Source organism: Actinobacillus porcitonsillarum (assembly GCF_003101015.1).
GTDB lineage: Bacteria > Pseudomonadota > Gammaproteobacteria > Enterobacterales > Pasteurellaceae > Haemophilus_A > Haemophilus_A porcitonsillarum.
In genome coordinates, this window is record NZ_CP029206.1 from 749730 (window position 1) to 807400 (window position 57671).

General features: G+C 40.4%; 41 protein-coding genes, 6 tRNA genes and 4 rRNA genes (2 of these 51 cut by a window edge). 35 read left to right on the forward strand and 16 right to left on the reverse strand.

The window, feature by feature from the left end:
- The 3 genes from fusA to ltrA form a co-directional block, all read left to right on the forward strand.
- On the forward strand, window positions 1-1629 hold the 3' portion of the coding sequence (gene fusA / locus DDU33_RS03845) for an elongation factor G (protein WP_005821293.1). 477 nt of this gene lie to the left of the window's left edge; 1629 of the gene's 2106 nt are visible here — the last part of the coding sequence; its start codon lies beyond the left edge, outside the window; the stop codon is at window positions 1627-1629.
- Window positions 1630-1690: 61 nt separating this feature from the next.
- The gene (gene tuf, locus DDU33_RS03850) at window positions 1691-2875 is read left to right on the forward strand and encodes an elongation factor Tu (protein WP_108922804.1); all 1185 of its coding nucleotides are present in this window, start codon (window positions 1691-1693) and stop codon (window positions 2873-2875) included.
- Between the two features lie 1561 nt (window positions 2876-4436).
- Entirely contained in the window at window positions 4437-6161 is a 1725-nt protein-coding gene (gene ltrA, locus DDU33_RS03865; protein ID WP_108923275.1) for a group II intron reverse transcriptase/maturase, read from the forward strand.
- A 243-nt stretch (window positions 6162-6404) separates the two neighbouring features.
- On the opposite strand, the gene asd is transcribed toward ltrA, so the two are convergent.
- Window positions 6405-7295 carry an archaetidylserine decarboxylase gene (gene asd / locus DDU33_RS03875; protein WP_005821297.1) on the reverse strand — a complete coding sequence of 297 codons (891 nt, stop codon included), beginning with the start codon at window positions 7293-7295 and terminating at the stop codon, window positions 6405-6407.
- 136 nt (window positions 7296-7431) lie between these two features.
- The gene (locus tag DDU33_RS03880) at window positions 7432-7830 is read right to left on the reverse strand and encodes a ComEA family DNA-binding protein (protein WP_005821299.1); all 399 of its coding nucleotides are present in this window, start codon (window positions 7828-7830) and stop codon (window positions 7432-7434) included.
- A 282-nt stretch (window positions 7831-8112) separates the two neighbouring features.
- Between DDU33_RS03880 and DDU33_RS03885 the strand changes: the two genes are divergently transcribed.
- The 5 genes from DDU33_RS03885 (at window position 8113) to DDU33_RS03905 (ending at window position 14114) form a co-directional block, all read left to right on the forward strand.
- Window positions 8113-9525, forward strand: coding sequence for a LysM-like peptidoglycan-binding domain-containing protein (locus DDU33_RS03885; RefSeq protein WP_005821301.1), 1413 nt, complete (start codon window positions 8113-8115; stop codon window positions 9523-9525).
- A 51-nt stretch (window positions 9526-9576) separates the two neighbouring features.
- Complete coding sequence (locus DDU33_RS03890; protein WP_005821303.1) at window positions 9577-10026, forward strand: MliC family protein; 450 nt, start codon at window positions 9577-9579, stop codon at window positions 10024-10026.
- 28 nt (window positions 10027-10054) lie between these two features.
- Complete coding sequence (waaF, locus tag DDU33_RS03895) at window positions 10055-11092, forward strand: lipopolysaccharide heptosyltransferase II (protein ID WP_108923279.1); 1038 nt, start codon at window positions 10055-10057, stop codon at window positions 11090-11092.
- A 201-nt stretch (window positions 11093-11293) separates the two neighbouring features.
- Window positions 11294-12805 carry a surface lipoprotein assembly modifier gene (locus DDU33_RS03900; RefSeq protein ID WP_081451208.1) on the forward strand — a complete coding sequence of 504 codons (1512 nt, stop codon included), beginning with the start codon at window positions 11294-11296 and terminating at the stop codon, window positions 12803-12805.
- Between the two features lie 10 nt (window positions 12806-12815).
- On the forward strand, window positions 12816-14114 hold the full coding sequence (locus DDU33_RS03905) for a hypothetical protein (protein WP_108923281.1): 1299 nt from the start codon (window positions 12816-12818) through the stop codon (window positions 14112-14114).
- Between the two features lie 54 nt (window positions 14115-14168).
- Here the strand turns inward: DDU33_RS03905 and cysG are convergent, their stop codons facing one another.
- Entirely contained in the window at window positions 14169-15593 is a 1425-nt protein-coding gene (gene cysG / locus DDU33_RS03910; protein ID WP_108923283.1) for a siroheme synthase CysG, read from the reverse strand.
- A 259-nt stretch (window positions 15594-15852) separates the two neighbouring features.
- Here cysG and DDU33_RS03915 point away from each other — a divergent pair, with 259 nt between their 5' ends.
- The 6 genes from DDU33_RS03915 to DDU33_RS03940 all read left to right on the forward strand — a co-directional run bounded on the left by DDU33_RS03915 (window position 15853) and on the right by DDU33_RS03940 (window position 20940).
- On the forward strand, window positions 15853-16875 hold the full coding sequence (locus DDU33_RS03915; RefSeq protein WP_275936237.1) for a sulfate ABC transporter substrate-binding protein: 1023 nt from the start codon (window positions 15853-15855) through the stop codon (window positions 16873-16875).
- Window positions 16876-16891: 16 nt separating this feature from the next.
- On the forward strand, window positions 16892-17704 hold the full coding sequence (gene cysT / locus DDU33_RS03920; protein ID WP_108923285.1) for a sulfate ABC transporter permease subunit CysT: 813 nt from the start codon (window positions 16892-16894) through the stop codon (window positions 17702-17704).
- Between the two features lie 11 nt (window positions 17705-17715).
- Window positions 17716-18540: a sulfate ABC transporter permease subunit CysW gene (gene cysW / locus DDU33_RS03925; protein ID WP_108923287.1), complete on the forward strand. Its 825-nt coding sequence runs from the start codon at window positions 17716-17718 to the stop codon at window positions 18538-18540.
- 11 nt (window positions 18541-18551) lie between these two features.
- On the forward strand, window positions 18552-19622 hold the full coding sequence (locus tag DDU33_RS03930) for a sulfate/molybdate ABC transporter ATP-binding protein (protein WP_108923288.1): 1071 nt from the start codon (window positions 18552-18554) through the stop codon (window positions 19620-19622).
- 243 nt (window positions 19623-19865) lie between these two features.
- Window positions 19866-20408, forward strand: a complete 543-nt coding sequence (locus DDU33_RS03935) for a hypothetical protein (RefSeq protein WP_005819077.1) — start codon at window positions 19866-19868, stop codon at window positions 20406-20408.
- 160 nt (window positions 20409-20568) lie between these two features.
- On the forward strand, window positions 20569-20940 hold the full coding sequence (locus tag DDU33_RS03940) for a YgiW/YdeI family stress tolerance OB fold protein (RefSeq protein WP_108923290.1): 372 nt from the start codon (window positions 20569-20571) through the stop codon (window positions 20938-20940).
- Between the two features lie 58 nt (window positions 20941-20998).
- Here the strand turns inward: DDU33_RS03940 and DDU33_RS03945 are convergent, their stop codons facing one another.
- From DDU33_RS03945 to DDU33_RS03955, 3 genes are all read right to left on the reverse strand, one after another.
- A complete protein-coding gene (locus DDU33_RS03945; RefSeq protein WP_005819081.1) occupies window positions 20999-22063 on the reverse strand; it encodes a 4-oxalomesaconate tautomerase in 1065 nt (354 codons plus the stop codon).
- A 71-nt stretch (window positions 22064-22134) separates the two neighbouring features.
- On the reverse strand, window positions 22135-23598 hold the full coding sequence (locus tag DDU33_RS03950; RefSeq protein WP_005819083.1) for an anion permease: 1464 nt from the start codon (window positions 23596-23598) through the stop codon (window positions 22135-22137).
- 170 nt (window positions 23599-23768) lie between these two features.
- Window positions 23769-24509: a GntR family transcriptional regulator gene (locus DDU33_RS03955; RefSeq protein ID WP_108923292.1), complete on the reverse strand. Its 741-nt coding sequence runs from the start codon at window positions 24507-24509 to the stop codon at window positions 23769-23771.
- A 137-nt stretch (window positions 24510-24646) separates the two neighbouring features.
- Here DDU33_RS03955 and acnB point away from each other — a divergent pair, with 137 nt between their 5' ends.
- From acnB to DDU33_RS03970, 3 genes are all read left to right on the forward strand, one after another.
- Entirely contained in the window at window positions 24647-27253 is a 2607-nt protein-coding gene (acnB, locus tag DDU33_RS03960) for a bifunctional aconitate hydratase 2/2-methylisocitrate dehydratase (RefSeq protein ID WP_108923294.1), read from the forward strand.
- Between the two features lie 276 nt (window positions 27254-27529).
- Window positions 27530-28216 (forward strand): hypothetical protein, encoded by a 687-nt coding sequence (locus DDU33_RS03965; protein ID WP_108923296.1) that lies wholly within the window; start codon window positions 27530-27532, stop codon window positions 28214-28216.
- Between the two features lie 38 nt (window positions 28217-28254).
- On the forward strand, window positions 28255-29064 hold the full coding sequence (locus DDU33_RS03970; RefSeq protein WP_108923297.1) for an LEM-3-like GIY-YIG domain-containing protein: 810 nt from the start codon (window positions 28255-28257) through the stop codon (window positions 29062-29064).
- A 203-nt stretch (window positions 29065-29267) separates the two neighbouring features.
- Here the strand turns inward: DDU33_RS03970 and hcr are convergent, their stop codons facing one another.
- From hcr to glnA, 4 genes are all read right to left on the reverse strand, one after another.
- Window positions 29268-30287: an NADH oxidoreductase gene (gene hcr / locus DDU33_RS03975; protein WP_108923299.1), complete on the reverse strand. Its 1020-nt coding sequence runs from the start codon at window positions 30285-30287 to the stop codon at window positions 29268-29270.
- Between the two features lie 68 nt (window positions 30288-30355).
- On the reverse strand, window positions 30356-32011 hold the full coding sequence (gene hcp / locus DDU33_RS03980; RefSeq protein WP_005825362.1) for a hydroxylamine reductase: 1656 nt from the start codon (window positions 32009-32011) through the stop codon (window positions 30356-30358).
- Between the two features lie 234 nt (window positions 32012-32245).
- The gene (locus tag DDU33_RS03985) at window positions 32246-32944 is read right to left on the reverse strand and encodes a VIT1/CCC1 transporter family protein (RefSeq protein WP_108923301.1); all 699 of its coding nucleotides are present in this window, start codon (window positions 32942-32944) and stop codon (window positions 32246-32248) included.
- 50 nt (window positions 32945-32994) lie between these two features.
- Window positions 32995-34422, reverse strand: coding sequence for a type I glutamate--ammonia ligase (gene glnA / locus DDU33_RS03990; RefSeq protein WP_005819104.1), 1428 nt, complete (start codon window positions 34420-34422; stop codon window positions 32995-32997).
- Window positions 34423-34742: 320 nt separating this feature from the next.
- Between glnA and DDU33_RS03995 the strand changes: the two genes are divergently transcribed.
- The 11 genes from DDU33_RS03995 to xerD all read left to right on the forward strand — a co-directional run bounded on the left by DDU33_RS03995 (window position 34743) and on the right by xerD (window position 41728).
- Window positions 34743-34819, forward strand: a tRNA-Arg gene (locus DDU33_RS03995).
- Window positions 34820-34843: 24 nt separating this feature from the next.
- Window positions 34844-34919, forward strand: a tRNA-His gene (locus DDU33_RS04000).
- A 28-nt stretch (window positions 34920-34947) separates the two neighbouring features.
- A tRNA-Pro gene (locus DDU33_RS04005) sits at window positions 34948-35024 on the forward strand.
- 181 nt (window positions 35025-35205) lie between these two features.
- Window positions 35206-36747: ribosomal RNA gene (locus DDU33_RS04010) — 16S ribosomal RNA — on the forward strand.
- 122 nt (window positions 36748-36869) lie between these two features.
- A tRNA-Glu gene (locus DDU33_RS04015) sits at window positions 36870-36945 on the forward strand.
- Window positions 36946-37184: 239 nt separating this feature from the next.
- A 23S ribosomal RNA gene (locus DDU33_RS04020) occupies window positions 37185-40079 on the forward strand.
- 115 nt (window positions 40080-40194) lie between these two features.
- Window positions 40195-40310, forward strand: a 5S ribosomal RNA gene (rrf, locus tag DDU33_RS04025).
- A 55-nt stretch (window positions 40311-40365) separates the two neighbouring features.
- Window positions 40366-40481, forward strand: a 5S ribosomal RNA gene (rrf, locus tag DDU33_RS04030).
- Together the 16S, 23S and 5S rRNA genes with 6 tRNA genes alongside form the textbook arrangement of a ribosomal RNA operon.
- A gap of 12 nt (window positions 40482-40493) precedes the next feature.
- Window positions 40494-40570 (forward strand) — tRNA-Asp (locus tag DDU33_RS04035).
- 64 nt (window positions 40571-40634) lie between these two features.
- Window positions 40635-40710: transfer RNA gene (locus DDU33_RS04040), tRNA-Trp, on the forward strand.
- 112 nt (window positions 40711-40822) lie between these two features.
- The gene (xerD, locus tag DDU33_RS04045) at window positions 40823-41728 is read left to right on the forward strand and encodes a site-specific tyrosine recombinase XerD (protein WP_108923303.1); all 906 of its coding nucleotides are present in this window, start codon (window positions 40823-40825) and stop codon (window positions 41726-41728) included.
- On the opposite strand, the gene tilS is transcribed toward xerD, so the two are convergent.
- From tilS to ydiJ, 5 genes are all read right to left on the reverse strand, one after another.
- Window positions 41729-43000 carry a tRNA lysidine(34) synthetase TilS gene (gene tilS / locus DDU33_RS04050; RefSeq protein WP_108923305.1) on the reverse strand — a complete coding sequence of 424 codons (1272 nt, stop codon included), beginning with the start codon at window positions 42998-43000 and terminating at the stop codon, window positions 41729-41731.
- Between the two features lie 103 nt (window positions 43001-43103).
- On the reverse strand, window positions 43104-44462 hold the full coding sequence (mnmE, locus tag DDU33_RS04055) for a tRNA uridine-5-carboxymethylaminomethyl(34) synthesis GTPase MnmE (RefSeq protein WP_005818127.1): 1359 nt from the start codon (window positions 44460-44462) through the stop codon (window positions 43104-43106).
- A gap of 151 nt (window positions 44463-44613) precedes the next feature.
- Window positions 44614-46278 carry a membrane protein insertase YidC gene (gene yidC / locus DDU33_RS04060; protein ID WP_005818129.1) on the reverse strand — a complete coding sequence of 555 codons (1665 nt, stop codon included), beginning with the start codon at window positions 46276-46278 and terminating at the stop codon, window positions 44614-44616.
- A gap of 164 nt (window positions 46279-46442) precedes the next feature.
- The gene (locus DDU33_RS04065; protein WP_005818130.1) at window positions 46443-46883 is read right to left on the reverse strand and encodes a hotdog fold thioesterase; all 441 of its coding nucleotides are present in this window, start codon (window positions 46881-46883) and stop codon (window positions 46443-46445) included.
- 170 nt (window positions 46884-47053) lie between these two features.
- Entirely contained in the window at window positions 47054-50143 is a 3090-nt protein-coding gene (gene ydiJ / locus DDU33_RS04070; RefSeq protein WP_108923307.1) for a D-2-hydroxyglutarate dehydrogenase YdiJ, read from the reverse strand.
- A gap of 447 nt (window positions 50144-50590) precedes the next feature.
- Here ydiJ and ompA (DDU33_RS04075) point away from each other — a divergent pair, with 447 nt between their 5' ends.
- Entirely contained in the window at window positions 50591-51673 is a 1083-nt protein-coding gene (ompA, locus tag DDU33_RS04075; protein ID WP_108923309.1) for a porin OmpA, read from the forward strand.
- Between the two features lie 230 nt (window positions 51674-51903).
- Entirely contained in the window at window positions 51904-53016 is a 1113-nt protein-coding gene (gene ompA, locus DDU33_RS04080) for a porin OmpA (RefSeq protein WP_108923311.1), read from the forward strand.
- A 71-nt stretch (window positions 53017-53087) separates the two neighbouring features.
- On the opposite strand, the gene matP is transcribed toward ompA (DDU33_RS04080), so the two are convergent.
- Window positions 53088-53534: a macrodomain Ter protein MatP gene (gene matP, locus DDU33_RS04085; protein WP_005818114.1), complete on the reverse strand. Its 447-nt coding sequence runs from the start codon at window positions 53532-53534 to the stop codon at window positions 53088-53090.
- An 88-nt stretch (window positions 53535-53622) separates the two neighbouring features.
- Here matP and DDU33_RS04090 point away from each other — a divergent pair, with 88 nt between their 5' ends.
- From DDU33_RS04090 to DDU33_RS04110, 5 genes are all read left to right on the forward strand, one after another.
- Window positions 53623-55260 carry an AAA family ATPase gene (locus tag DDU33_RS04090; RefSeq protein WP_108923312.1) on the forward strand — a complete coding sequence of 546 codons (1638 nt, stop codon included), beginning with the start codon at window positions 53623-53625 and terminating at the stop codon, window positions 55258-55260.
- Window positions 55261-55383: 123 nt separating this feature from the next.
- Window positions 55384-55914, forward strand: a complete 531-nt coding sequence (gene fabA, locus DDU33_RS04095; protein ID WP_108923314.1) for a bifunctional 3-hydroxydecanoyl-ACP dehydratase/trans-2-decenoyl-ACP isomerase — start codon at window positions 55384-55386, stop codon at window positions 55912-55914.
- Between the two features lie 103 nt (window positions 55915-56017).
- A complete protein-coding gene (locus DDU33_RS04100; protein WP_005825177.1) occupies window positions 56018-56539 on the forward strand; it encodes a pilus assembly FimT family protein in 522 nt (173 codons plus the stop codon).
- Window positions 56499-57206 carry a hypothetical protein gene (locus tag DDU33_RS04105; RefSeq protein WP_108923317.1) on the forward strand — a complete coding sequence of 236 codons (708 nt, stop codon included), beginning with the start codon at window positions 56499-56501 and terminating at the stop codon, window positions 57204-57206. The genes DDU33_RS04100 and DDU33_RS04105 overlap by 41 nt, the downstream gene beginning before the upstream one ends.
- On the forward strand, window positions 57206-57671 hold the 5' portion of the coding sequence (locus tag DDU33_RS04110; protein ID WP_108923319.1) for a DUF2572 family protein. 185 nt of this gene lie beyond the right edge of the window; the window shows 466 of its 651 coding nt (coding positions 1-466); its start codon is at window positions 57206-57208; its stop codon lies beyond the right edge, outside the window. The genes DDU33_RS04105 and DDU33_RS04110 overlap by 1 nt, the downstream gene beginning before the upstream one ends.

Here is a 57671-nt window from a genome sequence, read left to right on the forward strand (position 1 = left end):
ACACGTTTAGGTGGTAACTCAGTTCCTCTTCAACTTCCAATCGGTTCTGAAGAAAACTTCAAAGGTGTAGTTGATTTAATCAAAATGAAAGCAATCAACTGGAACGAAGCTGACCAAGGTATGACATTCACATACGAAGATATCCCAGCAGATATGGTAGAAGCGTGTGAAGAATGGCGTAACAACCTTGTTGAAGCAGCAGCTGAAGCATCAGAAGAGTTAATGGAAAAATTCTTCTCAGGCGAAGAATTATCTGAAGAAGAGATCAAAACAGCATTACGTCAACGTGTATTAGCAGGCGAAGTAATCCCTGTTTGCTGTGGTTCTGCATTCAAAAACAAAGGTGTTCAAGCAATGCTTGATGCGGTAATCGATTACTTACCGGCACCAACAGATATCCCAGCGATCAAAGGTATCAACGAAGATGAAACAGAAGGTGAGCGTCACGCAAGCGATGATGAGCCATTTGCTTCATTAGCATTCAAAATTGCAACTGACCCATTCGTAGGTAACTTAACCTTCTTCCGTGTGTACTCAGGTGTAATTAACTCTGGCGATACAGTTTATAACTCTGTAAAACAAAAACGTGAACGTTTCGGTCGTATCGTACAGATGCACGCAAACAAACGTGAAGAGATCAAAGAAGTTCGTGCGGGCGATATCGCTGCGGCAATCGGCTTAAAAGATGTTGGTACAGGTGATACATTATGTGCACAAGATGCACCAATCATCCTTGAGCGTATGGAATTCCCAGAGCCAGTAATCTCTGTTGCAGTAGAACCAAAAACTAAAGCTGACCAAGAGAAAATGGGCTTAGCGTTAGGTCGTTTAGCACAAGAAGACCCTTCATTCCGTGTTCACACAGATGAAGAGTCAGGCGAAACCATCATTTCAGGTATGGGTGAGTTACACTTAGATATCATCGTTGACCGTATGAAACGTGAGTTCAAAGTGGAAGCAAACATCGGTAAACCACAAGTATCTTACCGTGAAACAATCCGTACACGCGTTAATGATGTTGAAGGTAAACATGCGAAACAATCAGGTGGTCGTGGTCAATACGGTCATGTTGTTATCGACTTATACCCATTAGACGCAGAAGGTCCTGGATACGAGTTCGTGAACGAAATCAAAGGTGGTGTAATCCCTGGTGAATATATCCCTGCGGTTGATAAAGGTATCCAAGAACAACTTAAATCTGGTCCATTAGCAGGTTATCCTGTAGTTGATATCGGTGTTCGTTTACACTTCGGTTCATACCATGATGTTGACTCATCAGAATTAGCGTTCAAATTAGCAGCGTCATTAGCGTTTAAAGCAGCGTTCGCTAAAGCAAACCCAGTTCTACTTGAGCCAATCATGAAAGTTGAAGTAGAAACTCCACCAGACTACGTGGGTGATGTAATCGGTGACTTAAGCCGTCGTCGTGCAATGGTAAACGGTCAAGAAGCGAACGAGTTCGTTGTTAAAATCAATGCTGAAGTTCCACTTTCAGAAATGTTTGGTTATGCAACAGACTTACGTTCACAAACTCAAGGTCGTGCATCATACTCAATGGAACCATTAAAATATGCTGAAGCTCCGAAAAACGTTGCTGATGCAATCATTGAAGCGCGTAAAGCTAAATAATTTATGTTAAACCTGAGCCATAGCAATAGGGTTGTGGCTCATTTTTTAGGAAGCTATCAAAGTGTCTAAAGAAAAATTTGAACGTACAAAACCCCATGTAAACGTGGGTACAATCGGTCACGTTGACCATGGTAAAACAACTTTAACAGCAGCGATCACAACTGTATTAGCGAAACACTTCGGTGGTGCAGCTCGTGCATTCGACCAAATCGATAACGCGCCAGAAGAAAAAGCGCGTGGTATCACCATCAACACTTCACACGTTGAGTACGATACAGCAACACGTCACTACGCACACGTTGACTGCCCAGGACACGCGGACTATGTTAAAAACATGATCACGGGTGCGGCACAAATGGACGGTGCTATCTTAGTAGTAGCAGCGACAGATGGCCCAATGCCACAAACTCGTGAACACATCTTATTAGGTCGCCAAGTAGGTGTACCATACATCATCGTATTCTTAAACAAATGCGACATGGTAGATGACGAAGAGTTATTAGAATTAGTTGAGATGGAAGTTCGTGAACTTCTTTCACAATATGATTTCCCAGGTGATGATACACCAATCGTACGTGGTTCAGCGTTACAAGCGTTAAACGGCGTAGCGGAGTGGGAAGAGAAAATTCTTGAGTTAGCAAACCACTTAGATACATACATCCCAGAGCCAGAGCGTGCGATTGATAAACCATTCTTATTACCAATCGAAGACGTATTCTCAATTTCAGGTCGTGGTACAGTAGTAACAGGTCGTGTTGAGCGTGGTATCATCAAATCAGGTGAAGAAGTTGAAATCGTAGGTATCAAAGAAACGACGAAAACAACAGTAACTGGTGTTGAGATGTTCCGTAAATTATTAGACGAAGGTCGTGCGGGTGAGAACGTAGGTGCGTTATTACGTGGTACAAAACGTGAAGAAATCGAACGTGGTCAAGTATTAGCGAAACCAGGTACAATCACACCACACACAGACTTCGAATCAGAAGTTTACGTATTATCAAAAGAAGAAGGTGGTCGTCATACTCCATTCTTCAAAGGTTACCGTCCACAATTCTATTTCCGTACAACTGACGTAACAGGTACAATCGAGTTACCGGAAGGCGTGGAAATGGTAATGCCAGGCGATAACATCAAAATGACAGTAAGCTTAATCCACCCAATCGCGATGGACGAAGGTTTACGTTTTGCGATTCGTGAAGGTGGTCGTACAGTAGGTGCGGGCGTTGTAGCGAAAATCATCAAATAGTGCGACAAGTTGTCGTGCTTATGGCAATAACTCCTTATATATCAAGGAGTTATTGTTGAAAGCAAGTGGTCTTCGTGCCACTTGCTTTCGACTATTCTGATAGCTCTGTGAGCTTGATGGGTAGGCAGACCAAGAACGGAGCGTTGCTCAAGACTTGGTTCTAAGTTGGGGAAGATAATGTCCAACTTTATGCGGTAATAAGGTATGGTCTTCACTCTGATGTACTTAATTTCTTTCTTCAGAAGCTAAGAAGAGTAAGAAAGCAAGACCCGTTATCGAAAGATAAGACTACCGTTAGTCGCCTGCATTATGTAGAGTGGCTTGGGTCAGACCTAAATGTCATATCGTCCATAAAGACTAGTTATCCAACCTACTATAAATAAAGACCCAAAGGTTTTCGGCATTCTGAGAAAAACCGACCATAAGAAAGTGGAATTCCTTATGATTGAATGTATCCTTTACGACTTATCTTAACAAAGGGACGTTCCGAATAGGAAGCACCCATTGTGGTTTGAGAATAATAACCACCCGTGAATGGCTTGCGGTAACAGCACGGCTGTTGTTCGGTTCAAATTTACCTAAACTTTCATTAACCCATCTTACTTCGCTATGTGATAAATAGACAGAATGTCTACATACAGTAGCATAGGTTTGATCTATCTAATGAAAAGTGGTCGATTTACAATGTTATTCTTAATGATAAAAGCTAAGTTTTAAAGCAACAGTAAGGGCTTATTTATTACAACTTAGTAAGTATGCGTAAGCTGTTATTACCATTGTTACAATCAATAGCGTTGAAGATATATGCAGTACAACAACATTGATGAGTGTAACCTGTTATGTAACTAGCAGTAACCTAGGGATAGTGCATCACTGGCAACGGTAGTGTACGGAGCTTCCTGACAATGTACACCCCGCAAGGGTTATTGAAATCGTGAGAAGACAATAAGAAAGCATTAAACTACATAATGTTGAGTGGCTAGGTTGAGTGGAAAGATAAATGTAAGTGAACAGTTGATAAACTTCGTTAGATTTGAAGAGCCTACGGTAGTTATTGGCTCTAACCAAAAGGTATGCAGTGGGTTATTCCTTTTATTTGTGGGAATACGTTACCGTAACACTGTCGGAGAACAGACTGTATCTTCCCCACTCGTGTGGTAATAATGGAACTTGGTAAGCCTATATTTTCGCCTAAAAGGCAGGTAAAGCGTAAGTGATACTGTTGGAAATGTAGGTAGAAGAGGTTAGAGAAAGCGAATGTTGTGCTGTAATGGTGCAAATAGGGTATGAGAGATGACCTAACCCGAAAGGGTGCAGACTTCTAACTGGTCTTTCATCGCAAGATGTCTGACAATTCCTTAGTCGTTTTAACCGAGAAGAAGAAAGCGAGCGTTGGCTTGCTGATTAGCAATAATCAAATAAACCAACGCAAGCACTCTTTATCTCACACAGATAACAAGAGTGTAAGTCTATTGGTCGCAATAGCAACTCTTGTACGTCCACAAACTGCTAGAGAAGCTATTCTATTACCAAGAAGACTTATCTCTTTATGGAGATAGGTATGAAAGAGCAAACTCATCATACTAAGAAATTAGTAGGCAGTCCAGCTCCAACGATCTCACACATATCACAATGGCATTATATCGACTGGTATAAGGTAAATAGGTATGTGAAAGGGATGCAGGTGCGGATTGCGAAGGCAACACAGGAAGGCGATTGGCGTAGGGTTAAAAACCTACAACGAATGCTGACCCACTCGTTTTATGCGAAGGCATTAGCAGTACGACGAGTAACTGAAAATAAAGGCAAACGAACCGCAGGTGTTGATAAAACAATTTGGGATACCCCCAAATTGAAATGGCAAGCAATTAGTGAACTTTCAGGCAAAAAGTATAAGCCAAGCCCATTAAAGCGAGTGTTTATACCCAAAGCAAATGGAAAGAAACGCCCACTGGGTATTCCGACGATGAAAGATAGAGCTATGCAAGCTTTGCACCTGTTGGGATTGCAACCTGTTGCAGAAACCTTGGCTGATAAAAGCTCTTATGGATTTCGAATAAGCCGTTCAACAGCTGATGCGATTAACCATATACACAGCATTTTCTCTTTAAGGGGAGAAAAGAAATCAGCAGAATGGGTACTTGATGCAGATATACAGGGATGCTTTGACCACATAAGCCACGATTGGCTTATTCAGCATATCCCAATGAACAAACGGATATTGCGGAAGTGGCTAAAATCAGGCGTGGTTGAGTTTGGACAGTTAAAGGCAACGAAAGAAGGGACTCCGCAAGGGGGAATCATTTCGCCAACTTTAGCGAATATGGCACTAGATGGATTGGAAACTTTGCTTGCCGAGCATTTTGGTAAAAAGCAAAGCAGACAGATAATCCGTAACAAAACCTATATGGTGCGATATGCGGATGATTTTATTATTTCGGGAAGTTCGCAAGAAATACTGGAAGAGAAGGTTATCCCATTAGTTAAAGGTTTCTTGGCAGAGCGTGGTTTAACGCTATCAGAAACAAAAACTCACATCGTACACATTGAGCAAGGGTTTGACTTTTTAGGCTGGACAGTGCGACGGTTTAAGCGGAAAGTACTTATCAAACCAAGTAAGAAAAATGTGGAAACATTTTACCGAAAAGTGAAAAAAGTATTGACCGAAATGCGTACTGCCAAGCAGTCCGATGTGATTAAAGTATTAAACCCAATGCTCAAGGGGTGGGCAAACTACCATAGACATAGTGTAGCAAAAGCGACCTATAATCGAATGGATATGTTGATTTGGCAAGTCTTATGGAAATGGTGTCGCCGTCGTCATTCAAATAAAGGGACGCGTTGGATAAAAGAGAAATACTTTTGTACTACGGCAACTCGGAATTGGGTGTTTGGCACAGTAGACATCAATGAAAAAGGCGAGCAATATCCGCTTGACCTGCTTTATTGTAGTGATACTAAGATAAAACGACATAAGAAAATAAAGACAGATTACAATCCGTTTTTACCTGAATGGGAATTGTATAAAGAAGTTTTAAACCAACGCAGACTTTATGAAGAGCAATCTCATAGACAACAATGGCGAGCTTTATTCAAAGAACAGAAAGGAAAATGTGCGTTATGTCAAGGTATGATTACCAAAGAAACAGGGTGGCACGACCATCACATTACCTATAAAGTACTAGGTGGTTCAGATAGTTTGAGCAACCGATGTTTGGTACACCCAACGTGTCATACGAAAATTCACGCTTTAAATTTGAAAGTGGTGAAGCCGACTACAATGTAGTTAATAGAAAGGCTTGAGCTGTATGCAGAGAGATTTGCTTGTACAGTTCTTAGGGGGCTAGGTTGCAGTAATGCAATCTGGCTACCCGATATTGAATTGATTATTTGACGCAATAAAAGCGAAAGAGGGCTCATCGAAAGATGAGCCTTTTGTCTACTATGCGTCATTACCCCTTAATAACAAAGCCACTTGTTATATGGCAAGTGGCTTTTGTTTATCCTTAAACCCAATTTAATGGTCTATCTATTTAAGTGTACCAAGCGTTTCTCCCATTCGGGTTACTGCGCCTGTTTGAATGTTTTCAGGGAATGTAATGGTATCTTTTGGGAAAAGGTTGATTACAGTAGAACCTAAAAGAAATGCCCCCATTTCTTGACCTTTTTTCAGATGAATTGCTTTTTCACCTTCAGTCTCATAATGGTATTCTACAACTTCATTTGGACGAGGTGGATTGATTACACCAGCCCATACAGTACGCATACTTGCAGTAACTGTTGCTCCTACGAGGATTTGAACCATTGGACCAAAAGCAGTTTCAAACTCACAAATGACACGCTCATTACGTGCAAATAAATAAGGGATATGTTCAGCTAAAAAAGGATTTACAGAAAATAATTCCCCCGGAACATAGATCATTTTACGTAGTGTCGCATCACATGGCATATGGACACGGTGGTAGTCGCTTGGCGATAAATAAGTTGTAATAAAATCGCCATTTTTAAATTTTGCCGCCATTTCCGTATCATTAGCCAGTAGCGTATCTAGGTTGAAATAGTGCCCTTTTGCTTGAATTAAACGGTCATCATTAATACGACCAAATTCACTTACACGGCCATCCGCAGGTAATGCGAGTGATTTTTCATCTTCAACAATCGGTCTTGCCCCTGCTTTTAATGGGCGGATAAAGAATTCATTAAATGTTGCATAATCAGATGGCTGACTTTTTTCTGCTTCAGCAAGGTTTACTTTATACTGTTTAGCAAAAAGTTTAATAATAAAATGGGTTACAGCTCCCCATTTTTGTTCTGCTAACCAACCTGCTGCTCGGGTAATAGTAAGCTGAGGCAAGAGGTAGTGAAGTGCAATTTTTACTCGTTGTCCATAAGTTGGAACTGAATAAGCTTTTAGTGTCATTTTTTATCCTTTCAAAAAATAAATTTATTGAAGTATAACAGAAAAGCAAATTCAGGGAAAAGAGGCTGGGTTGGTGCTCTATATTTTGATAGAGGATAAACATAGAGAAATATGCCAACCCAGCAAATAGTGTCAATTATTGTAAAACAATACGTTCACGATTTTTATCTAGTGTTGCACTACCAATACCAGACACTTCTTTTAGTTGCTCAATGCTAGAGAATGCACCATTTTTAGTGCGGTAATCGACAATGGCTTGTGCTTTTTTTGCTCCAATTCCAACTAATTTATCTTGAATTTCTGCCGCTGATGCAACATTGATGTTGACAAGATTTGGATTGACGACTTGTTGAACTTGCTGAGTAGTGCTAGCTGGTGTAGAAACTACAGTATTTGTAGCTTGCTGAACGGCAGGTTGTTGCACAACCTCTTGAGTTTGTGTTTGCAATGGTTGTTCAACTAATGCTGGTTGTTGCGCAAAAACCGAGCCACTTAACAGGCCTAAAGTAATGGCAAGTACGTTCATTTTTTTCATAAAATACCTCTTAAAGAATAGTAAAAGAATGAGTGAAATGTAAATTTCCAGAGCAAGATAGCGAGTGATAGAAATTTCGGCAACGAGCAAAAATGAAATTTTCGAAAGAGATCGCAAAAAAAGAGGAGAGAAACATTTTTATGGGATTAAATTAAACATTGCAAAAATGAAAAGGGATACTTAAATCGATTAAAAATATAAATTTTCGTAAAATTCGTGCCGATAAGAGAGAAATACTTTAAAATAGAAATAATTTTTTGAATTAACTTAATGGAATTGAATATGACTCAAAAGAATTTTCGTCAAGAACCGACATTTGGTGAAAGTAACGTAACAAATTCTGAAAAAAATACAGAAGTTGAGAAAAAAACGGTTGTTCCTTCATTACGAATGAATCATACACCTGGGCACACATTTACTCCTGTGATTAAACCAGCTGTGTCAGTAGATGCTGCGCCTGAAGCTGTTAAGGTTGAAACGCCTAAATCTGAAACACCTAAAGCAGAAGCAATGAAGGCACAACCTTCAAGTTTTGCTTTTTCGCCTGTAACAGAAGAAACAACAAAAGTTGAATCTAATGTAAAAAATACAGCAGAGGCAGCAAAATCGGTCGCTCAAGACACTGTAAAGGTTGCGTTAAATGCAGCAGACAGAGTGATTCCAGCAACATCGGCAACAGCTACATCATCAACGGAGAAAGCAGCACCTGTGTCATCTAAAGAAAAATCTACGAAGAATCGCCGTTTAGGTTTAGTTGCAGTATTAGCTGCAATTTTAGGCGGCGTTTTCTTCTGGTTAAAACCAAGCACACCGGATACAGTAGAAGAATTACAGTCTCAACAAGGTGGTAGTTTACCGATTGAATTCCGTCCGGTGGATGAAGCAGAAGCTCAGCGTCTTGAAGCAGAAGCGCAAGCAAAAGCACAAGCGCAACTTCAAACTCAAACAACGCAAGGTACAACGACAACAGAGCCTACTCAAACTGTTCAACCTTCAGTTGAAGCAAATACTGCTCAACCAGTACAACCGGTAGAGCAAAACGTATCAACACAACCTATTGAGCAAAATAACTCTGCGCAGCCAGTTCAAGAAGGCACTCAAACGGTGACAACGGTAACAGAACCCCAAGTATCAACACCGGTTGTTGATACGGTAAAACCTCAAACAGGTTCAAGTGTTGTATATCAACCGGAGAAAGTTCGCCAAGAAGTACGTAAACAAGAAGTTCGTAAGGTCGAGAAAGTCCGCCCTCAACAACAAACTCAGCAAAAAGCACAAAAAACAGAAACGCAACCTAAAGTAAAAGCAATCACTGCGGCAGAATATAACGCGAAAAAAGCGCAAAATGCACAAATGGATCAGTTTGTGAAAAGTGTTGAAGAAGGAAAAGTTGCTCAAACTGCGAAGTCAACAGCAAAAGTAGCTCCAGCTGCTGCACAAACAACGTCAGCGGTTGTTTCAAGTAAAACAATGACTGTGCCGAAAAGTACATCATTAATGCAAGTATTCCGTGATAATAATCTGAATATTTCAGATGTGAATGCGATGAGTAAAGTAAACAGTGTAGTTAGTAACTTGAAGGTTAATGAGAAAGTAACTGTACGCTTAGATAAAAATAACCGAGTTGTAGAAATGAGCATCGGCTCAGGTGGTAAATTCATTCGTCAAGCAGACGGTAGTTATCGCTTTAAATAATCATGTAAAAAGCAACGCCGTAAACGTTGCTTTTTTTATATAGAGGTTGTTATGTTTTTCCTAAAAAAGAGAATATATGCCATTGTACTAGGCTCACTATTTACATTAAGTGCTTGCTCTGAACTCACACCTTCTCCGGTGGAGCAAATGCAACAAATACAGCAAAATGCGATGAAACAAACAGATGAGATAAAGGCATTACCGAAACAGACAAAAGTGAGCGTAGTAAAAAAACAATCGGTAACACGTTTTATCTGTAAAAAGGACAAAGAAGTACAGGTAAGGTCTTCACAAATAAAAAATGGTAAAAATGCAAAACTAAATGCGATAAATGTGAGTTTTGCCGGTACTACCCATACACTTTCACCGACAGTGACTAGAAACGGGAAAAAGTATAGTAATATTCGTTGGGTTTGGTGGATGCCACTCAATGGTAAAGCTGAGCTTTATGATAATAAAAAGAATGTGTTAGCAGAAGGTTGTGTAAAACAACCAGAATAAGCGGTTAAATTTGAGGATTTTTTTACGCATGAATATTTTAGTGATTGCGCCTTCTTGGGTTGGAGATATGATGATGTCTCACGCCCTTTACCAACAACTCAAGGCAAACTATCCTGATTGTCAAATTGATGTGATGGCACCCGATTGGTGTCGCTCGTTGCTTTCTCGAATGCCTGAGGTTCGTAAGGCGATTTCTATGCCAATCGGGCATGGCTCATTTGCTTTATGTAAGCGGTATGATTTAGGGAAAAATTTGCGAAATCAGTATGATATGGCGATTGTGTTGCCAAATTCGCTAAAGTCAGCGTTTATTCCATTTTTTGCGAAAATTCCACAACGCCGTGGTTGGAAAGGCGAAATGCGTTACGGGTTGCTTAATGATTTACGCAACAATAAAAACGACTATCCTATGATGGTACAACGTTATGTAGCGCTTGCTTTTGAACAAGGTCAAATTCCAGCCGCAGAGCAGCTACCCATTGCTTACCCTTATTTGCAAGTCGATAGTGAACAAATTGCTGCAACAAAACAGCATTTTGTGAAACAATTTGAATATGCGGAAAATCGTGAGGCTATCGGTTTTTGTCCCGGTGCAGAGTTTGGACCGGCGAAGCGTTACCCACACTATCATTATGCAACGCTTGCCCAAAAACTGATTGAGCAAGGTTATTCTGTGCGTTTATTTGGCTCGAAAAAAGATGAAGAAGTGGGAGAGCAAATCCGCAATAGCCTGCCTGAACATTTACAACGTTATTGTATCAATTTGGCTGGGCAAACTGATCTTAATCAGGCAGTCGATCTTATTGCAGATTGTAAAGCGATTGTGAGCAACGATTCCGGTTTAATGCATATTGCAGCCGCGTTAAACCGACCGCTTGTCGCACTCTATGGACCAACAAGCCCACAATATACGCCACCGTTGTCTAAATCTGCGGTAATTATCCGCCTGATTGAGGGCGGTTTAATCAAAATCCGTAAAGGCGAAGGTCAAGATGGTTACCATCAAAGTCTGATTGATATTCAGCCTGATATGGTATTAGATAAGTTAAAGATATTGATAGGTTAAATTTTCTCTGGGTGGATAAAAATATTCTTGGAAGCTTTGATTCTTTATATTAATAGAAAAAGGGTTATCTAACGTAATAGGCGTATTGACTATTTACGGTATTAACTAAAATATTCGAAATATCAATAATATATCTTTGGTTGAGTATCCTATCTTTATTTTCTATAATTCTTTTAGGGAATGTAAGAAAAAGAATAAGTTATGATGAAAAAAAGAAAGTATAGTTTTACTGTTGGTGGATTACTACTATGTTGTTCATCTTTGTCGTCCGCTTTTACGGAGGTCCAGTCCCAACCTACTTATTTTGCGCCATTACGTGAAAAATTGCCTAATGAGGATTTCTTATTTGTACAGCCTGAACCAATCAAAATACAAGATACAGACGTAATTCCCGCTGTTGGAATAATCTCTCATAATACTTTGCATGTTGAGCAATTGATGTATCAGCCGGAATTATTAACGCATTTACTAATTTCATCGTTACAATCTAATCATCAACAAGCGGTCATTTTATTATTACCGGTTTATCAGCGTCTTTCTCAACCAAATGAATTTTTATTGCAATGGGCAAAAGCAGTGGTAGCTGTAACGGAAAGAGATTTTTCGACAGCTATCCGCCTCTATCGTGGTCTAATAAGTGAAAATCCTCAACTTTTTACTGTACGTTTGCAATTGGCTATTGCTTTGTTTGGCGATAAACAATATGTTGCAGCTCAAGAGCAGTTTGAGAAATTAGTAGCATCTTCACCCACAGAACAGTTTACGCGGCTCATTGCATCTTATCAAGAATTGTTAAAGCGGCAGAATTATTGGGAAATTAATGGTGGTTTTACTTATCTCAATGAAGATAATATCAATAATGCACCAAAGTTAGGAACACAGAGTGGTTTTTGGAAATCAACAGAACAACCAGAAAATGCTCAAGGTATTAATTATTTTTTCTTAGCAAGTAAAAAATGGGCTTTATCTCGCGGTTTTTTTACGGCTTTTTCACTAGAAAGCCATGGAAAATATTACTGGGATAATAAAAAATACAATGAAATACAAATTAGGTCAGGGTTAGGGATAGGCTATCAAAATCATCAATATGAAATTAGTTTGACACCTTTTGTTGAACAATCTTGGTACGCTGGAGGTCCACGAGGATCAATACAAGGTACACTACACCGGCATTCTATTACATTAGGAAGCCGAGTAAACAGTGAAATACAGCTTTCTCCACACTGGAAGATAAACAGTATCTTTGAATATGCAAAACTCAATTATATACAACGGAAAAATCTTAATGGGCAAAGCCAATATGCTACAATGCTATTACATTACCTACCGAGCGGTAAACAATATTGGTTTGGTGGTATAGATCTTTATCGAAAAACAGCTCAACAAAAGGCAGCCCAATATATCCGTTACAGTTTGAAACTTGGTTGGGGACAAGAGTGGCCGAAAGGTATTTCAAGCCGTCTGTCTGTTTATTATGCAAGGAGAAATTATGCAGCACCACTTGCTTCTCCTGATGCTTTCTTACCTAAATTTTATAAAGAAAAACAAAAAAATCGTGAGTATGGTATTAGTGCTACGATTTGGCATCGTGGCATTCATTTTTGGGGGATTACCCCTAAAATCACTTGGTCTTATCAGCGGATAAAAAGTAATAATTTATTTGACAATTATGATAGGCATCAAGTTTTTCTCAATTTTAATAAAACATTTTAAGGAGAACCTAATGAAAAAAGTTATTAACACTACTTTACCTGTTTTATGTCTATCTACATTGGTAGTCGCTTGTTCAGGTGGAGGAAATAATCAATCATCTACCCCTCCTAAGGAACAGGCTAAGGTAATAGCAACATCTCCAGTGGATAAAAAAGAGGAAGAAAAATCTCAATCTACACCAAGTAGAAAGCCACAAGAGCAGTCACCAGTGATGCCAGAGAATAAATCTCAAGAGCAGCCGCAAGTGGTTCCGGAGAATAAACCGCAAGAACAGCCGCAAGTGGTTCCGGAGAATAAACCGCAAGAACAGCCACAAGTGGTGCCAGAGAATAAACCGCAAGAGCAGCCGCAAGTAGTTCCGGAGAATAAACCGCAAGAACAGCCACAAGTGGTGCCAGAGAATAAATCACAAGAGCAGCCGCAAGTGGTACCAGAGAATAAACCGCAAGAGCAACCGCAAGTGGTACCAGATAATAAATCGCAAGAGCAGCCGCAATTGGTGCCAGAGAGCAAACCGCAAGAGCAGCCACAAGTAATGCCAGACGGATCAGAAACACCAACACAGCCACTTAAAACGACTTGGTCTTATGGTGGAACAGATCATAATATTGTTTTTGATACTCAAAAAGGCACAGTTACGGTTTATGATATTAAAGGAAAAGAAGACAGTTTTGCAAATGAACCAGATTTGCAAAAAGTTGAGAAAACATTAGCGCTTGTTGACAGTGCTAAGCCAAATGTAGAAAGAAGCGAGGGGAAAAATTACGAATTTTATCGTGTAAATGACGAAATTTATTATGGATATTACAGCAATAGCGTAACTAATCGCTCGGCAGACTATGCCTCAACATTGTTCTATGCCATCAAAGATAAAGATAGTATTGTTAATGATGTTGATAAACTTGCTAAACTTAGTGCTCGTTATCAAAAAGAGAATGGCTTTTTATATAATATCAAATCTTTAGGTGGAAAAGCTTCAAATATTAAGAAATTTGGTGATGTAGATATTACCTTTGTAGATGGTAAACTTACCCAAGGAAGTATTACCGAACAAACTGGGGAAGATAAACAAGTTACCTTTGATATTAAGCCTAGCCCTAATGGTAATATTCAGGATATTGTGATAACAACGACAGATAAAACTTTGATCAGTAGCTCAGATGCTCAATTAGTTAAGGGCGATAAAGGAAATATGAAATTAGAATTTGTTGCTCCAGATAAAAATGAAATTCCAAAATACATTGTGGGAGAATCGCATGATGCAAATCATTGGCAGGGAGTTCTAGTTGGAGAGCGAACAGATAAATAGGGGAAAATAGGGCGATATTCGCCCTATTTTTTATTTGATCTTAACTGTATTATGTTAGGCAGCTTGTTTCCAAAGAGTTTCTTGGGTTGAAATAAATTGCTGTGCTTGTGTGCCAAACCACGCTAATTCACTTTGGAGTTTCACGACCTCGCCAATTACAATCAATGCCGGCGTTTCTGCATTTTCGGCAAGCGTGGCTAATTCGCTTAATACGCCGGTTTGTACTTTTTGATTTGGTAAGGTGCCATGACTAATAATTGCCACAGGCGTATCGCTCGGTTTACCGTGTTTTTGCAATTCGCTCGCCAATTCGTGCGCTTTAATCGTACCCATATAAACAACAAGCGTTTGATTGCCTTGTGCAAGCGTTTCCCATTTTAATTTGTCGCCATCAGGCTTTAAATGACCGGTAATAAACATTGCGGTTTGAGCATAATCTCGATGAATCAGTGGAATACCGGCATAAGCGGTTGCGCCTAATGCAGCAGTAATTCCCGGCACAACCGTGAAAGGAATATGCTCACTTTTTAAGACTTCCAGCTCTTCGCCGCCTCGCCCAAAGACAAAAGGATCGCCACCTTTCAAACGCACAACACGCTTACCTTGTTTCGCATATTTCACTAACAGTTGGTTTGTTTCCTCTTGCTTCACGCTATGTTTACCGGCTCGCTTGCCGACAAAAATTTTATCGGCATCACGGCGAACTAGCTCTAAAATAGGATCAGACACTAACGCATCGTAAAGCACAACATCTGCTTGTTGAATAGTTTGTAACCCCTTTAATGTTAATAGCCCTGCATCGCCCGGCCCTGCGCCTACTAACGACACCTCGCCGATAATCGGATTATCTGCTTTTAATTCTTGCTGAAAGAGTGCCTCAGCCTGTTCAATTTGATGTGTTTCGGTTAAGCGTTGGAAACCTTGATGGGTAAAAAGTTTTTCCCAAAAACGGCGGCGTTGCGTTAATTGAGGAAATTTGGCTTTTACTGCATTACGCCATTGGGTTGCAAGGGTTGCCATCAAGCCAATATTTTGTGGAATTAATGCTTCAAGTTTTTCTCGAAGTAAGCGAATAAGCACAGGCGCTGCGCCACCACTTGAAATTGCAATTTGCACGGGAGAGCGGTCAATAATAGAAGGGAAAATATAACTACAACGAGGTTGATCGTCCACTACATTCGCTAAACGCTGTTGAGCTTCCGCCGCGTTAAACACTTGTTGATTGAGTGCATTGTCATCGGTTGCGGCAATCACAAGGTAAGCTTGATTAACCTGCTCATCTTTGAAATGTGTTGCCAGCCATTCAACTTTCTGTTCATCAACTAAAGCCTGTACCGAGCTATGTAATTTTTCCGCCACCACTTTTACTTTCGCTTGCGCTTTTAACAACGCTTCAATTTTTCGTAATGCAACGTGTCCGCCCCCTACAACAAGAACCGGACGATTTTTTAAATCCACAAAAATTGGTAAATAGTTCATTTTTTTCCACCGCTTGAAAACTAAAATGCCCGTTAGTTATAAGTGAATTTTGTTATTCTTAAAAATAATAACACTACATAGCATATTCTTTTTTGGAATAAGAATGGCAAAGCACGAGAATTCAAGCGATACATAGCCGTTTCTTCCTATTTTACGGTTTCTTATTCTAAAAAAGCATATAAAGAAAGTTTCTGGTCTTTTTGATTTGTCGTTAAGCGGTTAGATTTTGACGTAAATTTGCAAACATCATCAGAAGAAAATGAAACGACAAGTAAAAAAATGGCAAAAAATGACCGCTTATTTGCTAGGGCTTGGCTTATTTGCTGGTCATATTCAGGCGAAGGATTTGTTGAATGTTTCTTACGATCCTACTCGTGAGCTTTATAAAGAATATAACCAATTATTTACGCAATACTGGGCTCAACAAACAGGCGAAAAAATCAATGTGAAGACATCACACGGTGGTTCAGGCAAGCAAGCCCGTGCGGTCATTGACGGCTTGCAGGCTGATGTGGTTACGCTCGCATTAGGTGGCGATATTGATGCTTTGAATAAACATCAGCAACTGATCGATCCAAAATGGCAACAACGTTTGGCTAATCACAGTACGCCTTATGTTTCAACGATTGTCTTTTTGGTGCGTAAAGGCAACCCGAAAAAAATCTACGATTGGGCGGATTTAGTACGTGATGATCAGATTGAAGTTATTACGCCAAATCCGAAAACATCGGGCGGTGCACGTTGGAATTTCTTAGCGGCTTGGGCTTATGCGAAAGATCGTTGGGGCAGTGATGAAAAAGCGCTGGATTTTGTAACCCAAGTGTATCGACAAGCACCGGTACTCGATACGGGGGCGAGAGGTTCTACGATGAGCTTTATTCAGCGTGGTTTGGGCGATGTTTTACTGACGTGGGAAAATGAAGCGCATTTAGCCTTACAGGAAGAGGGCGGTAGCGAATTTGAAATTGTTACGCCTACGGTTTCTATCCTAGCAGAACCGCCGGTGGCAGTCGTCGATCAGGTGGTGGATAAAAAAGGTACCCGTCAAGAAGCCGAAGCCTATTTACGTTATCTTTATAGTGATGAAGCCCAGCGTATCGTGGCGAAAAATTATTATCGCCCGACAAGCGGTCATATTTTGGCAGAATTTCGCACACAATTTCCTGATTTAAAATTGCTGAAATTGGAGCAGGTTTTTGGCGGTGGTTGGCACATCGTACAGCCTCGTTTCTTTGACGATGGGGGGATTTTTGATCAAATCCTTGCCAAAATTTATGAATAAGGCAGGAGGAAACGTTATGCAACAGTCCCGAATTATCCCCGGATTTAACCTTTCGTTAGGCTATACGATCACTTTTTTAAGCCTTGTCGTGTTAATTCCTCTCGCTGGTCTTTTTCTCTTTTCGGCACAGATTTCGGTAGAGCAATTTGTGAAATTGATTACCAGTCGGCAGCTTTTATTGGCACTTGGTTTGTCGCTGAAAACCGCACTGGGCGCCGCCATACTGAATAGTTTTATCGGCTTATTATTGGCTTGGGTGTTGGTGCGTTATCAATTCTGGGGCAAGCGTTTAATGGATACCTTTATTGATATGCCGTTTGCGTTACCGACAGCGGTCGCCGGCATTGCACTAACGGCAATCTACTCTCGTAACGGCATCATCGGGCAGTTTTTTGACACCAAAATTGCTTACAGTTCGCTTGGTATTACTTTGGCATTGTTATTTGTTACCTTGCCTTTTGTGGTGCGGACTTTACAACCTGTGCTAGAAGATTTACCCAAAGATGTTGAAGAAGCGGCAGCGATGCTGGGTGCTTCGCCATTTCAAATCTTCCGTTATGTGATTTTCCCAGCTATTTTACCCGCTTGGATTACCGGTTTTACTTTAGCTTTTGCTCGAGGGATTGGGGAATATGGCTCGGTGGTGTTTATTTCGGGCAACCTGCCATTTCGGACGGAGATTTTGCCTTTGGTTATTATGTCCAAACTTGACCAGTACGATTATATCGGCGCAGCAACCATTGGTGCATTGATGTTAATTATCTCCTTTTTGCTCATTTTTGCGATTAACCAAATTCAGCGTTATTTCGCCAAACGAACAACAAAATAAGCGGAGGAAATATGCAAATTCAATCTCAAAAACGACCGCTTGCCGAAAAAGGATTAATCAGTTTGGCGGTAATTCTATTCTTTGTCTTCTTGGTGTTGCCACTACTTGTGGTGCTTTCCCAAGGTTTAGCGAAGGGATGGGGCTTCTTTTGGCAAGCGATTAGCGAAGAAGACACGATTTCAGCGTTGAAACTCACATTGCTCGCCGCAGGTATTGCGGTGCCGCTAAATGTTATTTTCGGTATTGCGGCAGCGTGGGCGGTAACGAAATATCAATTTAGGGGCAGACAGCTACTATTAACGCTCATTGATTTGCCGTTTTCTATTTCGCCTGTGGTTGCTGGCTTGATTTACGTGCTGTTATTTGGGGCGCAAAGTTGGCTTTATCCGCATTTACAAGCGGTCGATTTTCAAATTATTTATGCTATTCCCGGCATTATTTTGGCGACATTATTTGTTTCTGTGCCTTTTGTTGCCAGAGAGTTGATCCCGATTATGGAAAGTCAGGGGATTGTTGAGGAAGAAGCCGCTGCGGTGTTGGGCGCAAATGGCTGGCAGATTTTTTATTACGTTACCTTACCGAACATAAAATGGGCATTATTACACGGCGTTGTGTTGTGTACCGCGCGAGCATTGGGGGAATTTGGTGCGGTTTCGGTAGTTTCCGGTCATATTCGAGGTTATACCAACACACTGCCGCTTCAAATTGAGATTTTATATAACGAATACAATATCGTTGCAGCCTTTTCGGTGGCAATTTTATTATTAGGGCTATCGCTGATTTTACTGTTGATAAGACAGTGGACGGAAAGCAAATTAGCCAGACAATCCGTTTAAGTGAGGAAAAAATGGCGATTACCGTAAAAAATATCAATAAAACGTTTGAGCAATTTCAAGCACTTCACGACATTAATCTAACCATACCCAATGGCGAGCTTACCGCACTGCTAGGGCCCTCCGGTTGTGGTAAAACAACCTTACTGCGCATTATTGCCGGGCTGGAACAAGCAACAAGCGGTCAAATTTTGTTTGACGATAACAATGTTACGCAACTTTCGGCAAAAGAGCGTGATATTGGCTTTGTTTTCCAACATTATGCGTTGTTCCGCCATATGACGATTGCCGATAACATTGCTTTTGGTTTGAGAATGAAGCCGAAAAGCGAGCGATTATCTGATGCGGAAATTCAAGCGAAAGTGAAAAATCTTTTAACGCTTATTCAGTTGGAACATATTGGCAACCGTTATCCTGACCAACTTTCCGGCGGACAACGCCAACGAGTAGCCCTTGCGCGAGCCATTGCAACAGAGCCTAAAGTTTTACTGCTTGATGAACCTTTTGGGGCATTGGACGCTAAAGTGAGAAAAGATTTACGCCGTTGGCTGCGTGATTTTCATCACGAAATCAATGTTACCAGTATTTTTGTGACACACGATCAAGATGAAGCCCTTGAAGTTGCCGATAAAATCATTCTGATGAATAAAGGAAAAATCGAGCAAATCGGCACACCGGAGCAAGTTTACAAACAACCGCAAACCGCATTCGTGGCGGATTTTCTCGGCGATGTAAATTTATTGCACGGCTACATTTTAGGCGGCATATTGCATATTGATAGCTTCAAAAAAGAGGTGGAAAACTGCCGACAAGCAAATGATGTAGTGGTTTATGTTCGCCCTCACGAAATTTTTGTGACAAAACGTGTGGTTGAAAATAGCCTTCGAGGCACGATTTCTCGAATACACACCGCAGGACCTACCGTATTTTTGGAAGTGATTAATCAAAAGGAAGGCACAATCGAAGTCTCAATGAGTTATAGTCAATTTGAGCAAGAAGCTTTCCAGCTTGGCGATACCGTTTATCTTCAACCTCAACTGCTTAATTTCTTTGTGCAAGATGAGTTGATTGAATATATGATTTAATTTTGAATTCTATACTTAATAAGCGATCATTTTATATGGTCGCTTTTTTTATAAAATTTTTTGAAAAAAATTATTTTCTTAATAAATTTTTAAGATTTTTTTGTTTTAATACGTATCAACGAAAGGGAATACATCTTTCGTTATATCATAAAAACCTTATATTGAGGTTATATTTAATAAAAGGATTATTATCGTTCGATATAGAACAATAATATGACAAAAATTATTGATTAAGGAGTTTATATGGAACAACAAGAAATTAAGAAATTCGTAGAGGAAAAAATCTCTGAATTAAATCAGATGGCGATGCAGAGCAGCCAAAATATGAAAGAAGGGCTTGAAACTAAATTGGCTTATGCAGAAGAATTTATGGCAAAACTCAATAATAGTAAGGAAATACTAGAGAACCAAATAAAAGAAAATAAAACTTTATTAAGTGATTTAGAGATGCCGTTAGATTTAAATCAGGAACTTGCGGATTTCGAAGCCTCATTAACGCAAGAAGATGGCGATATTGAAAAATTAACCACAGACTTCCAGCATCTCTTAGAAGAAGTTGCAAATGCGCAATTAAATGCGAGAAAAGCAAAAGTACTCTTTGCTAAAGAGGAAATGGAAGCAAAATTGATTGCGGCTAAAGAGAGTTTAGGTAGCGATCATCAAGCTGTAACATATACGCAAAAAGTATTGAGCTTTTTAAAAGATAAATTAGGACATCGTTTGAAAAAAACAAGAATTATTTTAGCAGATCGCTTAGAGGGGTGTGCAATGAAATTAAAAGCATAATATATTTAAAGAAATTTTCCATTAAATAAAATATTTGATGGAAAAGTGAAAAATTTAAATTATCTTAAGAAAAATTTAAGATTTGCTTGATTTAATACCAACCAACAAAGCAAATGCTTTGTTATATAAAATGTAATTTTAATATTCGGAGAATTTATTTATGAAAAAATTATTAGTTTTAACTTCTTTATTTGCATTCTCAGCAGCAACAATGGCAAATGGCTTTAATGATGGGAAAAATCATTCTCCCTCTCAAGGCTTTTTTGATGAAAATATTGCTGTTAAAACAGTAAATGATGCTTTAAAGGCAAGTGATAAAACACCGGCAATGATTGAAGGGAATATTGTTAAACAATTAGACGATGATGAATTTCTTTTTAAAGACAGTACAGGCGAAATTAAAATTGAAGTGAGTAAAAAAGCTTGGAATGGACAAGATATTAAACCGGAAGATACTATCCAGATCCGAGGCAAAGTTGATAATGAGTGGAATAAAACTGAAATTGATGTAAAACAAATTATCAAGAAATAATCTTAGAAATTATCTGAAGCGGTCAAAATAAATTTGACCGCTTGTCTTTTAAAGGCTGCTATAAATTTTCATCATAATACACTTCGCCCATCATCAATGGACGAGCAGTTCGAACCAATGCGGCTCGGCTGAATTTGTAGCTATCTGTGGTTTTTTCACAAATCATATCGACACTAATAAAACCGGACGGGTGTTCAATGGTAACAACCGAACCTGTATCTTTATAAAGTGCGTGAGCAACGGTTCCTTCAATATTGCACGCTGCGGCAACACAAATCGAGCCTGTTACGGCGTGGCTGGCGTGGCATTTATCCGGCACAAAATAGCGTGAAGTAATGTTGCCTTTACCGGCTGGGGTTGAAAGCACACCAATTTTCGGAATGACTTTTTGAGAAACATCGCCTAAGCCCATCATTTCGCCCGCTTTGCGGCGGATCGGTTCGATAATCTCAAATAAGGCGGTATTTTGGTCTAATTCTGCTTTGGTTTCTTTGCCGGTTAAACCTAAATCTGTGGCGGAGAAAAGCACCATTGGCATTGCGACATCAATACAGGTTACGTTATAGCCGTTGATATGGTCTTGTTTGTTGCCGGTGGGGAACACTTTACCGGTTTTTGCCCCTTCAATTTGGCTGAAATTGAGGTTTACCGGCGAGCCTGAGCCGGGAACACCGGAAACCTCAGCTGTGCCATCATATTTTAATTGCTTGTTAGGGCTTTCTGCCGAAACTTCAATAATGCTGTTGGTATTTACGTTGTTTACCACCACAGATGTAATGCCATCTTGTAACTGGATTAAGCCTTTTTCACTCGCAAAGCAGATAATGCCTGACAGAATATTTCCACACGAAGGGGCGGTATCCACAATTTTCTGATCAATCCCCACCTGAGCAAAAAGATAATCTAAATCAACTCCTTCTTTTTCGGATTTAGACACAATGGCGACTTTACTGGTAACACTTGTTGCACCGCCTAAGCCGTTGATTTGTGTCGGATCGCCTGAGCCCATCACGGTCATTAAGAATTGATCACGTTCTGCAATATCGGTCGGTAAATCTTCTTTTAGAAAATATAAGCCTTTTGACGTACCGCCACGAATGATCATACAAGGAATTTTTTTCATATTTGCCTCTTGTAAAATTTTGTTGAAATCAGACCGCTTACCTTTCACAAGCGGTCATTTTTTTGAAGAAATTAACCAATCATACCCATACTTTGGAGCATTGACCACCACGCAAAACCAATGGTGCAATGGATGATCAATGTAACAACGGCACAAATACCGCCGACAATCCAGAAAGATTTTAAATCGTGATAGCCTAAGCCGTAAATAACGGCTGCCGGTGCAGAACCGTAATGGGTAACCATACTACCGTAGCTGTTTGAGAATAAGAGACCTAGTGAAAGAAGAACAGGATCTGCACCAGCTGCCATACCCACGGCAGAGAATACCGGCACCATTGCGGCAACATAAGCACCGCCAGATGCGAATAAATAACGCACGGCAACACTTAGGGCGAGAATTAAAACCGTTACTGCCGTTGCATTCATTTCGCTACCTGAAAGCATATCGCCCATTGTTTTTGAAAGCCAGTCAAAGAATTTCGCTTGGCTTAGGACAGTCGCTAAACCGAGTAAGCCACCATACCAAGTAAAGGTTGTCCAGCCGCCTTTGTTTTTAAGCATATCTTCCCACGTAAGTACGGAGGTAACTAAAATAGATGCCATTGCACAAATAGCAACGGTTGATTCGGTTACGCCTAATGCTTTAGAGAATACCCAACCGATAATCGCAGCCACAAATAAACCAGCAAGGATTTTTTCTTTGGTGCTCATTGGACCCATTTCATCTAAGCCTTTTTGAGCGATCTCTTTGTTGTTTACCTCTTTCAGCTCTGGTTTATATAATACATAAGCAACCAATGGCATTAAAATCAATGAGATAAGTCCGGGTACACAAGCGGCTAAAAACCATTGTGTCCAATCGTAGTTGATCCCCATAATTGGTCGCATTAACTCAAGGGCAACCGCATTCGGAGCCATACCTGTTAAGGTTATGTAGCCCGTTGTTTTAACAACCATATAGGTGTTGAGCAATAAGTAGTGCCCTGCTTTACGTGCGGTTGGACCCGGTTCAGAGCTGAGAGATTGTGCAGTAGAAGCCATAATGGGTGCTAAAATACCACCACCTCGAGCCGTTGTTGAAGGCATTGCCGGCGAAATCAACAAATCTAAAACGGCATTGATATAGCCGATACGTAAAGTCGATTTACCAAAAGCACCAATCATTTTATAGGCAATGCGTTTGCCTAATCCTGTACTCACAAAGGCACCACTCATTGCAAATGCGGCAAAGATCAGCCACGTTGTACCGGATTTATAGCCATCTAAAACCGCTCCTTGTTTTAGGGCTATTTTCGTGCCGTCTGCTAATGTTTCTGCCGGTGTATTGCCGATAATGACCGCAGAAATCGCAACAGCAGAAAGAAGTAAAACAGGGGCAGGGTAAACTTTAAGAATAAGTGCAAGAATAGTGCCAATATAAACACCTAATAAATGCCAACCAATATTGGACATTCCTTCTGGTGCAGCAAAGAGATAGGTTGCAATAGGGCAGGCGAGCACTATGGCAATGTTGAGTAGTTTTTTCGGATTCATGATTGATACCTCATTTTAGTTCAAAATATCTACTCATATATATAACTAAATGAATTTGGGTTATCAATGAAGAAATGCTCAAAATTTGAGTTAGATCATAAAAAAATAAGCTGACCGTAATCAGCTTATTTTTTCATTAAGTAAAATAAATTATTGGCAAGAGTTGTGAGCTAGGTGATGATCGTCTCGTAATAAAAATCTTTGGCTAAACCATAAGTTTCACGGTATTCGATAATGCTTCCATCTAATCCCTTCGCTGTACGACAGATTTTTACCACCGCTTCTGGTTGATTATTAGTCAGATAAGGATCTTGATATTCAGGCAAAATCGTCATCTGTTCTTTAGCTGAAACAATAAGTTGCCCACACTGTTTAAAGTAGAACGGATAAAGTAAATTCTCAAATTGTTCTACGGAAAGTGTCAGTAAACCGGCAAATTTTTCGTAAGAAAGCCAAATTTTATCGCTAATAATGACGATATTATCATTTAGTCGCACACGCTCAATGTAAATTAATTTTTCTTCAGGCAATAACCCAAGTAGTTGATTGATAAGCGGATTTGCCTCTGCAATACCAATCTTCTTGATTTGGCTGGTTGGAATTTCTGACTTACCGTTTTTATCACGGCGTAAATAGAAGCGTGTCATTGAAGATTGAATAAAAGCCGGGCGTTTTAAAAAGGTACCTTTACCTTGATGTTTAATTAAAACCCCCTCTTCAACTAAACATTCAACGGCTTTGCGGACTGTGCCAATAGATGCATTATAAGTTGTCGATAATTCTTGTTCACTTGGAACAGGATGATCAAAGCCCCAATTATTGTCCGCTAAAAATTGTTGGAGCTCGTATTTTATTTGCATGTAACGTGGCATTTTGCTCATTTCGGCAAATTTTTGATCATAGTTAAACATTCGTCTTTATCCTTAAAAATTGATTGACTTCCCTTTTTAAAGGGATTAGTGTTTATCTCATCTAGTCATATATATGTTTTGATTTATTTTCTAAACTAGAAGACAAAGTCCTTTTATTCTATAACGGAGTATCTATTATGTCTAATTTCTTAGCTGAATATCAATCACAGGTTGCAGAACGTGCGGCACTAGGTATCGTCCCAAAGGCATTAGATTTATCACAAACAGAGCAATTAATCGCTTTATTGAAAAAGCCGATTGAAGGTAAAGAAGCTGAATTATTGGCTTTGTTTGAAACAAGAGTGCCGGCTGGTGTTGATGATGCGGCAAAAGTGAAGGCAGAATTCCTTGCACAAATTGCAAAAGGGGCGGAAACAAGCCCGTTGATTTCGCCGGAAAAAGCCACGCAACTACTCGGTACAATGAGCGGGGGTTATAATGTCCAGCCTCTGATTGATTTGCTAGAAAATGACAAATTAGCACCGCTTGCAGCCAAAGCCCTTTCTCATACTCTGCTTATTTTTGACAACTTTAATGAAATCGCAGCAAAGGCTAAACAAGGCAATTCGTTTGCCAAACAAGTACTTCAATCTTGGGCAAATGCCGAATGGTTTACTTCTCGCCCTCAACTCTCGGAAAAAATTACACTCACGGTGTTTAAAGTTGCTGGTGAAACCAATACCGATGACCTCTCGCCGGCGCAAGATGCTTGGTGTCGTTCCGATATTCCACTTCACGCTAACGCAATGTTAAAAATGCCTCGTGAAGGTATTGAGCCTGATGAAGCCGGTGTAAAAGGCCCACTCAAACAAATTCAATCGTTGAAAGAAAAAGGCTTTCCGTTGGTTTATGTAGGCGATGTTGTTGGCACGGGCTCATCTCGAAAATCTGCGGCGAACTCGGTGCTGTGGCATATTGGCGAGGACATTCCTTATATCCCAAATAAACGCACGGGCGGCTTTATTTTGGGCGGTAAAATTGCACCGATTTTCTTTAACACAGCGGAAGACTCGGGTGCTTTACCCATTGAGTTAGACGTTACTCAATTGCAAATGGGCGATGTAATCGATCTCTATCCTTATGCAGGCAAAGTTTGCAAACACGATAGTGATGAAGTGATTGCAAATTTCCAATATAAAACGACCGCTTTACTTGATGAAGTGCGAGCAGGTGGGCGTATTTCGCTGATTATCGGACGTAGTTTAACGGCTAAAGCACGTGCTGAATTAGGACTGGGCGAAAGCGATGTGTTTGTTAAACCTGATTTGGTTGCTGATAGCGACAAAGGCTACACTCTCGCACAAAAAATGGTGGGGAAAGCATGTGGTGTGAAAGGCGTACGCCCGGGGCAATATTGTGAACCGCAGATGACTTCGGTTGGTTCGCAAGATACCACAGGCACAATGACCCGTGATGAACTTAAAGATTTAGCTTGCTTGAAATTCTCTGCACCGCTGGTTATGCAATCTTTCTGCCATACTGCACCTTATCCAAAACCAAGCGATGTGGTTACCCACAAAACACTGCCTGACTTCTTTACAAGTCGTGGTGGTATTGCCTTAAAACCGGGCGATGGCGTGATTCACTCGTGGTTAAATCGTATGCTCTTGCCATTCACGGTGGGCACTGGCGGCGATTCGCACACTCGCTTCCCGATTGGGATTTCATTCCCGGCAGGTTCAGGGTTGGTGGCATTCGCTGCGGCAACCGGCATTATGCCGTTGGATATGCCGGAGTCGGTGTTAGTTCGCTTTACCGGCAAAATGCAAAAAGGCATTACTTTGCGTGATTTGGTACACGCTATTCCTTATTACGCTATTCAGCAAGGTTTATTAACCGTTGAAAAAGCGAATAAGAAAAATGTGTTCTCTGGTCGTATTATTGAAATTGAAGGGGTAGAAACCCTCACGGCAGAGCAGGCATTTGAACTTGCCGATGCAACCGCAGAGCGTTCAGCCGCGGCTTGTACAGTGAAACTCAATCAAAGCTCAGTAACCGAATACCTGACCTCCAATATTACGTTATTAAAATGGATGATCGCCGAAGGCTATCAAGATGCAACGGCGTTAGAAAATCGGGTAAAAGCGATGGAAGCGTGGTTGGCAAATCCGGAAATGCTTGAAGCAGATGCCGATGCCGAATATGCGGCAGTGATCGAAATTAACTTAGATGAGATCAAAGAACCGATCTTATGTGTTCCAAATGATCCCGATGATGCCCGTTTATTATCGGACGTTCAAGGCGATAAGATCGATGAAGTCTTTATCGGTTCTTGTATGACCAACATCGGGCATTTCCGTGCGGCAGGGAAATTATTAAACCGCTTTGAAGGCGGATTACCAACCCGTTTATGGCTTGCTCCACCAACAAAAATGGATGCGGCGCAATTAGCAGAAGAAGGGTATTACAACATTTATGGGCGAACAGGTGCAAGAACAGAAATGCCGGGTTGTTCACTGTGTATGGGGAACCAAGCCCGTGTCGCCAAAGGCTCGACCGTTGTTTCAACTTCTACCCGCAACTTCCCGAACCGTTTGGGCGAAGGGGCAAGAGTTTATCTTGCTTCCGCAGAATTAGCGGCGGTGGCTTCAATTTTGGGGCGTTTACCAAGCCCTGAAGAGTACCAACGCTATGTTGCTGATTTAGATGAACAGCAAGCGGACGTTTATCGTTATCTCAATTTCGATAAAATCCCAAGTTATGCTGCACAAGCAGATAAAGTGATTTTCCGCTCAGCGGCATAACATTCATCTTATTAAGATAAGATAACAAGGAACAAAGCCCCTAAATGTGAGTTTAGGGGCTTTTATTTTCTAGCAAAGTTAAATATTCAAGAAAAGCTGGTACGAGCCGTACCAAGTTTGTTAAGTTAAGTCATTTAGTAGAATAAAGATCCGCAAATCGGTTCAACTAAAGTAATCTTACTACAGCTCGTATAGGATTTTTTAATAATTGGTACGACACAATATGTCGCTTTTATTTCTATACTGATTCTAGATTTAACAAATAGGCAATAATTTATGGAAAAGTCACTTCTAATTGCAGTATTTCAATATTATTTTCAAACTGGAAACTTGAATATTTCAGATATTCGAAAATGTTTTTTAGTTAATTCAAATCTTGCTAAGGAATTAGTTGCAGAACTTAATAAATTTATCAATTCAGGTAGGAAGTATCGTTATACTGGATATTCAATTCAAAAGAATGGACATACTTTAGGGCAAATTCAAGCATTAAGGGATTTAGATAATGTTAAAGCAGGGGATTTAGGAGGCTTTATTGAATCTGATCAAAATTTGCGTCATGAAAATAACTGTTGGGTTGCGGATCAAGCAATGGTTTTTGCTGGTGCGATGGTTTGGGATAATGCAAGTATAAAAAATACTGCAGTTGTGGAGGGGAATGTTTGGGTTTATGATAATGCTCAGGTTTGTGGAAAAGCAGAGCTAGTAGCTTATGGCAAGGGAGAAATTTGGATTTCAGGTCAAACAGAAATATCTAACCGGACTAGAATAAATATTTATGATTTTGATTCGGAAGAATTAAAGAATTTATACGTATTCAATGATAAGGCTATATTCAGTAATACTGTAATTTCAAACAATATTTTGAATGGCAGAGATTGGGAGAAAAAAGAACTGACAGATTATTTAGAACTCAAGAAAAATTTAGAAAGACAAAAAAAGATGAGACCAGTGTGGGTATAATGAATAAGTTATTTTTTAATTAAATTAAGGAGCAAATTATGTTTTCAACAGCTGTGTGTGAAAAGATAGGATTTTATGTATATTGCTTGGTGGATCCACGCAATGAGAATATTTTTTATGTAGGGAAAGGTGTGGGAAATCGTGTTTTCCAACATGCTGAAGGGGTAATTAAAGCTACTGCTAAAGATAGCGATAAAATTCAATTGATTAAAGATATTATTCAACAGGGCTTAAAACCACGCTATTACATTTTGCGTCATCAACTGACAGATACCGAAGCACTTGAATATGAAGCACTTGCGATTGATTTACTTTCATTGGTAAAAAATCAGCAACAGCCATTAACGAATATTCAGGGTGGGAAGCATTCATCTAAAAAAGGTTTGATGCCATTAGAAGAAATTTTACGAAAGTATGACCCACAGCAATTGGAAACCAAGCTGCCAATTGTGCTGATTACAATTAATAAAGAATATGACAAGTTAAAATCTTTGCATAAGCAAGGATTATATTTATCGGATGAAGCCAGAGCAGAACAGATTTATGAACGTACACGTAAATCATGGGTAATAGGCGATGACCGTTATAAAGCAAAATATGCCGTAGCTGTTTATCGAGGTTGGACGGTAGCGGCTTATGAGATTAAAAAGTGGTACCCTAGTGAAGAATATGAAGGACGTTGGGCGTTTAATGGCATCGAAGTTTCTAAAAACTCCCCAATTTATGATGAGTTAGTGAATAAATTAACTTATCAACCTAGAACTGACCAGGGTGTTTTAAATGATGGTTATAAAGCACCACAAAACCCGATTACGTATCGAAATGTAAAAAATCAAAAGAAAAGTTAACCGTATTTTTATTGAGTATTTAATCTGAATACAGATGTAAGTTAAAATCTCTTTTAGTTAAATATACTGAATTTATAAAGGGCTTAACTTATAAACGTTATAGATATTGCGTGGTTATCAGTTTTTCACATGCCCTTTGAGGGGCATGTGAAGTCCTAGGTTCTTATAGTGTAGTCTAAAAAAACAACCGCTTTTATCGATCATTATAAAGCAACAGAGACATTCTCTTTCACACGGCAACTACACGCTAACACGTAGCCTTGTGCTATTTCTTCATCGGTTAAATCGCCGGTATTAACGACTTCGTATTCTCCTCCGGTTACTTTGGTTTTGCATAAACCGCATAATCCTGTACGACAGCCGGAAACAACAGGTTGTTCTTGGGCTTCTAGTGCAGCAAGTAATGTCATGCCAACCGGTACTTCAGCTTTAATTTGCGATACACCGTTAATGGTTAAAGTGGTTTTCTTGTCTGAACTGATTTCGCCGGCTAATGCAGTATTGAAGAATGCTTCCGTAAAGAAACGATCTTCAGAGCCTCCGAGTGATAATACAATCTCTTTTAAGGCATTCATATAAGCCTCGGGACCACAGGTCATCACGGTATAATCAGCAAGGTTAGGTACGGCATTTTTGATTATTTCTGCTGAAATTCGACCGCTTGCAAAGCCTTCCGTTGCGTTCACAGAGGCATTGATAACAAGCTGAAGTTTTGGATATTTTGCTTTCAATTCAGCCCATTCTTGTTTGAAAATAACATCTTCAGGAGAATGTACTGAGTGAATAACCGTGACGTTTACTTCAGGGCGGTTGGCGAGTAACCAGCGCGCCATTGACATAATCGGAGTAACACCGCTCCCTGCTCCCACTAATAGATAGTTATCTGCCATCACTTGTTGGCACGAAAATTCGCCCATTGGGTTAGAAAACCACACTTGGTCGCCCACTTTTACATCGTTATTTAACCACGTTGAGCCCACACCACCTTCGATTTCTCGCACAGTAATAGATACAAAACGGCTCTCGCCCGGTGTTGATGAAAGTGAATAGGCACGAGTAATGTGTGGCGTATTTTTAATGCTCACTAAGGCATATTGTCCTGCTTGGTATGGGTAGAAATCTTGAGCAATAAAGTTAATTGTCGTTACATTCGGTGCTTCTTTAACGATTGAATAAACTTGTAATTCATTGATACATAATGGGTTTTTATTGGTATTTGCCATTTCTTTTTCCTTCTTTCAAGCGGTTGAATTTTATGAAAATTTTGCAAAATCCAACCGTTTATCTGCAATTATTTATTGATGATGTGTCCGAAATCTTGTTCTGGGGTAGTTAAACCGCTTAAACCAAATTTCTCATGTAATAACGCCATTACGTTATCGTTTAAGAAAGCCGGTTTGCTCGGACCTGAATACACATTTTTTACGCCTAATGCTAATAGCGTTAATAACACAATAATTGCTTTTTGTTCAAACCAAGAAAGCACGATAGAAAGTGGCAATTCATTTAGGCCAATCCCTAATTTTTGTGAAAGGGTAACAGCTAACATAATTGCTGAGTAGGTGTCGTTACACTGACCTGCGTCTAATAAACGTGGTAATCCGCCGTCAATAGTGCCGAAATCTAATTTGTTGAAGCGGTATTTACCACAACCTAACGTTAATACGGCAGTATCTTTTGGCAGTGCATAAGCAAGATCAGTATAGTAATGGCGTTCTTCTTTATCGCCATCACAACCACCGATCACGAAAACGTGGCTTAATTTTCCTGCTTTGACTAAATCAATCACAGCGTCTGAAGCATCAACCAGCGTTTTACGACCAAAGCCCACAGTAATATAGTGTTCTAATTCGGTGTAAGGAAAGCCCTCACACGCTAAGGCTTTATCAATCACTGGGCTGAAATCGTGATCTTCAAGATGTGTAACACCCGGCCAGCCAACGATGTTACGTGTGAAAATACGATCTGCGTAATTGCCGACATTCGGATCAATTAAGCAGTTTGAGGTCATCACAATTGCCCCTGGGAAGCGCGCAAATTCTTTTTGCTGATTTTGCCAGCCAGAGCCGTAGTTACCTACAAGGTGTTTATATTTTTTCAATTCCGGATAGCCGTGAGCAGGTAGCATTTCGCCGTGAGTGTAAACGTTAATGCCTTTACCTTCGGTTTGTTCAAGTAGCTCTTTTAAGTCTTTTAAATCGTGTCCGGAAATTAAGATACATTTGCCTTTTACCGGACGAATATTTACGCTCGCCGGTACTGGGTTACCAAAATGTTCCGTTTCGCCAGCGTCTAACATTGCCATTACTTTGAAGTTCATTGAACCAATTGCAAGTGATTTCTCAAGCAATTCATTCAAATCACTTGGTTGTGTACCAAGCCAAGACATAAAGCCGTGATATTCAGCATAGATTTCGTTATCAAATTTATCTAATACATAAGCGTGTTCAAGATAAGCTGCCGCACCTTTTAAGCCATATAGGGCTAATAGACGTACGCCATGAGCTTCTTCGCCGATTTCTTTACGATCAAGATCTAAGGCAAATTCTTTCGCTTGTTCGGCTAATTGATCAATTGAAATACCTTTTAATTCAATATGAGCAAGTGGATGATTAAGCGTTGGGTTTGGTTCCACTTCGCTAACAGCTTTAATCAATTCATTACGGTAAATAATGGCTTGTTGTGCATAGCCCACAATACGTGCGGAGTCGAAGTTTACGTTAGTTAAGGTGGCAAAGAATGCACGAGGAGCAAAAGCATCAGCTTCGTGAATGATAATGCCGTGTTCACGAGCTTTTAATGCCCAAGCGGATAAGCTGTGCAGGGTCGCAATCAATAAATCTTGTAAATCAGATGTTTCAGCCGTTTTACCACACATACCTTGGCCAAAACTACAACCATTCCCCACAGGGGTTACCATTGTTTGTTCACATTGAACGCAATACATAGAAATCACTCCAAAAAGAAAATAAGAATAAATATCAAATAACCTACTAAAATAGTAGGTTTTAATGGCAGGAATAATAGGACGTTATAGTCGGAATAAAAAGGAATATTCAAATAAACTTTTGCTTTTTTTGATCTAGTTAGTATTGGCTACTTAGAATGAGGTAGAGAAATGGCTAGCAAAATAGAAAGAAAAAATGACCGCTTGTATGCGATCATTTTTTAAAGAAAATCCTTAAACAGTAACACCAACCAATTTCCCAATCAGCCCTGTTATACCCATTGCAATAGCGCCCCAAATCACAATACGAATGATGGCTGGGCGAGCCGGTGCGCCACCAAGTTTGGCGGAAATATAGCCTAATAAGCCTAAGCCAAATAAGGTCGAGAAAATCAATGTTGCCAGTAAGATATTGATGGGGGCGATTAAGATAACGAGAAGAGGAATGGCTGCACCCATCGCAAAAGCGGCAGCAGATGAGAGGGCTGCTTGTAAAGGATTGGCGAAGTTCTCTTCTGAGATACCGATTTCATCTCGCATATGAGCATCAAGCGCATTATGGGCGGTAAGTTGAATGGCGACTTCTCGGGCTAATTCAGGGGTTAAGCCTCGCTCTTCATAGATTGTAGTTAATTCGTCTAACTCTTCTTCAGGATGAATTTCAAGTTCACGTTTTTCCATTTCCATATCAGCTTTTTCTGTGTCGGCTTGACTATAAACAGAAACATATTCGCCTGCTGCCATTGAAATGGCTCCGCCGACTAATGCGGATGCACCTGTTAGCAACAGTGTATGGAATTCTGGCTGTGCGGCAACCATTCCTGTCATTAAACTTGCTGTTGAAATCAATCCGTCATTTGCACCCAGTACACCAGCTCTTAGCCAGTTACTACGATGGCTTAAATGATGTTCGTTATGTTGCGTTCTTTTCATTGGCTTGATACCTATAAAAAAGGCGACTTTATCAGCCGCCTATTATTTTTTTATGCGTAGTACATTTCAAATTCCACTGGGTGTGGCGTCATATTTAAACGTTCTACTTCTTTGCGTTTAATCGCAATGAATGCATCAATAAATTCTTTACTGAATACGCCACCTTGAATTAAGAATTCATAATCTTTTTCGAGGTTATCTAACGCTTCGCCTAATGAGCTCGATACTGCCGGAATATCTTTTAATTCTTCAGGCGGTAAGTCATAAAGATTTTTATCCATTGCATCGCCTGGGTGGATTTTGTTAATCACACCATCAAGACCAGCCATTAATAACGCTGCAAAACATAAGTATGGGTTTGCCATTGGATCTGGGAAACGTGCTTCAACACGCGTTGCTTTCGGGCTAGTTACCGCTGGAATACGGATTGACGCAGAGCGGTTACTTGCAGAGTAAGCTAATAATACAGGTGCTTCAAAACCCGGTACTAAACGTTTGTATGAGTTTGTGGTTGGGTTGGTGAACGCATTTAATGCTTTAGCGTGTTTGATGATACCGCCGATGTAGTAAAGAGCAGTCTCAGACAAGCCTGCATATTTATCGCCCATAAAGACGTTTTTGCCATCTTTGCTTAACGACATATTACAGTGCATACCTGAACCATTATCGCCTGCAAATGGTTTTGGCATAAAGCAAGCCGTTTTACCGTGTTCAAGTGCAACGTTTTGTACGACATATTTATAGATTTGGGTTTCATCAGCTTTTAATGTTAGGCTGTTAAATTTCGTTGCAATTTCGTTTTGGCCTGCTGTTGCCACTTCATGGTGGTGAGCTTCAATCACTAAGCCCATTTCTTCTAAAATTAAGCACATTTCAGAACGAATATCGTGAGCCGTATCAATTGGTGCTACTGCACAGTAACCACCTTTTTTCAATGGACGATAAGCATTGTTGCCGTTTTCATATTTGCGGTTAGTGTTCCACGCCGCTTCAATATCATCAATGTGATAAGAAACATTGTTCATTTCTGTGCTAAAACGAACATCATCAAATAGGAAGAATTCTGGTTCTGGACCAAACATCACATTGTCAGCAATCCCAGTTGATTTTAGGTAGTTTTCTGCACGAATTGCAATTGAACGTGGATCACGATCATAACTTTGCATTGTGTTAGGGTCATAAATACTACAACGGATAGAAAGGGTAGGGATTTGAGCGAAAGGATCTACAACGGCAGTTTCAGGGATTGGCATCAAAAGCATATCAGCTTTGTTAATGGCTCGCCAACCTTCGACTGATGAACCGTCGAACATTTTGCCTTCTTCGAAAAGATCTTCAAGGTCGTCTGCAACAAGGCTTACAGGAAGCGATACGCCATGTTCCTTACCTTTAATATCCGTAAATCTTAATAATACGAATTTGATGTCGTTATCACGAATCAGTTTCGCAACATTTGCAATCGCATTTGCGTTTGACATTATGAACTTCCTCTTGGTGGGTATATAAATGAATATATAGAATAAATAACTTATGAATGATATCATTTTTAGGTAAGAAAAGAGAGGTTTTCTTTAATGAATTTGCAAAATTTACGTAAAAGAAGACCGCTTATTTACTTTTAGGCTTTGAAAAAGCTAATTAATAAGAAAAATTAACCAAAAAAGAGCGAATAAATCTTCGTTTTGAGTAAAATTAAATCTTTTAAATAAAAAAAAGAGATTTTTTTCAAAAAATGCTAGACAAACAAAACCGAAATCTATAATATACGCCTCCGTTGCGACGCAGTACTGAAAACAACGCGTTCGTAGCTCAGTTGGATAGAGCGTTGGCCTCCGGAGCCAAAGGTCGCAAGTTCGAATCTTGTCGAGCGCGCCAGGTTAATGCAATATCAACGAGATGGTGGCTATAGCTCAGTTGGTAGAGCCCTGGATTGTGATTCCAGTTGTCGTGGGTTCGAATCCCATTAGCCACCCCATTTAAAATATATGCAGTAGCATAACTGACGGCGAGTAGCGCAGCTTGGTAGCGCAACTGGTTTGGGACCAGTGGGTCGTAGGTTCAAATCCTATCTCGCCGACCACTTTATTTTTTGTTCTTTAACAACTTATCAGACAATCTGTGTGGGCACTTGTTGATTGACTTTATTTGAAAATATTATTTAATTTTGAAGTCTTAATAGGTGCTTAAACTAGAAATTCATTTTTACTTAAAAGTAATATGTAAACTTTAGCTAAGCAGTTTATTGAGCGATTAAACTTTTTGAATTGAAGAGTTTGATCATGGCTCAGATTGAACGCTGGCGGCAGGCTTAACACATGCAAGTCGAACGGTAACAGGGAGAAAGCTTGCTTTCTTTGCTGACGAGTGGCGGACGGGTGAGTAATGCTTGGGAATCTGGCTTATGGAGGGGGATAACTACGGGAAACTGTAGCTAATACCGCGTAATATCTTCGGATTAAAGGGTGGGACTTTCGGGCCACCTGCCATAAGATGAGCCCAAGTGGGATTAGGTAGTTGGTGGGGTAAAGGCCTACCAAGCCGACGATCTCTAGCTGGTCTGAGAGGATGACCAGCCACACTGGAACTGAGACACGGTCCAGACTCCTACGGGAGGCAGCAGTGGGGAATATTGCACAATGGGGGGAACCCTGATGCAGCCATGCCGCGTGAATGAAGAAGGCCTTCGGGTTGTAAAGTTCTTTCGGTGATGAGGAAGGCAGGTAAGTTAATAGCTTACTTGATTGACGTTAGTCACAGAAGAAGCACCGGCTAACTCCGTGCCAGCAGCCGCGGTAATACGGAGGGTGCGAGCGTTAATCGGAATGACTGGGCGTAAAGGGCACGCAGGCGGTGACTTAAGTGAGATGTGAAAGCCCCGGGCTTAACCTGGGAATTGCATTTCATACTGGGTCGCTAGAGTATTTTAGGGAGGGGTAGAATTCCACGTGTAGCGGTGAAATGCGTAGAGATGTGGAGGAATACCGAAGGCGAAGGCAGCCCCTTGGGAATATACTGACGCTCATGTGCGAAAGCGTGGGGAGCAAACAGGATTAGATACCCTGGTAGTCCACGCTGTAAACGCTGTCGATTTGGGGATTGGGCTTTGAGCTTGGTGCCCGTAGCTAACGTGATAAATCGACCGCCTGGGGAGTACGGCCGCAAGGTTAAAACTCAAATGAATTGACGGGGGCCCGCACAAGCGGTGGAGCATGTGGTTTAATTCGATGCAACGCGAAGAACCTTACCTACTCTTGACATCCAAAGAAGAACTCAGAGATGAGTTTGTGCCTTCGGGAACTTTGAGACAGGTGCTGCATGGCTGTCGTCAGCTCGTGTTGTGAAATGTTGGGTTAAGTCCCGCAACGAGCGCAACCCTTATCCTTTGTTGCCAGCGATTCGGTCGGGAACTCAAAGGAGACTGCCAGTGATAAACTGGAGGAAGGTGGGGATGACGTCAAGTCATCATGGCCCTTACGAGTAGGGCTACACACGTGCTACAATGGCGTATACAGAGGGAAGCAATATGGCGACATGGAGCAAATCTCACAAAGTACGTCTAAGTCCGGATTGGAGTCTGCAACTCGACTCCATGAAGTCGGAATCGCTAGTAATCGCAAATCAGAATGTTGCGGTGAATACGTTCCCGGGCCTTGTACACACCGCCCGTCACACCATGGGAGTGGGTTGTACCAGAAGTAGATAGCTTAACGGAAACGGGGGCGTTTACCACGGTATGATTCATGACTGGGGTGAAGTCGTAACAAGGTAACCGTAGGGGAACCTGCGGTTGGATCACCTCCTTACCAAAATGAAGCGACTGCAAGTGTTCACACAGATTGTTTGATAAAGATTGACAAAAAGAGTGGTATTCATTAGAATATTGCTCCTAAATAAATGGACGTCGTTGAGAGCATCTTTAAATGTTGTCCCCATCGTCTAGAGGCCTAGGACATCGCCCTTTCACGGCGGTAACCGGGGTTCGAATCCCCGTGGGGACGCCATTTAAAGATGACTTTTGTTGTCTAAATTGTTCTTTAAAAAATTGGAAACAAGCTGAAAAACTGAGAGATTTTTCAAGTCAGCGATGAATAAGCAAATGATTCTGCTGATAAATAAGAAAAGTCTGAGTAGTAAAAAATCTTAACTGAACAAAAGCAGTTAAGTGTTTAGTAGTTAATATCAGTCTCGAATGTCTTATCTTTCTTTAAGATAAAGAAAGTAAAAATGTTTGAGGTTGTATGGTTAAGTGACTAAGCGTACACGGTGGATGCCTTGGCAATCAGAGGCGATGAAGGACGTGCTAATCTGCGATAAGCTTGGATGAGTCGATAAGAGGCGTTTAATCCAAGATGTCCGAATGGGGAAACCCAGTAGATGAAGAATCTACTATCACTTGTTGAATACATAGGCAAGTGAGGCAAACCGGGAGAACTGAAACATCTAAGTACCCCGAGGAAAAGAAATCAACCGAGATTCCGTGAGTAGTGGCGAGCGAAAGTGGAAGAGCCTGTCAGTAATAGCAGTTTTGTTAGAGGAATGAGTTGGGAAGCTCAGCAATAAAGGGTGATAGCCCCGTACTCGAAAACATTATTGTGGTACTAAGCTGACGACAAGTAGGGCGGGACACGAGAAATCCTGTTTGAAGATGGGGGGACCATCCTCCAAGGCTAAATACTCCTGATTGACCGATAGTGAACCAGTACTGTGAAGGAAAGGCGAAAAGAACCCCAGTGAGGGGAGTGAAATAGAACCTGAAACCGTGTACGTACAAGCAGTGGGAGCCCGAAAGGGTGACTGCGTACCTTTTGTATAATGGGTCAGCGACTTATATTTTGTAGCGAGGTTAACTGAATAAGGGAGCCGAAGGGAAACCGAGTCTTAACTGGGCGTTGAGTTGCAAGGTATAGACCCGAAACCCGGTGATCTAGCCATGGGCAGGTTGAAGATTGGGTAACACTAATTGGAGGACCGAACCGACTAATGTTGAAAAATTAGCGGATGACTTGTGGCTGGGGGTGAAAGGCCAATCAAACCGGGAGATAGCTGGTTCTCCCCGAAATCTATTTAGGTAGAGCCTTGAGCGGACACCTTCGGGGGTAGAGCACTGTTTCGGCTAGGGGTCCATCCCGGATTACCAACCCGATGCAAACTGCGAATACCGAAGAGTGATACTCAGGAGACACACGGTGGGTGCTAACGTCCATCGTGGAGAGGGAAACAACCCAGACCGCCAGCTAAGGTCCCAAAGTCTATATTAAGTGGGAAACGAAGTGGGAAGGCTTAGACAGCTAGGATGTTGGCTTAGAAGCAGCCACCATTTAAAGAAAGCGTAATAGCTCACTAGTCGAGTCGGCCTGCGCGGAAGATGTAACGGGGCTAAAATATAGCACCGAAGCTGCGGCATCAGTCGAAAGACTGTTGGGTAGGGGAGCGTTCTGTAAGCGGATGAAGGTGAATCGAGAGGTTTGCTGGACGTATCAGAAGTGCGAATGCTGACATAAGTAACGATAAAACGAGTGAAAAACTCGTTCGCCGGAAGACCAAGGGTTCCTGTCCAACGTTAATCGGGGCAGGGTGAGTCGGCCCCTAAGGCGAGGCTGAAAAGCGTAGTCGATGGGAAACGGGTTAATATTCCCGTACTTGGATAAACTGCGATGTGGGGACGGAGAAGGTTAGGTTAGCAGACTGTTGGATGTCTGTTTAAGCCGGTAGGTGGGAAGTTTAGGCAAATCCGGACTTCCTTAACACCGAGAAGTGATGACGAGTCTCTACGGAGATGAAGTAACTGATACCACGCTTCCAGGAAAAGCCACTAAGCTTCAGGTTTATCTAAACCGTACTGAAAACCGACACAGGTGGTCAGGTAGAGAATACTCAGGCGCTTGAGAGAACTCGGGTGAAGGAACTAGGCAAAATAGCACCGTAACTTCGGGAGAAGGTGCGCCGGCGTAGATTGTAATCCCTCGCGGATGAAGGTTGAACCGGTCGAAGATACCAGCTGGCTGCAACTGTTTATTAAAAACACAGCACTCTGCAAACACGAAAGTGGACGTATAGGGTGTGATGCCTGCCCGGTGCTGGAAGGTTAATTGATGGTGTTATCGAAAGAGAAGCTCCTGATCGAAGCCCCAGTAAACGGCGGCCGTAACTATAACGGTCCTAAGGTAGCGAAATTCCTTGTCGGGTAAGTTCCGACCTGCACGAATGGCATAATGATGGCCAGGCTGTCTCCACCCGAGACTCAGTGAAATTGAAATCGCCGTGAAGATGCGGTGTACCCGCGGCTAGACGGAAAGACCCCGTGAACCTTTACTATAGCTTGACACTGAACATTGAATTTTGATGTGTAGGATAGGTGGGAGCCTTAGAAGCAGTCACGCCAGTGATTGTGGAGGCGTCCTTGAAATACCACCCTTTAACGTTTGATGTTCTAACGAGGCGCCCTAATCGGGTGTTCGGACAGTGTCTGGTGGGTAGTTTGACTGGGGCGGTCTCCTCCCAAAGAGTAACGGAGGAGCACGAAGGTTTGCTAATCACGGTCGGACATCGTGAGGTTAGTGCAATGGTAGAAGCAAGCTTAACTGCGAGACAGACAAGTCGAGCAGGTGCGAAAGCAGGTCATAGTGATCCGGTGGTTCTGAATGGAAGGGCCATCGCTCAACGGATAAAAGGTACTCCGGGGATAACAGGCTGATACCGCCCAAGAGTTCATATCGACGGCGGTGTTTGGCACCTCGATGTCGGCTCATCACATCCTGGGGCTGAAGTAGGTCCCAAGGGTATGGCTGTTCGCCATTTAAAGTGGTACGCGAGCTGGGTTTAGAACGTCGTGAGACAGTTCGGTCCCTATCTGCCGTGGGCGTTGGAGAATTGAAAGGGGCTGCTCCTAGTACGAGAGGACCGGAGTGGACGCATCCCTGGTGTTCCGGTTGTGTCGCCAGACGCATTGCCGGGTAGCTACATGCGGAAGAGATAAGTGCTGAAAGCATCTAAGCACGAAACTTGCCTTGAGATGAGTTCTCCCAGTCTATAAGACTGTAAGGGTTGTTGGAGACTACGACGTAGATAGGCACGGTGTGTAAGCGGTGTGAGCCGTTGAGCTAACGTGTACTAATTGCCCGAGAGGCTTAACTATACAACCTCAAGCGTTTTTAGCATAAGCGCAAGAGAAGATAAACTAAACAAAGACACTCAGACAGCTTGTTTCGAATTAAAGAACAAAAAAACAGATAAAATCATCGACCGGATATTCTGGCGACCATAGTGCGGTAGTTCTACCTGAATCCATTCCGAACTCAGAAGTAAAATGCCGTAACGCCGATGGTAGTGTGGGGTTTCCCCATGTGAGAGTAGGGCATCGCCGGATTTTATTACCTTAGCTTATTTTAACAAGTGAGTTAAGTTAATAAATAACGAATTTGATTGATAACCATAGTGCGATAGTTCTACCTGACTCCATTCCGAACTCAGAAGTAAAATGTCGTAACGCCGATGGTAGTGTGGGGCTTCCCCATGTGAGAGTAGGGCATTATCAATCTATTAAATTTGCGGAGCGGTAGTTCAGCTGGTTAGAATACCTGCCTGTCACGCAGGGGGTCGCGGGTTCGAGTCCCGTCCGTTCCGCCACTTCTCTAAGTAAGCGAGTAAATTACTCGCTTTAACTATATGTAAATGATTACAAAGAACATATAGGGGCGTAGTTCAATTGGTAGAGCACCGGTCTCCAAAACCGGGTGTTGGGAGTTCGAGCCTCTCCGCCCCTGCCATTATTTAAGAAAACCGATTAGTGAAAGCTAGTCGGTTTTTTTGTTTTGATAAAAATTAGTGCTTACTTTTATGTTAGAATTTTGCAAAGTTTTATAATAATCTTACCGCTATATGAACAAATCTGCGACTTCTCTTGACCCGATTGTTGAGCAATTTCTTGATACCTTATGGCAAGAACACGGTCTATCTGATAACACCGTTTCTTCCTATCGTTTAGATTTAATTTTATTCATGGAATGGTTGGATGAATCACGAGCTTTCTTAACGATAGATCATCACGCTTTGCAAGAATTTTTAGGTTATCGTTTTGATCAGGGTTATAAAGCGAGTAGTTCTTTACGAATGTTAAGTTGTTTGCGTAAATTCTTTCGGTTTTTATATTTAGAAAATTATCGCAAAGATGATCCAACAGCAATGTTAGTTGCACCACGTAAACCTTCTAGGCTGCCTAAAACACTAAATGAAGAGCAAGTGATGGATCTGCTAGATAGCCCTAATCCGCTCGATCCGATTGAATTACGTGATAAAGCGATGTTGGAATTACTGTATGCAACGGGGCTACGAGTTACCGAGTTGATCTCTTTAACAACGGAAAATTTAAGTTTACGACAGGGCGTTGTTCGTATTATTGGTAAAGGTGATAAAGAGCGTTTAGTTCCACTTGGCGAAGAAGCAAGCTATTGGATCCAAGAGTTTTTTCAATATGGACGGGGGATTTTATTAAATAATGAACCCTCAAATATTGTGTTCCCGAGTAAACGAGGGCAGATGATGACTCGTCAAACATTCTGGCATCGCATCAAACATTATGCTGTTTTGGCTGGTATCGATAGTGAAAAATTATCGCCACACGTCTTACGCCACGCTTTTGCAACGCATTTAGTCAATCATGGGGCTGATTTGCGAGTTGTGCAAATGTTGTTGGGGCATAGTGATTTATCCACAACACAAATTTATACACACGTGGCAAAAGCACGTTTAAAATCGTTGCACGAGAAATACCATCCTCGTGGTTAATTAACTTTTAAAAATTTTAAGCAATATATCCCCTTTTAGAATAAGAGGGGTTCGTTCCCTTTCCCAGACAGGGATTTGATATTTCTGCCAAATTTTTTTTATTTCTTCGTGATATGTTTTACCGTATTCTTTGATTTTTCCCTGATACTTTAGATGAACAAAAAGTTTTTCTTGTTGTAATGCTTCAGAGAGTTGCAAGCGGTCAATTTTATGTGCTGTTTGGTAAATAATTTCATCTTTGGCGCGAAGGATTTGACCTAATCCATTCGGTAAAATAATGGTTTCTTGTTGCTGAATTTCTTCTGAAAAGGTGGCAACCGGCGTATAAATTGGCGTAATAAACAAACGGTTTTGATAGCGTCTTAACATTTTATCGCCCAACTGAATTTCCGGATTTTTATCCTCTTTAGCAAGAATAATATTCTGAATAATTTGTTCGAGCTGTGCCGTTGAAGGCATTAACATTTGTTGTTCTGATAACCAGAGCCTGAGCAATGCTTGTTGCTTTATTTTCGTTAAGCCTGCAAAATCTTGAATAACGAGCGTTTGCCCATCTCTATATTTTGCTAATTCTTCACTGAGTAGCTCATCTAAAAGTTGTTGTTGATGAGCAAGATGTTCACAGCTTCTCGCAACCATTCGGTTAAATTGCTCCCATTGCTCATTTAACACGGGCAATACTTTATGTCGTAAGAAATTTCTATCGTAGTCTGTTGATTGGTTGCTTTCATCTTCAATCCAGCTTAGATTTTGGCTTTGAGCGTAAGCTAAAATGTCATTTTTACTCACAGCAAGAAGCGGTCTAAAAATGGGAAATTTTTGCGAAAAATTAACCGCTTGCATAGCAGATAACCCTTTTACGCCACTCCCTCTTTTTAATGCGAGCAAGAACGTTTCAGCTTGATCATCGAGATGGTGTGCTGTCACAACGACTTCATTATGTTCCCGTGTTTCACGGATTGTTTGGTAGCGTTTTTCACGTGCTTCTGCTTCAATGCCTTTTTTGCCATTAACCTGAACATATTTAACACATAGTGGAATCGCCTGTTGCTGGCAATAATGTTGGCAAAATGCAACCCATTGATCGGCATTGGGACTTAAGCCGTGATGAACGTGAACAGCCCTTAACGGCAGTTTAAGTCGGTGTAAAAGATGCAATAGTACAACCGAATCCACTCCACCACTCAATGCCACCAAAAATGAAGGGGGGCGGGGAAAATAAGTATGGATTTGGGTTTGAAGCTGGGTAAGTAAGCCGTTTGAGTTGTGCATACAAGCAAGAGATTCTTAATTTTGTTGAAGCTATTACGATGTAGATTTCGGGCGGGGATAACCCCACCCCTACGCAAATATTTTGCCATATTGGTTTTTTAATTTATTTCCCAATACAAAATGAGCTAAAAATATTCCCTAACAGATCATCAGAGGTAAATTGCCCCGTGATTTCGCTCAGGGCATTTTGTACCATACGTAATTCTTCTGCCAGTAATTCGCCGGCAAAGAATTGAGTAAGCTGAACGTGCCCACGTTCTAAATGCTCTGCAGCAGTTTCTAAGGCTTGTAAATGACGGCGGCGTGCAAGGAAGCCTCCTTCTGTTGAGCTTTGATAACCCATAGATTGTTTCAAATGCTCACGTAATAAATCTACACCGACTTTTGTTTGTGCTGATAAGCGAATAAGGGTAAAACCGTCTTGTTGCTCAAGCCCTTCGCTTTCCCCGGATAAATCGACTTTATTACGAATAACGGTAACAGGAATGTTTTGAGGTAATTTTGCTAAAAATTCTGCCCATTCCGTTTTGAACACATCCGCTTGCTGTTCGCTACTATCAATCATCAATAGAACGTGATCGGCTTGAGCAATTTCATCCCACGCTCGCTGAATACCAATACGTTCTACTTCATCACTAGCGTCCCGTAAACCTGCGGTATCAATAATGTGTAAAGGCATTCCGTCAATGTGAATATGCTCACGTAAAACATCACGTGTGGTTCCGGCAATGTTGGTAACAATGGCCGCTTCACGACCGGCAAGTGCGTTTAATAGGCTTGATTTACCTGCATTAGGTTTGCCGGCAATCACGACTTTCATTCCTTCACGTAGAATAGAGCCTTGTTTCGCCTCTTTTCGAACATTCGCTAATTGCGTAATGATGTCATTTAATTTTGCTTCAATCTTACCATCGGCAAGAAAGTCAATTTCTTCATCAGGGAAGTCAATTGCAGCTTCTACGTAAGTCCGCAGATAAATAACAGAATCGACCAATTCATTCACTTTATTCGAGAATTCGCCTTGTAAAGATTTAAGTGCTGAGCGGGCAGCTTGCTCGCTGGTTGCATCGATTAAGTCGGCGATTGCCTCTGCTTGGGCTAAATCTAATTTGTCATTTAAAAAGGCTTGTTCAGAAAATTCGCCGGCACGGGCAATGCGAACGCCTTTTACCTCCAAAATGCGTTTAAGTAACAAATCTAAAATTACTTGACCGCCGTGTCCTTGTAATTCAAGGACATCTTCGCCGGTAAATGAATTTGGCGCTTTAAAGAAAAGTGCAATCCCTTGATCTAAAACGGTACCGTCCGTATCCATAAAGGGTAAGTAGTTTGCTAAGCGAGGTTTGAGTTCTTTGCCGACCACCGCTTTAGCAACTTCGCTGGCGAGAGGGCCAGAAACACGTAAAATTCCCACGCCGCCTCGTCCGATAGGTGTGGCTTGTGCCACAATGGTTTCTTTCATTGAATTATCCTGTTTGAGTAGGGTCTGTTTATCTTTCAAAAATAGACCGCTTGTTTGGTGTGTATTATAGCAGAAATTTAAAGGTGGATTTTGAGAGATTTTGACAAAGAAAAAAGCACGCTCAATGAACGTGCTTTTCGGAACAGGTTAATTATTTCTTACGAGTATGTAAGCCTTTTTTCTCTAATTGACGGTAGATCCACCATTGTTGAGCGATGGTAATACAGTTTGAGGTCAACCAGTAAAGTACCAAGCCAGATGGGAACCATAAGAAGAATACGGTAAACATAACTGGCATAAATGTCATCACTTTTTGTTGTACAGGATCTGCAACCGGTGTTGGTGACATTTTTTGTAATAAGAACATTGAACCACCCATTAAAAGTGGAAGAATGTAGTAAGGGTCTTGAGCCGATAAATCTTGAATCCAACCAAAGAATGGTGCGTGACGTAATTCTACCGCTTCCATAAAGGTCCAATATAATGCGATGAAAATTGGCATTTGGATTAAGATTGGTAAGCAACCGCCCATTGGGTTTACTTTCTCTTCTTTATAGAGCTTCATCATCTCTTGGCTCATACGTTGGCGATCGTCGCCGAAACGCTCACGCATCTCTTGGATGCGAGGTTGTAACATACGCATTTTTGCCATTGAGGTATATTGTGCTTTTGTTAAAGGATAAAGTAATGTTTTTACCACAATCGTGACACAGATAATCGCTAAACCCCAGTTGATCACAACTTTTTGGATATTGGTTAGTAACCAGAAAAGCGGTTTTGCGATAAACCACGCCCAACCATAGTCAGCGGTTAAATCTAAATGAGCTGCTGTTTCAGCCATCTCTTTTTGATCTTTCGGACCAGTCCAAAGATGTGTAGAAATTGTCGCATCGCTATTTGGTGCCACTGTGGTTAATGCACCACGGTAACCAATGGTCGCTACACCGTTATCAGAAACACGAGTGTAAATAGTCATTGGTTTATCTTGTTGTGGAACCCAAGCTGAAACGAAATAGTGCTGTAAGATCGCAACCCAACCGGTATTGCTTTCGATAGATAACCCACCGTTTGCAATGCCTTGTTCGGCTTTACGTTTTTTCTCATCAGCCATTTCTTGGAAAGAGTATTTTTTATAATTGGTTTCTGAAGAAGAGTAAGCACCACCTGTGTAAGTTGGCATCGTTAAACTGCCAGAGCTTTCAACTAAAGTGTGTTTTAATTGACCGTAAGGCTGAACTTCCACTGCTTCTGCAGAATTATTTTTAATGTTGAAATCAACGCCAACGTTGTAACTACCACGTTTTAACGTAAAAGTTTTGGTATAAACGACGCCATCTTTTTCAAATGTTAAAGGTACAGAAATTTCATTTTGACCATCAGCAAGTTTAAAGCTGTCAGCAGTCGTTTGGTATTGAGCACGACCATTATTGGTATCAATGCCGTTTTTACCGATTAAACCACTTTGAGCAATATAGAGTACTTTGCTATTGTCTTGTAATAATTCAAATGGGGTGTTTGAATGTAACTCTGCGTGATGTTTTAATAAATCTGAATCAATCACATCACCGCCTAGTGTATCAACGGTTAGGCGTAACACATCACTTTCAATGGTAATGGTTTTCCCTTTGCTATTGGACTCAGCCACATTTTGAGTTTGTGACGTTGCCGCAGGCACATCGCCTGATTGTTGTTGCGCTTGAATTTGAGCTTGTTTTTGCGCCTGAATTTCAGGATTGAAATCTTGTTGCCATTGGGTAAACAGCAAGAAAGAAACCAATAACAAGCCAACGACCAATAAACTACGATTTGAATTCATAGGAATTTCTCTTGTTTAGGTAAGTGGATAAAAGAAAAGCATTTTATAATAGGTTGGAGGGAGATCCAACCGCCTTTTATTGCTTTTCATGCTTTTTATATACTCAAGCGGTCAGATTTTCTAAATTTCTTGCGAAATCTCAAAAATTTAACCGCTTGATTACATTATTCGGCTTTAGGTTGTTTCTCTAAGACTTTCGTTGAAAGGCGGGCGGTTGCACACAAATGTCCGTGTTCATCTTTTGTATCAATTTGCCAAACGTGAACTTCTCGTCCGAGTTTAAGAGGATAGGCTCGTGCAATGGCTTTATGCCCCTGTTTGATCGCTTTTAAGTGGCTGATGTTTAATTCCATACCAACGGCGATTTGATTTGCTTCGCAAACAAGCAGAGAACCTGCATTTGCAACGGTTTCCGCTAGCGTGGCGGAAATACCGCCGTGCAATACACCAAATGGCTGCATGGTTTTTTCATTGACGGTAAGTTGAGCTTCAATCCAATCTTCGCCAATTTCAGTAAATTCAATGCCTAAATGCCCGACTGCGTTACCTTGGCATAATTCATTAAGTTGTTCAACGGTGGCGGTTTGTTTCCAAATTGATGTCATTATTGTTCCTTTATTTATGTTAAGAAACAACCTAGCACGAGCTGTGCTAGGTTCGTTAAGCCCAGCCCCTCTGGGGCTGAATGGAAGAGCCGCAGAGCGGCTCAGATTAAGTAACCCTATACGGCTCGTATAGGGTTTGTCCTCTTTTGTAAAGAAGGGAATTCGTCAAGTTACAACACCTCAAGTAAAGCCTGAATAGGGTGTTTGATGACTTGATGTTCCATTCGTTTTACTTGCGAGCGGCAAGAATAGCCGGTTGCTAAACAACGCTCAAGCGGTTTATTTTGCAATTTTTGTTGCCAAGATTGTTGATAAATGGCTTTTGACATCGCTAAATGGCGGGTTTCGTGTCCAAATGTACCAGCCATGCCACAGCAGCCTACGTTTTCATTTACAAGCGTTTCGCCAAAGTGAGCAAAAATCGTTTGCCACTCTTTTGTAGAAGCCGGTAGTTCGGTAGCTTCCGTACAATGGGCAAATAAATGCCACGGTTGTTTATCCGAAATGGCTTTTTGATAGGCGGCAAAATGTCCATTTTGAACATTCTCTTTTAACCACTCGTGAGCCAATAAAACGTTAAAATTGCCACGTTTTTCTTTTAATACATCACGGTATTCATCACGGTAAAGCAAGGTAAGTGCAGGATCTACCGCAACCATCGGCAAGCCTAATTTTGCAATGCGATTTAAAAAATCAGCTTGGTTTTGGGCTGTTTTGGCAAATTTACGTAAGAAACCTTTGATGTGTTGTGCTTTTCCGCTCGGCTTAAATGGCAACACAATAGGTTTAAAACCAAGTTTTTGTACGAGTTGCACAAAGTCAGCAACCACTTTTGCATCATAAAAAGTGGTAAACGGATCTTGAACAATCAATACCGTTTTGCAATCTTTTGCAGAAAAATGACCGCTTGCAGCTTGTTTTTCTAAGCTTTCTAATGTTTCGCCCTGATAACCGATTTCAACAAGTTGTTGGTTAAGTGTCGGCACAGATAATGCAGGCAAATAGGTCATACCAATGGTTTTATTGGCTACTGTTTCTGCTAATTTACTGGTGCTAAAGAAGTTGAAGAATTTAGGGGCTTTCGCCATATAAGGCGCGATAAACTCTAAGTTTGACACCACGTAATCTTTTGTCGGGCGTAAATAACGAGCGTGGTATAGCTCATTAAATTGCGAACGGAAGGTTGGTACGTCAATTTTTATCGGGCATTGGCTTGCACAGGCTTTACACGCAAGACAGGTATCCATTGCCTGTTTAACTTCGTGAGAAAAATCGTATTCTCTCTGTTTGTTCCACGTATTGCGGATTTTGGCAACAAAGTCCGATAATTTGACCGCTTGTTTTTCGTCTTTGAAAATTAACGCTTCAGGCGAAACATTTTGCACTGCTAATAAACGTAGCCATTCACGAATTAAGGTCGCTCTGCCTTTTGGCGAATAAAGGCGGTTGCCACTCACTTTCATTGATGGGCACATTGTGCTATGCACATCAAAGTTAAAGCATAGCCCGTTACCATTACAATTCATTGCGCCTTTAAATGCTTCACGCACTTGGATTGGAATTTGGCGGTCAAAATCGGCACGCATTTGCGAGTCGATAGCATAAAGTTGGGCATCGCTTTCGAGTGGGGTACAGATTTTACCCGGGTTAAGACGATTTTGCGGATCAAATAGCTGCTTCATATAGCGTAGTTCTCGCCAAAGTTTTTCGCCAAAGAAGCGTTCGCCATAGTAAGCTCGCATGCCTTTACCGTGTTCTCCCCAAATTAACCCACCATATTTATAGGTTAATTCAACAACTTGATCTGAAATGGCTTTAAAGGTTTTGACTTGCTCAAGATCGCATAAATCCAATGCAGGGCGAACGTGCAAGACGCCGGCATCTACGTGCCCAAACATACCATAAGAGAGCTGATAGCTATCTAATAACGCACGGAATTCCACAATATAATCTGCAAGATTTTCTGGCGGTACAGCCGTATCCTCAACAAAAGCAATAGGTTTTGCCCAGCCTTTAGCGTTACCGAGTAAACCTACGGCTTTTTTACGCATCGCATAGATTTTTTCGATAGAGTCTAAGTCATGGCAGACTTGATAGCCAATAATACCGGCTTCGTTTTTTGCCATTTTTTCATCAAGCGCCAGACACAAAGCAGACACTTGTGCTTCGATTTCCGCTTGGTTACTAGACGCATATTCCACAATATTGATGCCTAAAATCGGGTTGTGAGGATCTTCTGTCAGCAAATCGGAAACAGAATGCCACACAATATCTTGTTTCGCTAAATTGAGTACTTTGGAATCCACTGTTTCTACCGAAAGAGCCTTCGCCTGTAACATAAAAGGCGCAGAGCGTAATGCGGCATCAAAAGAGTTATATTTAATGTTGATTAAGGTACGATATTTAGGAATAGGCAATAAATTCAGTTTAGCTTCACAGATAAAAGCAAGAGAGCCTTCTGAACCGGTCAAAATACGTGTGAGGTTAAATTCACTTTCATCATCATTGAACACATTTTTTAAATCATAGCCGGTAATAAAACGGTTCAGTTGCGGGAGATCGGCAAGCACCTGTGATCGAACCTCTCGGCAACGACTAAAAACTTCTTGATGAAGCTGTTTACCTAAAGGCGATAAATTAAGGTGTTCTAAATTTGCAAAAAAATTATCGGTTTTGACCGCTTGTGTTTCTAGAATTTCGCCATTGATTAACACTGATTTAAGGGCTAAAACGTGATCAGAGGTTTTGCCATATTGCAATGAACCTTGCCCGGAGGCATCCGTGTTAATCATTCCACCTAAAGTGGCTCGATTACTGGTAGAGAGTTCTGGGGAGAAAAATAATCCATAAGGTTTGAGGTATTTGTTAAGCTGATCTTTAACGACACCGGCTTGCACTCGAACCCAGCGCTCTTCAACATTGAGTTCTAAAATCTGGTTCATATGCCGTGAGAGATCAATAATAATATTGTTATTAAGTGATTGTCCGTTAGTTCCAGTGCCTCCACCTCGAGGCGTGAATGTTAAGGACTGAAATTCCGGCTTTTGAGCGAGTTTGGTTAGAATAACAATATCAGATACCGTTTTAGGAAATAAAATCGCCTGTGGAATTTGTTGATAAACACTATTATCGGTGGCTAATGATAAGCGGTCGGCATAGCTACTGGCGATATCGCCGCTAAAATGTTGGCGGATAAGTTCCTCTAAATAGCGTTGAACCAGCGGATTTTGTTGTGGGATATTGGATAGTCTAGGAATCATGATTTGTTCCTCTTATTATAAGAATAGATGAAGTGAATCTTAACAAGAAATCGATCGCTTGGAAATTACGAACGTATTTATATTTAAGAATTTAATAGGCTTAAAAAAACTCTTTTTGGCTAAATAGTAATCAAACGAGCGGCTTGAGACGGTAAAATAATCAAAAAAGGCATTGATTTAAACAAATCTTCTTTGGATAATATGCGCTATTCTTGCCCATCTTCTTAAGGACAAGAATGGAGTGAGAGATATTTTAGCTCATATCTAAAGTAAAAGCTCTTTTGCTTTTTTATAAATATGACATAAAATATACTCGAAATTTCACTTTCTTAAGTCTTTCGATATTCTCTGAGAAGATGAAAGGCGTGGTTAAGACTCAATACTAAATTAGTATTAGTTATTGAAATGTTTTATGTATATATGATGACAAATTAGAGGGTCATTAAAATGAAAAAATCATTAGTTGCATTAGCAGTATTAGCTGCATCAGCAGTAGCAACAGCAGCACCACAAGAAAATACTTTCTACGCAGGTGCAAAAGCTGGTTGGGCGTCATTCCATGACGGTTTAACTCAATTTGACTCTAAAGATGGTGGCGCTTTCGGCATTAACCGTAACTCTGTAACTTACGGCGTATTTGGTGGTTACCAAATCTTAAACCAAAACAACTTTGGTTTAGCAGCTGAATTAGGTTATGACTACTTTGGTCGTGTTCGTGGTAATGAAGGTGAAAGACGTGCTGCTAAACATACAGCTCACGGTGCTCACTTAAGCTTAAAACCAAGCTATGAAGTAATTCCTAACTTAGATGTTTATGGTAAAGTAGGTGTAGCATTAGTTCGTAATGATTACTGGACTCAAGCTACAGTTGTTAAAGCTGATCGTGAGAAAGCTCATAACTTAAAACCATCTCTATTATTAGGTGCTGGTGTTGAGTATGCAATTTTACCAGAATTAGCAGCTCGTGTTGAATATCAATACTTAAATCGTGTAGGTAACTTAGATAAAGCTATCGAAAAAGCGAATGGTGCATGGAGAAATACTCAATATAGCCCAGATATTCATTCAGTATCTGCAGGTTTAAGCTACCGCTTTGGTCAAGGTGCAGCGCCAGTTGCAGCACCAGAAGTTGTATCTAAAAACTTCTCATTCAGCTCTGATGTATTATTTGCATTCGGTAAATCAAGCTTAAAACCAGCAGCAGCTCAAGCTTTAGATGCAGCGAACAACGAAATCAATGCATTAGGTTTAGCGAACCCAGCAATCCAAGTAAATGGTTATGCTGACCGTATCGGTAAACAAGCAGCTAACTTAAAACTTTCACAACGTCGTGCAGAAACAGTAGCTAACTACTTAGTTTCTAAAGGTCAAAACGCAGCGAACGTGACTGCAGTAGGTTACGGTTCAGCTAACCCAGTAACTGGCAACACATGTGATGCAGTGAAAGGTCGTAAAGCATTAATCGCTTGCTTAGCACCAGATCGTCGTGTAGAAGTTCAAGTACAAGGTTCAAAAGAAGTAACTATGTAATATAGTTAAGTTCTAATGGTGAACTTAGAAGGCCCATAGCACACGCTATGGGCTTTTTTATATCCGATTAGTGTATTTTTTGCTCTGTAGAAGTGTTTTGATTGGATTTATATTTTTTATTTGCTAAAATAATAGGCGTAATAAGGGTTTTAAATTTTTATAAAATTTAAAAATAAGTTGTGCCTTCGTGGCATATCTCATTGATGATTACATAGTAAGAGGACATCAATATGAAAAAATCATTAGTTGCATTAGCAGTATTAACTGTATCGGCAGCAGCAACAGCAGCACCACAAGAAAATACTTTCTATGCAGGTGCAAAAGCAGGTTGGGCATCATTCCATGATGGTATTAAGCAATTAGATGCTACACACTATAATAATGAAGCTGGTTACGGAATTAATAAAAACTCTGTAACTTATGGTGCTTTTGCTGGTTATCAAATCTTAAACCAAAATAAATTTGGTTTAGCAACAGAAGTTGGTTATGAGCAATTTGGTCGTGTACGTGGTCACCAAAATACTCAAGCTGGTAGTGAAAAACAAACATTTAAACATTCTGCACACGGTACAACTATCGCATTAAAACCTAGCTACGAAGTGTTACCAGATTTAGATGTTTATGGTAAAGTGGGTATTGCATTAGTAAATAACCGTTACAAAACAGTAGATGTTCAAACTAAAGAACCAACAAAAACAAGTCGTTTCCAAAGTTCATTAATTTTAGGCGCAGGTGTTGAGTATGCAATTACTCCAGAATTAGCAGCACGTGTTGAATATCAATGGTTAAATAATGCAGGTAAAGCAAGTCAAGCGACTCTTGATCGTATGGCTCGCCAATCAGATGCTCAAGTAACTGATTATCGTCCAGATATCAGCTCTGTATCTGCAGGTTTAAGCTACCGCTTTGGTCAAGGTGCAGCACCAGTTGCAGCTCCACAAGTTGAAACTAAAAACTTCTCATTCAGCTCTGATGTATTATTTGCGTTTGGTAAATCAAACTTAAAACCAGCTGCGGCGCAAGCTTTAGATGCTGCAAATAATGAAATCAATGCGTTAGGTTTAGCGAACCCAGCAATCCAAGTAAATGGTTATACAGACCGTATTGGTAAAGAAAAATCTAACTTAAAACTTTCACAACGTCGTGCAGAAACAGTAGCTAACTACTTAGTTTCTAAAGGTCAAAACCCTGCAAATGTAACTGCAGTAGGTTATGGTGAAGCAAATCCAGTAACTGGCAACACTTGTGATGCAGTGAAAGGTCGTAAAGCATTAATCGCTTGCTTAGCACCGGATCGTCGTGTAGAAGTTCAAGTTCAAGGTTCAAAAGAAGTAACTATGTAATATAGTGACTTTTGAGTCAATAATATAAGAAACGCCCATCAAATGATGGGCGTTTTGCTATGCCTGATTTGCTATTTGAGCAAATCTTTTAAGGTTGTTTTCATTTTAGAGACCTGTTCTAAGTAAAGCTCTTTGTTTTCTAACTCATCAATGAGATGTAATACCGCTTGAGATAAAGTCATTTCCTTCTCGTTGGCATATTTGGAAAGTTGTAACCAACTGGCATACTCTAAATCAATTGATTTTTTCTTTGTAGAAAGTTTTTCAGCATTAAAAAAGCGTTTACGTCTTGCTCGAATAGATTGACGCATTTTTTTACGTTGCTCAGCCGTCATTTCACTTTTAATCCATTTCTCAATTTCTTCAGGCTGGTGTTGTAATGTCGTAAGATACTGGATTTTGAGATCAATCATACTTGATTCAGCATACTTTGTAATATTTTCCCCTTCACGATGCTTTTTTAGTAAATACTTCCATTTCCAATTTGCTTCTTGTGCCTCTAATTTTTGGTATCTCATATTATTCTCTTTATTTTCTATTTTGAATTTTAGGCAAGTATAGCGGAATTTTGTATAATAAACCAAATTTCTATTATGAGGCTTATTTGTGACTTTATCCCCTTTGGCTTGGCAAGATCTTACTCTAACGTATCATTTTGATAAGCAGACTAAAGATGTTTCTTTTTTTGATTTCCAAACAAATGCACAACGTGCCATTGAGCAATTTATTCAAGCTCAATCTGGCGCATTACTTGTGATGAAAACAGAATCCTTCCCTGAATATATTGAGGAAATTCGAGATTATTTTCATCAAAAGCAATCTACGCCGGTTGTGATTAAAACAGAGTTTACCAGACGGCATTTATTTGGATATAGCCTTTTTCTTGAAAAAGAGAATAAGGTGGAAACGCTTGAGGGTGCAATTCAAGCTGCAGAGCAAGGTATCTTAATTCTGAATCTGAAATCTTTGCTACTTGACATCACGCAATGGGATAAATTAAAGCAGGCTTTATTATTTGGTTATTATGAGCAGCATATGGCGAATGATATTCCAAAGTTGCTTCCTCCGATTCAAACACAATTTAAATTAGTGTTGTTGGGAAGCCGAGAAGATATTTCATTATTAGCCGAATATGACAATGATTTATACCAATTTGCTCAATATACGGAAATTGAATCTTATTTAAACGTCAATGAAGCGACATTAGCTCAATGGGGAAACTATGTTTGTTGTTATGCTCAAAAGCGATTTAGCAAAACCTTTAAGCCTAACGCACTCGAACAACTATTGCAGTATTACGTGCGGGAGAGCGAAAGCCAACATTTGATTTCAATTTCGCCTACTTTGTTGAAAAAACATTTATCCGGACTTGCAAATTTTTACGCAAATCAGACCGCTTTTTCTAATATCAGCACCTATTTTGATGAAATAGAGGAACAGTCCGCCGTTCTAAGTCGCTATACTTTACAGGATATACTGACTAACCAACTTTATATCGAAACGGATGATGAGGAAATTGGGCAAATTAATGGCTTATCAGTAATTGAGTTTGATGGCGTACCACATGCTTTTGGCGAACCTTTACGTATTAGCTGTAATGTGCAATATGGCGATGGGGAAATTACGGATATTGAACGTAAAGTTGAGCTCGGCGGAAATCTTCATTCTAAAGGGATCATCATTGCGCAATCCTGCTTGGCGAATTTACTAGAATTTCCTACGCAGTTACCTTTCTCTGCTTCACTCGCATTTGAGCAATCTTACGGTGAAGTTGATGGCGATAGCTCTTCTTTAGCTATTTTCTGTGTATTAATCAGTAGTTTGGCAAAATTACCTATCCAACAATCTTTAGCGGTTACGGGCTCAATAGACCAATTTGGTAATATCTTGAGTGTGGGGGGCGTTAATCAAAAAATTGAAGGCTTCTTTAATCTATGTAAGGCGAGAACGCTTACAGGAAAACAAGGGGTTATTATTCCTGCGGTTTGTGTTTCTCATTTAAGTTTAAAGTCAGAAGTGATTGAAGCGGTAAAAAATAAGCAGTTCAATATCTGGCCAGTGGAAAGTGTGTTTGATGCGTTAGACATTTTATTTGATCGACCATTTTATGATGAAGAAAATCGTTCAGAAAGCGAAAAACCTTCGCTCTTTAGCTTGATTCATCAAACGATAGAGCAGAACCAGCAAGCAGAATCTGGGTATTCTTTATTTGAAAAGCTTTATCGTTATTGGAAGCGTAACTGATCCGACAAGTTTAGCTTACACTTGTACGCCAATTTAAAAGCCTGTACTATCTACCTTAATTGATTATATTAAATAAGGTCTGATAGTCAGGCTTTTTCATTTATCTTACAGGATGATAAAAATATGGACACATGTACGCCAAACATTAAATCAAATTATAGCTACGAAGACTTACTTGCTTCAGGGCGAGGTGAGCTTTTTGGGAAAGAAGGCCCACAACTTCCGGCTCCTTCCATGTTGATGATGGATCGTATAACCAGTATGCTAGAAAATGGTGGGGAATTTGATAAAGGTTATATTGAAGCTGAGCTTGATATTCATCCTGATTTACCATTCTTTGGCTGCCACTTTATTGGTGATCCCGTTATGCCAGGCTGTTTAGGTTTAGATGCAATGTGGCAATTAGTGGGCTTTTTCCTCGGTTGGGTCGGAGGTAAAGGCAAAGGGCGTGCATTAGGTGTTGGGGAAGTGAAATTCACAGGACAAATTTTGCCAACTGCAAAAAAAGTGATTTACCGTATCAATATGAAGCGTGTCATTAACCGCAAATTAGTGATGGGTTTAGCAGATGGTCAGGTTGAAGTGGATGGTAAAGTGATTTATACCGCAACAGACCTAAAAGTGGGCTTATTCCAAGATACTTCTGCGTTCTAAGCGATTTATTTTTGCGATCACGCTCGAAAAGTTGAATTTTTCAAATTTACATCCTTTCTAAAAAAGCACATAGTATTTCTCAAAATGATGACAGAGAAATACTATGTTGCGATCTTTTACTCTTATTGAAATTCTGATTACGTTTTCTTTACTCGTTATTTCTCTCTTTTTTATTTCGCCAGTTATTTTTAATTTGAATGATAAATATGCATTACAACAAGAAATTGCGAATATTCAATCTTTTATTTATCAGATTCAAACAAAAGCGCGTTATACCAAAAAAAGTTTTTCTTTAACTATTTCACAAGATAGTCAAGAAAAGCGTTGGTGTATTATTGCAATTCAAAAATCTAGTTCGAAGCAAATTATTTGCGACTGTTTGCACTTAAATAGCTGTGTATTAAATGATGAATATTATCTTTATCAAAATCAGCATCAGAATGTGCTATTAAAGAATAAAAGTTTATATCCTAAATCATTTATTAACATAGATGGTTTAGCAGCAAGATTAGAATCTAAATGTATCAATATCAGTCGAAATAAAGTGAGTCAAATTTTACAGTTTGACCAATGGGGACGAGTTTATGTTATGCCGGAAAATAAACGTAGCACCTGCAAAGATTAAAGGGGGAAGATTCTCTGCATTTAGCTTAATAGAGATATTAATTTCGTTGGTATTAGGGAGCTTATTACTTTTATCGCTCAGTGCCTTATATAGTCAATTCTTAATCTCACAAATTAAGCAAGATGAACGCTTATTGCTACAAAAAGAAGCACACCAGCTGATCAATTACTTCCAACAACATATTCAACATTTGGGTTATCAAGGGCAAGCAAGAGCAGATAGCAATTTTGCTCTTTTTGAACAAAATGGGCAGCGTTATGCTTTAGTAAAACCAAGTTGTTTTGTCTTTTTCTATGATTTAAATAATGATGGTTGTTTGGGAAAACGTGCTACAAAAAATACCGCTTGTACTCAAGGTGAGTTAAATAATACAAAGGAACTTGCAAAAGAAATTTTTGGTTTTAAATTAGAAAATAAAGAGATTTATCTTTATGCCGATAATCAACTTATTAATTGTTCTCGAGAACAATGTAAAAGCCTTTTAAGTAGCTGCGGAAATAGTTGGACAAAATTAACATCCAGTGAGTTATTTCAGGTAACGGATCTCGCTTTTTCGTGGAAAAAGCAAGACCAACTTTTACAAATTGATCTTGCTCTCGACTCTGTGAAATCGCCACAAATCAATTATCGTGTCACTGCTTATACTTATATTTTAAATACCTTATGATGAAATTAAAGATAGAAGCCTCGGCTCTTTTTGTTTCGCTTATTTTAATCAGTAGTTTGTTGGCATTCATTTTTATGACAAAGGAAGTGTGGTTGAATCAAGAAAATGCTGCGCTTTATTATTACAAGCGGTATCTTTCCGACAAATTTTTACTAAAAGAACAGCTTGCTGAAGGTAGTGATTGTGCGGAGTATAAAGCGAATTTTGTTGAAAAAAATCTTGGCTATATAACATATCACTATCAATGTGAAAAACAGAGTTTATTTATTCAGAAACCCACCAAAGAGAAATATATTGCGTTTACCGATATTCAGGATTGGTTGGCGTTAGATAAATTTCAATCGGAGATTTACTATATTCGTTCTTTGAAAGAGCTCCCAGCAAGTAGCGAGCAAGATCCAAAAATTGTGGTCGCCCAAAATCGTATCGATGAAAAAATCGAAGAGAATTTTTATGGGATTATTA

Excerpts from the sequence above, each read along its gene's own strand:
- ltrA (WP_108923275.1), top strand. The coding sequence starts at position 4,437 with ATGAAAGAGCAAACTCATCATACTAAGAAATTAGTAGGCAGTCCAGCT.
- asd (WP_005821297.1), bottom strand. The coding sequence starts at position 7,295 with ATGACACTAAAAGCTTATTCAGTTCCAACTTATGGACAACGAGTAAAA.
- DDU33_RS03880 (WP_005821299.1), bottom strand. The coding sequence starts at position 7,830 with ATGAAAAAAATGAACGTACTTGCCATTACTTTAGGCCTGTTAAGTGGC.
- DDU33_RS03885 (WP_005821301.1), top strand. The coding sequence starts at position 8,113 with ATGACTCAAAAGAATTTTCGTCAAGAACCGACATTTGGTGAAAGTAAC.
- DDU33_RS03890 (WP_005821303.1), top strand. The coding sequence starts at position 9,577 with ATGTTTTTCCTAAAAAAGAGAATATATGCCATTGTACTAGGCTCACTA.
- waaF (WP_108923279.1), top strand. The coding sequence starts at position 10,055 with ATGAATATTTTAGTGATTGCGCCTTCTTGGGTTGGAGATATGATGATG.
- DDU33_RS03900 (WP_081451208.1), top strand. The coding sequence starts at position 11,294 with ATGATGAAAAAAAGAAAGTATAGTTTTACTGTTGGTGGATTACTACTA.
- DDU33_RS03905 (WP_108923281.1), top strand. The coding sequence starts at position 12,816 with ATGAAAAAAGTTATTAACACTACTTTACCTGTTTTATGTCTATCTACA.
- cysG (WP_108923283.1), bottom strand. The coding sequence starts at position 15,593 with ATGAACTATTTACCAATTTTTGTGGATTTAAAAAATCGTCCGGTTCTT.
- DDU33_RS03915 (WP_275936237.1), top strand. The coding sequence starts at position 15,853 with ATGAAACGACAAGTAAAAAAATGGCAAAAAATGACCGCTTATTTGCTA.
- cysT (WP_108923285.1), top strand. The coding sequence starts at position 16,892 with ATGCAACAGTCCCGAATTATCCCCGGATTTAACCTTTCGTTAGGCTAT.
- cysW (WP_108923287.1), top strand. The coding sequence starts at position 17,716 with ATGCAAATTCAATCTCAAAAACGACCGCTTGCCGAAAAAGGATTAATC.
- DDU33_RS03930 (WP_108923288.1), top strand. The coding sequence starts at position 18,552 with ATGGCGATTACCGTAAAAAATATCAATAAAACGTTTGAGCAATTTCAA.
- DDU33_RS03935 (WP_005819077.1), top strand. The coding sequence starts at position 19,866 with ATGGAACAACAAGAAATTAAGAAATTCGTAGAGGAAAAAATCTCTGAA.
- DDU33_RS03940 (WP_108923290.1), top strand. The coding sequence starts at position 20,569 with ATGAAAAAATTATTAGTTTTAACTTCTTTATTTGCATTCTCAGCAGCA.
- DDU33_RS03945 (WP_005819081.1), bottom strand. The coding sequence starts at position 22,063 with ATGAAAAAAATTCCTTGTATGATCATTCGTGGCGGTACGTCAAAAGGC.
- DDU33_RS03950 (WP_005819083.1), bottom strand. The coding sequence starts at position 23,598 with ATGAATCCGAAAAAACTACTCAACATTGCCATAGTGCTCGCCTGCCCT.
- DDU33_RS03955 (WP_108923292.1), bottom strand. The coding sequence starts at position 24,509 with ATGTTTAACTATGATCAAAAATTTGCCGAAATGAGCAAAATGCCACGT.
- acnB (WP_108923294.1), top strand. The coding sequence starts at position 24,647 with ATGTCTAATTTCTTAGCTGAATATCAATCACAGGTTGCAGAACGTGCG.
- DDU33_RS03965 (WP_108923296.1), top strand. The coding sequence starts at position 27,530 with ATGGAAAAGTCACTTCTAATTGCAGTATTTCAATATTATTTTCAAACT.
- DDU33_RS03970 (WP_108923297.1), top strand. The coding sequence starts at position 28,255 with ATGTTTTCAACAGCTGTGTGTGAAAAGATAGGATTTTATGTATATTGC.
- hcr (WP_108923299.1), bottom strand. The coding sequence starts at position 30,287 with ATGGCAAATACCAATAAAAACCCATTATGTATCAATGAATTACAAGTT.
- hcp (WP_005825362.1), bottom strand. The coding sequence starts at position 32,011 with ATGTATTGCGTTCAATGTGAACAAACAATGGTAACCCCTGTGGGGAAT.
- DDU33_RS03985 (WP_108923301.1), bottom strand. The coding sequence starts at position 32,944 with ATGAAAAGAACGCAACATAACGAACATCATTTAAGCCATCGTAGTAAC.
- glnA (WP_005819104.1), bottom strand. The coding sequence starts at position 34,422 with ATGTCAAACGCAAATGCGATTGCAAATGTTGCGAAACTGATTCGTGAT.
- xerD (WP_108923303.1), top strand. The coding sequence starts at position 40,823 with ATGAACAAATCTGCGACTTCTCTTGACCCGATTGTTGAGCAATTTCTT.
- tilS (WP_108923305.1), bottom strand. The coding sequence starts at position 43,000 with ATGCACAACTCAAACGGCTTACTTACCCAGCTTCAAACCCAAATCCAT.
- mnmE (WP_005818127.1), bottom strand. The coding sequence starts at position 44,462 with ATGAAAGAAACCATTGTGGCACAAGCCACACCTATCGGACGAGGCGGC.
- yidC (WP_005818129.1), bottom strand. The coding sequence starts at position 46,278 with ATGAATTCAAATCGTAGTTTATTGGTCGTTGGCTTGTTATTGGTTTCT.
- DDU33_RS04065 (WP_005818130.1), bottom strand. The coding sequence starts at position 46,883 with ATGACATCAATTTGGAAACAAACCGCCACCGTTGAACAACTTAATGAA.
- ydiJ (WP_108923307.1), bottom strand. The coding sequence starts at position 50,143 with ATGATTCCTAGACTATCCAATATCCCACAACAAAATCCGCTGGTTCAA.
- ompA (WP_108923309.1), top strand. The coding sequence starts at position 50,591 with ATGAAAAAATCATTAGTTGCATTAGCAGTATTAGCTGCATCAGCAGTA.
- ompA (WP_108923311.1), top strand. The coding sequence starts at position 51,904 with ATGAAAAAATCATTAGTTGCATTAGCAGTATTAACTGTATCGGCAGCA.
- matP (WP_005818114.1), bottom strand. The coding sequence starts at position 53,534 with ATGAGATACCAAAAATTAGAGGCACAAGAAGCAAATTGGAAATGGAAG.
- fabA (WP_108923314.1), top strand. The coding sequence starts at position 55,384 with ATGGACACATGTACGCCAAACATTAAATCAAATTATAGCTACGAAGAC.
- DDU33_RS04100 (WP_005825177.1), top strand. The coding sequence starts at position 56,018 with ATGTTGCGATCTTTTACTCTTATTGAAATTCTGATTACGTTTTCTTTA.
- DDU33_RS04105 (WP_108923317.1), top strand. The coding sequence starts at position 56,499 with ATGTTATGCCGGAAAATAAACGTAGCACCTGCAAAGATTAAAGGGGGA.